Source organism: Nocardioides proteolyticus, from assembly GCF_051280635.3.
GTDB lineage: Bacteria > Actinomycetota > Actinomycetes > Propionibacteriales > Nocardioidaceae > Nocardioides.
Genome location: NZ_JBNBPO030000010.1, coordinates 1 through 54,919, shown reverse-complemented (window position 1 = coordinate 54,919; position 54,919 = coordinate 1). Strand labels below are relative to the sequence as shown.

Genomic DNA, 54,919 nt, shown 5'->3' with positions numbered 1-54,919 from the left:
CAGCTCCGACCCGGCCTCCGCGGCGTCGGTGGCAGCCGCCACCGCCGCGTGGAACCGCTCCAGCGTGCCCGCCGGCGCCAGCGGCAGCACGGTCTCCAGCACCCACGGCAGCAGGTTGCGGACGCCGTCGGCGGTGTCCTCGACCGGCGGCGCCGTCGCCAGCAGGTCCGCCACCTGGGCGGGGGAGAGGTCGCCGGTGAAGAGGCCGAGCCGGACGGAGTTCCACATGGTCGCGCGCAGCTGCGGGTCCTCGATCGCGGGCGCGAGGGCGGGCAGCGCCGCCATGGTGACCGCGTCGGGCGGGCTCACCGCCCAGGTCGTCTCCCGGGCGTCCAGCAGCACCGGACGGTCCCCGACCTCGAGCGGCGTCTCCGGTCCCTCCGCCACGAACGGCCGCAGCTGCCACCCCGCGCCGTCGTGGACGGCCACCTCCAGCTGGTGGCGGCGATCCGCGGGGTGCGCGGGCGGCGACGTCCGGCGCACCACGCCGGCGGCCCGGTCGACCGCCAGCACGTCGGGCCCCGGGGTGAGCAGCCAGTCCTTGACGAAGCCGCTCAGGTCCGCGCCGCCGGCGGCCCGCTCCCAGCTGGCGAACAGGTCGTGCATCGTGGCGTTGCCGAACCGGTGCAGGTCGAAGTGCTCCCGCACACCACCGAGGAACGCGTCGTCGCCCAGCCGCGCGGCGAGCTGCCGGAGCACGTTGGACCCGCGGGCATACGAGATGCCGTCGAAGTTCTGCAGCGCCGCCAGCGCGTCGGGCGCGTCGTTGCCGGCCACCGGGTGCGTGGTGGGGCGCGAGTCGGCGGTGATGCCCCAGACCCGGCGGGCGTAGGACTGGTGCAGCCACGCGTCGTCGTACTCGGTGACGTCGGCGACGACGCGGTAGCCCATGTACTCGGCGAACGACTCGTTGAGCCACAGGTCGTCCCACCAGCGCGGGGTGACCAGGTTGCCGAACCACTGGTGCGCCATCTCGTGCGCGATCAGCGCCGCCCGGAAGCTGCGGTCGGCCCGGGTGCTGCTGCCCTCGAACAGCAGCGGGTCACGGATCGTGACGCAGCCGGGGTTCTCCATCGCGCCGGCGTTGAACTCCGGCACGAACGCCTGGTGGTAGTCGCCGAAGGGGTACCGCACCCCGAACAGCCGGTGCAGCTCGTCGAAGCTCTGCCGGGTCAGCGTGAGCAGCTCGTCGGCCTCCCGGTCGAGCGTGGCGGCGAGGCTCTGCCGGGCGCTGAGGCCGAGCGGGATCCCGTCGTGCTCCGCGCTGATCCGGTGGTAGGGGCCGGCGACGAGCGTGACGAAGTAGGTCGCCAGCGGGGGAGTGGGGCCCAGCTCCCAGCGCCGCACCGCGCCGTCGGCGCCGGTCTCGCGCGCCGGGGCGTTGCCGACCACCATCCAGTCCGCCGGTGCCGTCACCCGCATCGTGTACGGCGCCTTGAGGTCGGGCTGGTCGAAGCAGCCGAACACCGACGGGGCGGCGTCCATGAACGACATGCCGTAGACGTAGGCCCGCCCGTCGGCGGGGTCGACCATCCGGTGCAGCCCCTCGCCGTCGTTGCGGAACCCCATCGTCGCCTCCACGACCAGCTCGTGGTCGCCGGCCGGCAGGTCCAGCGGGAAGCGGCCGCGGTCCAGGCCGTCGACCGGCAGCGCGGCGCCGTCGAGGGTGACGGCGTGCAGCTCGCGCGGCTTGAGGTCGAGGAAGGTCCGCACCCGCACGCTGCCGAAGCGGATCACCGTCCGCGAGGAGAAGACGTCGTCGGCGACGCTGAGGTCCAGCTCGACGTCGTACGACGCCACGGTGATCGTCGCGACGCGGTGCTCCGCCTCGTCACGGGTCAGGCTGAGGGGGGCGGTCGGGTCGCTCGTCACGAGCCCAGCCTAGGGACGCGGCGGGTGCGGGTCATGAGAGCCTGTGCGCCATGCGCCCGTGGACCCAGGTGCCGCCCCAGCGGGGACGGCGGTTCGTGATCACCGGCTCCAACGGGGGGCTGGGCCTGGAGACCGCGCGGATCCTCGGCTCCCGCGGGGCGGAGGTCGTGATGGCCTGCCGCAACGTGGAGAAGGCCGAGGCGGTCGCGGCGACGGTGCCCGGCCACGACAAGGGCCGGGTCGAGGTCCGCCGGCTCGACGTCAGCGACCTGTCGTCGGTGCGCGAGCTGGCCGCCGGGCTGGAGCGCGAGGGGCGCCCGGTCGACGTGCTCGTCAACAACGCCGGCGTGCTCGGCGCTCCGCACGAGCTCACGCCCGAGGGCGTGGAGCTGCACTTCGCGACCAACTACCTGGGCCACTTCGCGCTGACCAACCTGCTGCTGCCGCTGCTCACCGACCGGGTGGTGATGATCGGCTCCCGCGAGCACCGCACCGGCCGCAAGACCCTCGACCTCGACGACCTGGGCTGGCAGCGCCGCCCCTACCGGGTCTTCGGCGCGTACGGCGCCTCCAAGCTGGCCGACCTGGTGTTCATGGCCGAGCTCGACCGCCGGCTGCAGGCGGCAGGTTCGGCGCTGCGCGCCGTGGCCGCCCATCCCGGCGCGTCGGTCAGCCGGATCACGACGGGGTCCGGCCACCCGGTGGTCAGCGCGGTCGGCGTGTTCGGCCAGCGGCTGGTCAGCATGCCCGCGTGGCGCGGGGCACTGTGCACGGTCTACGCGGCCACGATGGACGTGCCGGGCGGCAGCTACATCGGCCCGCACGGCCGCACCGAGCTGTGGGGCTGGCCGGCGCCGGCGCGGATGGCGCCGGAGGTGCGGGACCCCGAGCTCGGCCGCGCCCTGTGGGCTCGGTCGGTCGAGCTGACGGGCGTCGACCTGCCCGTCAGCCCCGCCTGATCACCCGGTTCACTCGGTCTCGACGGACTCGATCTCGATCGGCGTCTTCGGCGTGCCGTCCTCGGGACCGTTGACCGGGTCGACGCCGGCCTTGGCGGCCTCCTGGATCGCCTCGATGCCGGCCTCGTCGACCGACCCGAACACGGTGTAGGCGGCCGGGAGGCCCGTGTCGCCGTACACGATGAAGAACTGGGAGCCGCCGCTGTCGGGGGCGCCGGTGTTGGCCATGGCGAGGGTGCCGGCCAGGTAGCGCTCCTGGCCGTCGAGCTCGTCGGGGATCGTGTAGCCCGGACCGCCGGTGCCGGTGCCGGTCGGGTCACCGCACTGCAGCACCTGGAAGCCGCGGGTCACCGTCATCCGGTGGCACGGCGTGCCGTCGAAGTAGCCCTGCTCGGCCAGGGAGAGGAACGAGTTGACCGTGCACGGAGCGCGCTCGGCGTCGAGGGTCAGACCCAGCTCGCCGATCGAGGTCGTCATGGTGGCCTGCACCTCGCCGTCGTACGCCGCGGCGGCGGGCGGCGGCTCGACGGTGGCCTCCTCCCCGTCGGGGGTGTACTCGCACGCCTTGCCCTCGCCGGACGGCGCCCCCTCGGAGGTCTCCGTGGCGGTGGGCGACTCGCCCGCCGACTCCGAGGTCGAGGTCTCGTCCCGGGCGGTGCCGTCGCCGTCGTCGTCGGAGCAGGCGGACGGGCTGGCGAGCAGGAGCAGGGCCGGGACGCCGGCGAGCAGGCGGGAACGCATGGCCGCGATCGTACGCAGGGGCGGCAAGCGGCTCCGCGCGTAGGTTGGGGGCATGGACCTCGGCATCCACTACGCGAGCTTCAGCCAGCCCGGCTGGGAGACGGCCCTGGCGGACCGCCTGACCGCCACCGCGCAGGTCGCGGACGAGGGCGGCGTCGCGCTGTTCACCGTGATGGACCACTACTTCCAGATGGAGTCGCTCGGCGGGCCGCCCGAGCCGATGCTCGAGGGCTACACCACGCTCGGCTACCTGGCCGCGGCCACCAGCCGGGTGGAGCTCAGCCTGCTGGTCACCGGCGTCACCTACCGCCACCCCGGCGTCCTGGCCAAGACGGTCGCCACGCTCGACGTCCTCTCCGGCGGCCGTGCGTGGCTCGGCCTCGGCGCGGCCTGGTACCAGCGCGAGCACGAAGGCCTCGGTGTGCCGTTCCCACCGCTCGCGGAGCGGTTCGAGCGGCTGGAGGAGACGATCCGGGTCGCCGAGCAGATGTGGAGCGACGACGGCGGCCCGTTCGCGGGCCGGCACTACCGGCTCGCCGAGACCGTCTGCGTGCCGAAGCCGGTCCGCGGTCGGGTGCCGCTGATGATCGGCGGGCAGGGCGAGCGCAAGACCCTGCGGCTGGTGGCGCAGTACGCCGACGCCTGCAACCTCTTCACCGGCGACGGACCGGCCGGCGTGGCCGCCAAGCTCGACGTGCTGCGCCGCCACTGCGACGACCTCGGCCGCGACTACGACGCGATCCGCAAGACCGTGCTCTTCCTCGGCGACCCGGTCGCCGACCCCGACGGCTTCACCGCCGAGATGGAGGAGTACGACGCCCTCGGCGTCGACCTCGCCACGATGATGCCCCCCGCCGGCGAGGACCCCGAGCGCTGGGCCACCGCGCTCGTCACCGACGTGCTGCCGCGGGTCCGGGGCGGCTGACCATGGCGCGATGGCGGATCGGCGCGCTCCTTCTCGGGCTGTCGCTGACGGCCTGCTCGGTCACGGGCTGCTCGGTCACCGCGCCGAGTGACGGGCCGAGTGACGGGCCGGCCGGCTCGACAGCCCGGTCGGCCGCCCCGACCGACCGGGCGACGGAGCGCTCCGCGGGAGCCGGGTCCTCCTCGACGGCGTCGACTCCCGCTCAGGCCACCGGACCGCAGCCGTCCGATGGCAGGCCCCGGCGCGCCCGGCTCACCGTCCGCCGGCTCGGCATCGTCGACCTGCCGGTCGTGCCCTATCGCGGGCGGACCGACGACGCTCCCGGCACCCGGATCCAGGACCGCGGGCTGGCGGCCAGCCCCCACGGCCCCGCGGGCGGCGCCGGGCCGGGCGGGATCGGCAACTACCAGGTCACCGCGCACCGCCTGTCCTCGACGAAGGCCTTCCTCGACCTGCCGCGGCTGCGTCGCGGCGACCGGGTCGTGGTCGAGGTCGGGAAGCGGCGCTACGTGTACCGGATCACCGACACCCGCCGTACGTCCTTCCGGTCGCCGGAGTCGCTGCGGCAGCAGCGGGCGCCCGTGCCCGGCCGGCCCGGCGTGCGGCCCACCCGCGCGATGATCACCCTCTCGACGTGCGCGACCCCGGAGGACCGGGCGGCCGGCAACCACTGGTCCGACGAGTTCGGCAACCCCGAGCACCGCATCGACAAGATCGGCGTGCTCGTCGCCAGCCGGTGAGTCTCAGCCCGACGCCACCCGCTTGTTGATGGTGCGCAGCAGCCAGCCCGGCGCGACGCCGGAGACCGCCATCAGCGCCTTGGCCTGCCGACCGGCCGCGCGGTGCACCGACCGGCGGAGCGGGTGCGGCCGGACGGCGTCGTACACCTCCGCGGCGACGTCCTCGGGGGTCAGCCGGATGCCGAGGGAGCGGCTGGACGCGATGTCCATGCCGTCGGTCATGGCCGTGCGCACGAACAGCGGCCACACCGCCCGCACCGCGATGTCGTCGCCGGCCCACTCGATCTCGAGCGCCTCGGTGAGCCCGCGGACGGCGAACTTGGTCGCCGAGTACGTCGCCAGCTCAGGCTGTCCGTAGATGGCGCTCGCCGAGGCGAGGTTGACGACGTGGGCGCCGGGGGTGGCCCGCAGGTACGGGTAGGCGGTGTGGCACCCGTTGAGCACGCCGGTGACGTTGACCTCGACGATCGCCTGCTGCGCCGCCAGCGGGATCCGGTCGAACCGCCCGCTGCGCAGGATCCCCGCGTTGTTGACCAGCACGTCGAGCCGGCCGCCGGACCGCTCGGTCAGCTCCTGCAGCCGAGCCCGCCAGGCCTCCGCGTCGCGGACGTCGAGCTCGCCGGTGACGACGCCGTCCACCTCCGCGGCCAAGGAGGCCAGCCCGGCCACGTCGACGTCGTAGGCACCGACGAGGTAGCCCTCGGCGGCGAACCGGTGGACGACCGCCCTCCCGATCCCTGCAGCGGCGCCGGTGACGAGGACGGTGGGGCGAGTCATGGCGGCAGTATGGCGCCCCGCCCGCCGCGGTCCGTGACCGCCACCGGCGCAGCGGCGTACGGTCCGGCCATGGACGGGGCACTGGTCGTGGTCACCGGCGGCAGCAGGGGCATCGGCGCCGCGACGGCGCTGCGCGCGGCCGCTGACGGGTGGAACGTGCTGCTCACCTACCGCAGCCGCGGGGAGCAGGCCGAGCAGGTGGCGCAGGAGTGCCGGGCGCGGGGCCGGTGGGCGGGCACCGCACGGCTGGACGTCTCGGTCGAGGACGAGGTCGCCGGTGTGTTCGCCTCGCTGCCGGCCGAGGCCGGGCCCTTGCGCGGCGCGGTGCTCAACGCCGGGATCGTCTCACCGCCCGGCGCCGTCGTCGGGATGGATGCCGCACGGGTGCGCAGGGTGCTGGAGACCAACGTCGTCGGCTCCTTCCTCTGCGCACGGGAGGCGGTGCGGCTGATGTCGACCGGGCGGGGTGGAGCGGGCGGCTCCATCGTGACCGTCTCGTCCCGGGCCGCGGTGCTCGGCTCGCCGGGGGAGTACGTCGACTACGCGGCCTCGAAGGCGGCGGTCGACGCCCTGACGATCGGGCTCGCCAAGGAGGTCGCCGGCGAGGGCATCCGGGTGAACGCGGTCCGGCCGGGACTGATCGAGACCGACATCCACGTGCCGGGACGGCTTGACCGGCTCGCGCCGGCGACCCCGATGGGCCGGGCCGGCACGGCCGAGGAGGTGGCGGAGGCCGTCTGCTGGCTGTTGTCCGACGCGGCGTCGTACACGACGGGGAGCTTCATCGAGGTCAGCGGCGGCCGTTAGGCCCATGGGCCCGGGCCGGTGTGACGAACGACCTGCCTTCCCGATTCGCCTGCGCCACCGGACGCGCCGACCCTAGCCTCGTCCTGGTTTGCCAGGGAGGCGGAGAGCAATGGTGGAGAAGAACTCGGTCAAGGTGCGCCTGAAGTTCAAGGCGCGCGGTGAGCTGCCCACGGGCGAGGGGCTGTGGGCCCGTCAGCTCGAGGGCAACTCCGGCGGCGGCACCTACGAGCTGGAGAACTCCTCCTACTACGTGCCCCTGGTCGTCGGCGACGTCGTGACCGCCCAGCTCGACCCCGACGGCTACCTGCAGGTCACCGGCTGGGTGCGGTCGGGCGACCACGTCCTGACCACCGTCGACCTCGACCTCGCGCGCTGCGACGCCGAGACGGTGATCGCACGGTGGGCCGAGTCGGGCGCCCTGTGGACCGAGGGGAGCGGCAGCACCATGCTGACCATCTGGTCGATGGAGCCGCGGGAGATCGCCGGCGTCCTCGAGACCGACATCGCCGCCGGCTACGCGCGCTGGACGGCGACCTCGATGCCCGACGAGCGGAGCAGGCGCGGGCTGCGCGACGTGGACTTCCGCCTCGCCCGCGAGCCGGAGTTCGACTACGTGCGCACCGACTACTGGGTGGGCGACGACCCGTACTGGCGCGAGCGCGGGCTCGACGACGCCGACTACCTCGCCACCGTGCAGATGCTCGCCTGGGAGGACCGTCGCGTCGCGCGGGCGCTGGAGCGCGCCCAGCAGGACCGCGTCGAGCTCTACATCGAGCACCTGACCGCGCCGGACCCGCAGTCGCTGCCGCAGCTCGACGGCCCGATCTTCGACTCCGAGTAGCCGCCCCGGCCTCTGTGCAACCGATGGTTGCATTGCGGCGCGTCAGGGGCTAGCCTCTCCTGCAACCGATGGTTGCAAACTGAGGAGAGACAGCCCCATGGAGTACGCCAGCATCGAACGCGAGATCCACGTCGACGCGCCGCCCGAGGTGGTCTTCGACGTGATCAGCCGGCCCGAGCACATCCGCGACTGGTGGCAGGCCGACACCGACCTCGAGCCGGTGCCCGGCGCGACCGGCGAGCTGGTGTGGGCCGACGGGGACGACCCGCGGGCCAACGTCGTACCGATCACCGTCGTGGTCGCGGACCCGCCCCGCCTGTTCACCTTCCGCTGGACGCATCCGGCCGCGGAGACGCCCGTCGACGGCAACTCGCTGCTCGTCGCCTTCGAGCTGGTGCCGACGGGGGAGGGCACCACCCTCCGGCTGACGGAGACCGGCTTCCGCGAGCGCGGCTGGGAGGCGGCCGTGCTCGAGCACACCTACCAGGACCACGTCGCCGGCTGGGAGCACTTCCTGCCCCGCATCCGGGAGCGGGCCGTGTCGGTGGTCTCGGCGTCGTGACCACGCCGGTCGACGACGCGCTCTGGTCGGCGATCGGCGACCCGACCCGGCGCCGGATGCTCGACCTGCTGCTGCAGCGGGGACCGGGCACCGCCACCTCGCTCAGCGAGGAGCTCCCGGTCACCCGGCAGGCGGTGGCCAAGCACCTCGGCGTGCTCGACCGCGTCGGCCTGGTCCAGGCCTCGGCGCAGGGCCGCGAGCGGCGCTACCAGGTCGACCAGGCCCAGCTGGAGCGGGCGGTGGCCCAGCTGACCGCCGTCGGCAGCACCTGGGATGCCCGGCTCCGGCGCATCAAGCAGATCGCCGAGGCGATCGAGCACAGCAAGAACCAGGCCGAGGACTGACCGGCCGCGCCACGACCGTGGCGCACCCCAGAACAGTGCAGACAGTGCAGACAGTGCAGACACAGAACACAGAGGAGACAGCAATGGTGGACATCCTGCATCGCGTCGGCGTCAAGGACGCGAGCCCGGAGAAGGTGTACGACGCCCTGACGACCCTCGAGGGCCTCGCCGGGTGGTGGACCGAGGACACGACCGGCTCCGCCGACGTCGGCGGGACCATCGCCTTCCGCTTCCCGCCCGGCGGCTTCGACATGGAGGTCGTCGACCAGCGGCCGGGGGAGCAGGTCACCTGGAAGGTGGTCGAGGGGCCCGAGGAGTGGGTCGGCACCACGGTCGACTGGCAGCTGCGCCAGGACGACGACATGACGATCGTGCTGTTCAAGCACGAGGGCTGGCGCGAGCCAGTGGAGTTCATGCACCACTGCAGCACCAAGTGGGCGACGTACCTGATGAGCCTGAAGGCGCTGGTCGAGACCGGCGTGGGAGCGCCGGCACCGCGCGACGTGCACGTCGCCTTCCCGGACTGAGGCCAGCCCGGGAGGCGAGTGCCATGGCTCAGCTGATCCTGCGGCGGTAGGCGCGCATGGCGAAGCCGTAGGCGAGGGCGAGAAGGCCCAGGCACCACGTGAGCGCGATCCAACCGTCGTCGCCGACCGGCTGCTCGGCGAACAGGCTGCGGATCGTGTTGACGATGGAGGTGACGGGCTGGTGCTCCGCGAAGGCGCGCACCGCAGTGGGCATGCCGTCGGTCGGCACGAACGCGGAGCTGATGAAGGGGAGGAAGATCAGCGGGGTGGCGAACCCCGAGACGCCGTCGGCCGTCTTGGCGTTCAGCCCCGGAATCACCGCGAGCCAAGTGAGCGCGAAGGTGACGAGCAGCAGGATGCCGGCCACGGCGAGCCACGCCAGGGGACCGGCGCCGGTGCGGAACCCCATCAGCAGCGCGACGCCGACGACGAGGAGCAGCGAGACCAGGTTCGCTACCACGGACGTCAGGACGTGGCCCCACAGCACCGAGGACCGCGCGATCGGCATGGACTGGAACCGCTCGAAGATGCCGCCGGAGACGTCGAGGAACAGCCGGTAGGCGGTGTAGGCGATGCCCGAGGCGACGGTGATGATCAGGATGCCCGGGAGCAGGTAGTTCACATAGCTCTCGTCCCCGGCGTCGATCGCGCTGCCGAAGACGTAGACGAACAGCAGCAGCATCGCGATCGGGGTGATCGCGGTCGTGACGATGGTGTCGGGGCTGCGCGCGATGTGGCGCAGCGACCGCTTGAGCATGACGGCGGTGTCGCCGACGACGGAGGTGGTCATGGCTGTGCTCCTCACTTGCGGTGGCCGTCGTGGCCGACGATGGCGAGGAAGATCTCCTCGAGGGTGGGCTGCTTCTCGACGTACTCGACCTTCGCCGGCGGGAGCAGTTCCTTCAGCGCGGCGAGGGTGCCGTCGGCGATGATCCGGCCGTCGTGGAGGACGGCGATCCGGTCGGCGAGCTGCTCGGCCTCGTCCAGGTACTGGGTGGTGAGCAGCACCGTCGTGCCCGAGGACGCCAGATCCTTGACCGTCCGCCACACCTCGAGCCGCGACTGCGGGTCGAGCCCGGTCGTGGGCTCGTCGAGGAAGATCACCGGCGGGTCGCCGATCAGGCTCATCGCGATGTCGAGACGCCGCCGCATGCCGCCGGAGTAGGTGCCCGCGCGGCGGGACCCGGCCTCCGTCAGGCCGAACCGGTCGAGCAGCGCGTCGGCGACCTCGTCGGCGCGGGGGACCCGTCGCAGCTGGGCGACGAGGAGGACGTTCTCCCGCCCGGTGAGGACCTCGTCGATGGCGGCGAACTGGCCGGTCAGGCTGATCGACGCTCGCACGTCGGCCGGGCGGGTCGCGACGTCGTGGCCGCACACCGACGCGGTGCCTGCGTCGGCCTTCAGCAGCGTGGCGAGGATCTTGATGGCCGTGGTCTTGCCGGCGCCGTTGGAGCCGAGCAGGGCGAAGACGGTGCCCCGGGCGACGTTGAAGTCGACGCCGCGAAGCACCGCATGGTCTCCGTAGGACTTGGTCAGTCCGGCCACCTGGATGGCTGGTGTCGTGGTCATGACCGACAGCCTGGAACGTTGACGCTGCGTCAAGGTCAAGCCGCTTTCCCGGGCGCACCGGACTGTGACGGCGTGCGGCGGGCGCGCGGCGGGTGGCGGCGGGTGGCGGCGGGCGACCGGCGGGCGACGTACCTGACGAACGCGTTGCATTTTCGGCGTACGAGCAACCCGTTCGTCAGGTACGTCGGCTCAGGCGGGCGGGGGACCGGACCAAGGTCGGGCCGCAGGTCACCATGGAACCCGAGTGGTCTGGTCCAGAGCCGCTGCCGCCGGTAGCGTGCCGAGCACCCCCTCGGCGCCCCAGGCGTCGCGCGCCGAGGAGGTCCGGCCAGAACCATCCCGGGAGGCTCCCATGGGCAGGCGGTTGCAGGCGACGGACCCGAGCACGGACACCACTGCGCGAGGACCGGCACCGAGGTCGCCCGGGCCGGGGCCGGGATCGTCGGTGCTCGCGTTGCAGGCGAGCGCCGGCAACCGAGCCGTGGCTGCGGCCCTCGGCGGGACGCTGATGGTCCAGCGAAAGCTGAACCCGCCGGATGCGGCGTACCGGCCCGGCCGCGTTCCGGACGCCGAACGCGCCTCGGTCCGCGCCCTGCTCGCCAACAACGCGTTCTCGACGGGTGACATCAAGCGGGCATGCAGCCACCCCGACCACCGGCGTGACCTGCAGGATCGGCACGCGCAGGTGCTGGCCGTAGAGCAACGCTTCGAGAGCTCCAACATGAGTGCGAACAAGCGCCGGCTGCTCCGGGTTGAGCTCGAGCATGTCTACGACGCGCTGTTGGATGCTGCCGCCCGCCATCGCGATGATGCGGAAGAGGCGCTGAGAGGAGCGGTCGAGAGCCGGGTCGACCTGATCCACGCCGACGGTGGGCCGAAGCGGTTGTTCAAGGCCCCGACCGGGGTGTGGATGACCAAGTTCCGACCCGCCATCGGTGCCAGCGTGCTGGGGGACCGACTGGGGAGCATCGTCACCGTCGAGCAGTTCCAAGATCTCGTCTTCGCCCGCTACAACGCCAAGTTCGCCGGGCCTGCGCCGGTGGTGTCGGCCTTGTCGGGCGCGGATCAGGCCGCGCTGCGCGCGGAGCAGGAAGCGGTGCAGAAGCAGCTCGGCCTCTGGCGGACGAAGAGGTACGACGGCCAGGGCTGCAACGCCAACGGCACCTGGGGCACGTGCGCGACGGGTTCGGTCACGTTCAACCCGAGCAACCTGAACCAGCGCGTGTGGGTCGAGCTCCAGCGTTGGTGGCGCAACAAGGAGAACACCTATGTCACCCGGAGCGACACCACCAGCTGGTCACTGAAGAAGTACCGGCCGCTCGCAGAGGACAAGGCGCTCAGCCAGACGTTCAACTACCACGTCAACGTGCACTGATGAGCAGGTTGAGCGGCTGAGGGGGGAAGCCTGCCTGAGCGGGCAGAATGACATAATGTCACTTATCGGCAACCAGTCGACGCCGCGGAGCGCCGGTCACCGGTACGCGTCGGATCGGCGCACCACGCCGACCACGGTCACTCGGTGCCGCTCATCGTCGATGCGGTAGATCACGCGGTAGGTGCCGCGCCGCGCGCTGTGCCGATCATTCAGCGGCGGACGAAGCTGCTTGCCCACCCGATGCGGATTGTCGAGCAGCGGTCCAACGATGAAGTCGTAGGCCGCGAACGCCACCGACTCGGGAAGGCTTTCGGCCAGTTGGCGGCGCGCGGTGGGCGCGATGACGAGCTGGAAGCGCTCAGTCGTCACGCAGTCCGCCCGCGCCGGCGCATGACATCTGCCAGGTCCTGCTCGGACTCGCCCTCGCCGCGAGCCAGCTCGGCGTCGGAGGCTGCCAACTGTCGTACAGCTTCGTCGTCCGACAGGATGGCGATCGTTTCCTCCATCGCTTCGAGGTCGTCGGGCGACAGCAGCACCGCCGACGGACGGCCGTGAACTGTCACGGTCACGCGATCGTGCTGCCGGTCGACCCGGCTGACCAACTCGGAGAAGTGTGCCTTCGCGTCGGCCAGGGACAACGTCTCGCTCATGGTCATAAGTATGACCATAATGCTGAAGCGCATCAATACGGTGGAGGCGGCCTGGTAGCCGACGGCGCACGCGCTGGCGACGGGGCATCACGACGACCGCCACCCGCACCCAGCACTCACCGGAACCGCTCGACGCCGTACCTCTCGAAGAACGGCCGCTCGAACCGGCACTCGGCGAGCGCGACGACCGGTTCCATCCCGCGGTCGCGGACGTAGCGGAGCGACTCGCGCAGCAGGAAGCGTCCGATGCCGGTGACGTGGGTGTCCGGCCGGACGAACAGCCTGCCGATCACCAGCTCCTGGTCCTCGGCCCCGGCTGACCGCCGGATCTGGACGTGGCCGACGACGTTCCTGGTCGGGGTGACGTGCACTGGTGCCATGTCGAAGACCCACGACCGCTCTGCGTCAGGCTCGTGCAGCCAGGCCCTCGCGTCCGGCCCGCTCACCGCGGCCGGGGGCCACTGCAGCGCTTCGAGGATGGCGCAGAGCGGGTCGAGGTCCTGCTCGATCCGGTCCCTGATCATCCGGCCACTCGCGGCCGGGGGTCGTGCCGGTGGTCGGGATCGTGCGCGAACACCTTCTCGTAGACGTCGTAGACGAACCACGCCTTGGCGTTGTTGTAGCTCATCGCGTCCGTGAAGCCGCGGGTCGCGACCTGCCGCTTCACCTCGGAGTAGCGATCCCGGTCGTCGGGGTGCGTGCGGAGCCAGTCGCGGAACATCCGGTGGCGTTGCGGCTCGCGCGCGCCCGGCGACCAGACGTGGAGGTTGACGCGCGGCTCCGTCGCCCGCAGCACCCGGTGCTGCTCCCAGATGTGCTCCGGCGCGCGGGCGGCGTCGTCGACCCTGGCGGCGTCGATCTCCTCCGGTGACGGGATCCGGTAGGGGTTCCACAGCGGATGGACGGCCACCCTCCGACCCTAGGACGGCCCACGGGCGCGCGCCACGACGGCGCGCGCCCGCGGTCAGCTCCTCGACGACGTGGTCAGCGGAGGACCACCGGCGGCGAGGTGACGGTCACCGGCTCGGACCCGGGCCGCGTCCCGGTGACCTCGACGGTGATCGCCACGCCCTTCCACCGTCCGGTCAGGTGGAAGCCCCGGCCGGTCTCCCCCGCGATCGGGCGGCCGTCGGCCAGCCACCGGTAGGAGAGGTCGACGCCGTCGGACCACTCCCCCTCGTCGACGACCAGCTTTGCGCCCGGCTTGACGCCGTGCTTGTGGGTCGACACGATCCGCGGCTCCCCCGGCTCGATCGCCGGCGCGGCCACCGTGTCGGAGCCGACCAGCGGGTTGGGGATGACGACCTGGCGCAGTTGCTCGTCGGTGGCGAAGTCGTGCGCGGTGACGACCACGCGGTCGCCGTACGCGTCGACCGTCAGGCCGCGGTTGACGTCGCGGGTGACGATCTCGGTGGCGCTGGCCGACGACTCGCCGCGGGCGTCCCACTCCACGTGCATGGCCAGCGTGTTGACCGCCCAGAAGCCGTCCGCGTGCCCGTCGCCGGTACGACGCTGCACGGCCCAGTCACCGAGCTCGGCCGGGTAGTGCGTGTGGCCGGAGAGGACGATGGCGTTCGGGTAGTTGCCGAGGATGCTGGTCAGCCGGTCGTTCATCATGTGCGAGTCGTGGTACCACGGCAGCCAGGAGGCGGAGACGGTGTCGCCGAGCGGGAAGTGCGTGAGCACCAGCACCTGCCTGTCCTGAGCCGTCCAGTGCGCGAGCCGCTCCTCGAGGAACTCGACCTGCTCGTCGCTCATCGCGACCTCCGACGGCGAGGCGAACTCCTGGCCGAGCACGATCACCGGCACCGCCCCGCCGGGACCCTCCAGCACGTACTCGTCCCACACCCGGTCGCGGTCGGCGAAGGCGAGGAACCGGTCGCGGTTGGCGGCGAACCCGCCGGCCGCGTAGCGCTCGTGGTTGCCGATGGCGGCCACCGTCTGCTCGGGACGGACGTCGCTGGTGGCGTCCATGACGTCGTAGATCTCGTCCCACTCGGCCTGCCTGCCCGTGTTGACGATGTCGCCGACCAGGAGCATGCCGTCGGCGTCGGGGGCGAGCTTCGCGTAGTCGCCGATCGCGTGCTGCCAGTCGTGCGGGTGACCTTGGATATCGCTCATCACCCACGCCTGGGTGGGCTGGCCCTCGACGTCCTCGAGCACCTCGTGCACCGTCACCGAGTCGATCGCCCAGTAGCGTGCGTCCGCTCCCCCGCTCAGCTCCCAGCTGAACACGGCCGACTCCGCACCGAGCGGCACCTCGACCGTGACGTCCTGCCGGTGGTTCATCTGCAGTGCGTCGTAGCCGTCGTCGACCGAGGCGGAGTCCAGCCGCAGCACCTCGGAGGTGCGGCCGCCGTCGAACGAGACGCGTACGACGCCGGACTGGCCCGGCGCTCCGCGGTAGTGGCTGTCGAAGGTCAGCCGGACCGCGCCCAGGCCGGTCACCGGCACCGGAGCGCTCGTCAGGGTGGTCGAGAAGGGCAGGTCGCCGTACTGCTCGGCGTCGGCGACCGCGATGGTCTCGTGCGCCCGGCCGAAGCGGCCGCGCATCCCGTCGACGTCGCTGGTCCATGTCTGGCGGGTCACGAACCTCCAGCCGCGGTAGGCGTCGGCGCCCCGGCCGGTCATCGAGTCGTCGAACGCGACCGTCCAGCCGTCGCGGTCGCGGCCGAAGCCCTCGCGCAGCACGGTCTCGTCGGTGCTGTTGTCGGTCGCGACCGGGTCGATCGTCACCGGTGCGTCCGGGTCCCCCGGCTGTCCGGCGGCAGGGTCGCCGAGGACCTCCACCTGGACCGGTCCGGCGAGCACGTCGTAGCCGTCCCGCGCCAGCAGGAAGACCTGCCAGTCGCCGGGGGCGAGCCCGGTGAACGACACCGAGCCGGTCGCGGCAGGGGTGTACTCCCACATCGTCGACGACACCGAGCCCGGGGTCTGCCCGGCGCGGTAGACGCCGACCCAGTTCAGCTGGTGCGGCTGGTCGGTCGCGTAGTCGACCTGCAGCGTCTGGCCGTAGCGGAGCTGCTCGGCGCTGACGGTGATGCTCGAGCCCGCGGCGACCGTCGCCGCCGGGAGGGGCGGCTGGGCGGCCGCGGGGTCGACGGGTACGGCGAGGGCGGCGGCGACGGCGACGCCGCCGAGGATCGTGCAGGCGCGCGTGAACGTGGCGCTTCGCTGGGCCATGGGCATCCTTCTCGAGAGGGAACGGGCACCGCGGAAGCTACGACCGCGCCGTGAACCCGCCACGACGCCGACCTGAACGGCAGCTCCCTCGCAGGGGGCGGATCTGCGGCGGACGCCGAGGCACTCGGGGTAGAAACCTGCCATGCCGTGGACCTGGGAGCGCCTCCACGCCGCCATCACCGCGCTCGGGCTGCCCGAGGGCGAGTACGTCGCCGGGCTGGCCGCCGCGATGCTGGCCAACGAGTCCGTCGCCAGCGCCGACGAGGTCGACCTGCTCGTCACCGACGACCTCTACGTCGACCTGGCCGGCCGCGGGTGGGACATCGCGGCCGACCAGAACCGTCTGGCGTGCCCGGGCGAGACCGGCCTGCTGGCACGCGCCGGTGACGTCAGTGACGGCTACACCGCCCCGATCCGGGAGCTCATCAGTGAGGCCTGGCGCCAGGACGGGATACCCCTGGTGTCGGTTCTCCAGGTCCACCAGGCCGCGGTGCGCGCCTTCCTGAAGCACGAGCCCGAGCCGGACGGCCCGGCGCCGTCCCCCTCCTGGACGTGGTCCCGCCTCCGCACCGCCGTGCCCCGGCTCGAGCTCCCCGCCGGGCAGTACGTCGTGGGTCTCGCCGGCGCCCTGCTGGCCAACGAGACCCTCGAGCAGGTCGCGGAGGTGGAGGTCCTCGTCACGCCGGAGCTGCTCGACGGGCTCGCCGGTCGAGACTGGTTCGGTGACGACGCGCGCGCGGTTCTGCACTGCCCGATCGAGGACGACCTCGTCGCGCGGTCAGGCGACGTCGGTGACGCCTACTCTGCCCCGATCCCCCGACTCGTGGCCGAGGCCTGGCACCAGGAGGGGATCCCGTTCGTCTCGATGGAGCAGGTCCGTGCCGACGCCGTGCGGGCGGCCCTGCGCTCGGACGCCGGCCTGTCCGGGTAGCGGTTCGGTGAGCGCGGGCTGCGCCGCGGCGAGCGCGTCGCGCCATCCTGGTCGGCACACGGCGCGGCCTAGGCCGTCGGCTCCCAGACGAAGCCGTCCGGGTCGGTGAAGGGGGCGCCGGCGCCGTGGAGTACGACGCGGTGTGAGCCGGTGCCGTCGGGGTCGACGCCCGCGTCCTTGGCGAGGGCCTTGCGGCCGTAGAGCCCGAGCTTGACCGCTCCCTCGGGGCTCTCGAACTCGACGTACTTGCGGCCGAAGCTCTTGGCGACCCCCATGCCGTGCTCAACGTAGAACCGCTTGGTGGCGGCCACGTCGGCGGCGCCCAGGAGGAGGACGACGTGCTCGACGTGGCCGGTCGCGGGCGAGGTGTCCTTGCGGGCCGACGTGGCGACCTTCCAGATGGTTCCGTCGGGTGCCCGGACCACGCCGCCGTGCCCCCACATCGACTTGGCGACCGGCTTCAGGACCTCGGCTCCGGCGCCGACGGCGGAGTCGACGAGCAGCCGCACGTCGGCCGGCTGGGCGACCAGAAGCGACAGCGTGAACGCCCGGAACCCGCTGGTCGGCGCCGTCGACTCGCGCAGGCCGATCTCGCCGTCCAGCCCGAACGCGTCCTTGTAGAAGAGAGCGGCGGCCGCGGTGTCGGCCACCTCCAGGGTGATCTGCTCGATGTGTGTCATGGCCACGACGCTAGGTGCGTGCGGCGGCGGTCGCTTCTCGATTCCTGACCGGTTCGGTGGGCGTGTGGTCGCTAGCGCTTGGGACGCTTGTCGGGGACGACCCGGCCGCGCTCGAGGGCCTTCCAGAGGCCCTTGGTCACCACCGGCTTCTTCCCCAGCCTGAGCTCCTTGCGGTAGTGCCGCACGGCCCGTGCCGTGCTGGGGCCGAAGGCGCCGTCGACCTGCACCTTGGGGCGGCCGGCGGCCGCGTTGAGGGTCCGCTGCAGGCGTCGTACGTGCTCGCCGCGGGCGCCCTTCTTCAGCACCGGGGTGTGCCCGCGCGCCAGCAGGGACGTCCACGTACGTCGGTCCACGGTGCCGGTCGCGGGCAGGCCGCTGCGCTTCTGGTAGCGCTGGACCGCCTTGACGGTGGCCCGGTCGTAGCGGCCGGTGGTCTTCATCGGGTGCCGCTCCCCCGGCGCGACGAGGCACTGCACCACCTGCACCAGCCGCCCCCGGGCGCCGGACCGCAGATTGCGCGGCCGGACCCGGTCGGCAGCCTGCTCGCAGGTGGCGGTCGAGGTGACCGGCCGGCGGGCGCCGAGGCTGACGAAGTTCCAGTCGATCGCCATCTTGACGCCGCCGAACTCGACCTTCGTGTCCAGGGCGTACTGGTGGACCCGGCTGGTGTGCATGAAGGTGTGGTCGGCGACGTGCTCGCGCGGCATCGCGCCGGCCTGGTCGATCCAGGCGTACCAGACCGCGTCGGGTCGGACGTAGCCCGCGCCGGTCCGGCTCAGCAGCGAGATCCCGGAGTTGACGTGGGAGTAGACCCCGGAGCGGTAGCCCTCGCGGTGGATCTCGTTGGTCCAGGCCTCGAGGAAGACCAGCGAGGAGCGGCGGCACCGCTCGCGCCGGGTGTCGAACGGCTCGATGTCGTAGAAGATCACCTCGCCCTTCGGGACCCGCAGCGATCGCGCGGTCGCGGCAGCCCGCCGCGCCTCGCGGGTGCCCCGGGTGCGGGCGGCGTCGTACCGGCCGCTGCGGCCGGGCCTGCCGTCGATGCGGTGGTCGTAGCCTGTGCAGGACGCCTGCGGCCCCACCCAGATCGGCAGCAGCTGCCAGCCGGAGCGGATCTGCCGGGTGACCCACCGCGACGTCAGGTGACGCTGCTCGCAGGCGCGGTGGATGCCGCCGAGGTAGATGCCGACGCCCGTGAACGGCGACGCGGTGCGCCACCGGTCCATCACGGCCTGGCTCGGGGCGCGGCAGGCGTCGAACGCGTAGCCGCTCCAGCCGTCGGCCAGCCGGGCCGGCGGCGGAGGCGGCGGCGGAGGCGCCTGGGTGCGGGCGCCCCGCTCCGCCGTGGTCACCGACTCCGGCGCGGTGGACTCGGCGTCGGCCTTCGACCCGCCCAGCGGACCGGCCACGGCGGCGGTGGCCAGCAGGCACAGGGCCAGGAAGGCGGTCAGGACCAGGGGCAGCGGCACAGGGCGGCCGTGGAGATGCATGGTGGACCCATCACGAGACGGCAGGGCCGAAGAATCGTAGGCAGGTCCGGCTCCGGCCCGTGGGCGAATGTCCCGTGCCGGGCCCCGGAACGAGACCAAAGTCCCAACTCGGTCAGCGGGCGACGTACTCCGCCAGATGCCGCCCGGTGAGCGTGGAGCCGTCGGCCACGAGGTCGGCCGGGGTGCCCTCGAACACGATCCGGCCGCCGTCGTGACCGGCGCCGGGGCCGAGGTCGATGATCCAGTCGGCGTGCGCCATCACGGCCTGGTGGTGCTCGATCACGATCACCGACTTGCCGCTCTCGACCAGCCGGTCGAGCAGGCCGAGCAGGTTCTCCACGTCGGCCAGGTGCAGGCCGGTGGTGGGCTCGTCGAGGACGAAGATGCCGCCCTTCTGGCCCAGGTGCATCGCGAGGCGCAGCCGCTGGCGCTCGCCCCCGGACAGCGTGTTGAGCGGCTGACCCAGCTTGAGGTACCCCAGACCGACGTCCTCGAGCGCGCTCAGGATCTTCGCCGCGGCCGGGGTCGCGGCGTCACCGTCGGCGAAGAAGCGGTGCGCCTCGGCGACCGGGAGGTCGAGGACCTCGGCGATGTTGAGCCCGTCGACCTGCAGCTCCAGGACGGCCGCCTGGAACCGCTTGCCGCCACAGTCCTCGCACGGCGTGGAGACGGTGTCCATGAAGCCGAGCTCGGTGACGATCACGCCGGCGCCCTTGCACGTCGGGCAGGCGCCCTCGGAGTTGGCGCTGAACAGCGCCGGCTTCACCCCGTTGACCTTGGCGAACGTCTTGCGGACGGGCTCGAGGATCCCCGTGTACGTCGCCGGGTTGCTCCGCCGCGAGCCCTTGATCGCTCCTTGGTCGATGAACACCACGCCGTCGTGCCCGGCGACCGAGCCGTGGATCAGCGAGCTCTTGCCCGACCCGGCGACGCCGGTGACGACCGTGAGCACGCCCAGCGGGATGTCGACGTCGACGTCCTGCAGGTTGTGGGCGTCGGCCCCGCGGATCTCCAGGACGCCGGTGCGCTCGCGAACCGACTCCTTGATCGCGGCGCGGTAGGTCAGGTGCTGGCCGGTCAGCGTGCCGCTGCGCCGCAGCCCCGCGACGGTGCCCTCGAAGACGACCTCGCCACCGCCGCTGCCGGCGCCGGGGCCCATGTCGACCACGTGGTCGGCGATCGCGATCGTCTCCGGCTTGTGCTCGACGACGAGCACCGTGTTGCCCTTGTCGCGGAGCTCGACGAGGAGCTTGTTCATCCGCTCGATGTCGTGGGGGTGCAGGCCGATCGTCGGCTCGTCGAAGACGTAGGTCACGTCGGTCAGCGCCGAGCCGAGGTGGCGGACCATCTTGGTGCGCTGCGCCTCGCCGCCCGAGAGCGTGCCGGCGGGCCGGTCGAGCGAGAGGTAGCCGAGGCCGATCTCGGTCAGCGCGTCCAGGAGGTGCAGCAGCTTGGCGACGAGCGGCGCCACCCCGGGGTCGTCGATGGTGCGCACCCACGCCGCCAGGTCGGTCACCTGCAGGGCGGCGACCTCACCGATGTCGCGTCCCTTGATCTTCGACGACCGGGCCGACTCGTTGAGGCGGGTGCCGTCGCACCGCGGGCAGGCCGAGAACACCGCCGCCCGCTCGACGAACGCCCGGATGTGGGGCTGCAGCGAGTCGGGGTCCTTGCTGAACATCGACTTCCGGATCTTCGGGATCAGGCCCTCGTAGGTGACGTTGATCTTCTCGACCTTGACCTTGCGCGGCTCGGCGTACAGGAAGTCCTCGCGCTGCGCCTTCGTGAACCGGCTGATCGGGATGTCGGCGGGCACCGCCACCTTGAACGCCGCGACCATCCACCCGTCCGCGGTGTAGCCGGGGACGAGGATCGCGCCCTCCTCCAGCGACCTGGTCTCGTCGACGATCGCCGACAGGTCGAGGTCGGAGACGGTGCCGCGGCCCTCGCACTCCGGGCACATGCCGCCGAGGTAGACCTGCTGCTTGACCACGTTCTTCTTGCCCGACTCGGTCACCGACGCCCCGCCGACCGTGGTGGTCGGGACGTTGAAGGAGAACGCCGTCGGTCCGCCGATGTAGGGCTTGCCGAGCCGGCTGAAGAGCGACCGGAGCATCGCGTGCCCGTCGGTCACCGTGCCGAGCGTCGAGCGGGGGTTGGCTCCCATCCGCTCCTGGTCGACCAGGATCGCGGTCGTCAGGCCGTCGAGCGCGTCCACCTCGGGTCGCGGCAGGCTCGGCATGAAGCCCTGCACGAAGGTCGAGTACGTCTCGTCGATCAGCCGTCGCGACTCGGCGGCGATCGTGCCGAACACCAGGGAGCTCTTGCCCGACCCGGAGACGCCGGTGAACACGGTCAGCCGGCGCTTCGGGATCTCGACGCTGACGTCCTTGAGGTTGTTCTCGCGCGCGCCCTGCACGCGGATCAGGTCGTGGGTGTCGGCGGGGTGCGCCTTGCTCATGGTGTCTCCATCTCTCGGTCAGACCAGCCAGCGGCCGTCGTGCATCAGATCGCGGTCGGGGATCTCGTCGACCTCGCGCCAGGCCTGGATGCGCACCGGGCGCAGGACGAGGAAGGCGTAGCCCGGGCTGTTCCGGGGATCCCAGTCGGCCTGGGCCGCGTAGGCGGCGCCGAGCGCCTCGTCGTCGCTGACGGCGACCGACCGCTCGAGCACCGCGTCGATCATCACCACGTCGCGGGTCGGGCCGACCGCCACTCGGGCCTGCCCGGAGGCGACGAGGTTGCGCGCCGTGGCCGACCGGCTGTCGACGGCGACCACCACGCGCTCGTCCACCCACGCCAGGGACAGCGGCACCAGGTGGGCGGTCGGCATCGCGGAGGCGGTGGCGACCCAGGCGTCGACGGCCGGGGTGGCCAGCATGGCGAGCGCGTCGGCCTTGCGGGTCGCCCGGTCGCGGGGCGCGGCCGTCGTCACCGGGCGGTCCGCGGCCGGACGAGGAGCGTCATGGCCCCGACGCTAGGGGCTGCGCTCGCTCCGGCGCTTCTCGATTCCTGATGCCCTCGCCCGGTGGCCGGGCGCACGGGACGGATCGGATGCGCCGCGGGAGCGCCCCGATGCACCGCCGAGGGGGGTTGGGCAGGCACGGCCCGATCCTAGGGCCCCGCGCCGACCGACACCGCGACGTGCGGGACCAGGGCGCGGAGGAAGTCGCCGGCGGCGAACATCGCGCCTGCCGACGCCACTCCCGTCGTCCGTCCCTCCCCCGCCAGGAGGCGGCTGACGGCCTCCACGGCGAGCGGGGCGGTGACCGCGTAGATGTCCCGCCCCGCGGCGGTGGCGCGACGCTCGTCGCGACCCCGCACGACGCGTACGTCGACCACGAAGTCCTGCGCGGAGCGGCCGGTGTGGTCGGCCGGCGCCGGGGGCGGCGTGTCGGGCCGGGCGAGATCGGCGGCGGCGGTGGCCGCCATGAACGTGCGCACGTCGGGGACGCGCAGGTGGCTCGGGATGGTGACGACGTCGGCCATCGTGAACTCCGCGACGACCCGTCGCCGCCCGAGCGGCTCGGGGAACTCCCAGTCCTCCTCGACCAGGTCGTCGTCGTGCTGGACGAGGACGCCCTCCCGGAACCGCAGCCGCCGTCCCCCGCGACGGTCGTGGGAGACCCTGCCCGCCGCCCGGGTGCCGGCCGTCGGGTGCCAGCTGGTGAGGCCGTAGCCGACGAGCACCTGGTCGGCCTCCTGCCACTCCCCGATCGCTGCCGTGGCGAGCAGGTCGCCGAGGCCGCCGAAGAAGGCCATCGCCGGCACCACGGCCAGGCCGGCCTCGGCCGCGGGCGTGCGGAACGTCGCGAACGTGTCCACGTTGGCCTCGATCTCGGCCGCCACGTCGACGTAGGGGATGCCGGCGCGCAGGGCGGCGGCGACCACGGGCGCGGCCGTCACGGCGAACGGGCCAGCGCAGTTGACCACGGCGGCCGCGCCGGCGAGCGCACGGTCGAGCGCGCCGGGGTCGTCGGCGGGCGCGGCCCGCGCGCGGAGGCCGCCGTACTCGCCGGCGAGGGCCTCGAGCCGGGCGGGGTCGCGGCCGGCCAGCACCGGCGTCAACCCGCGCTCGACCAGCTCACCGACCACGAACCGGCCGGTGTGCCCGCTCGCTCCGTAGACCACGACGTCTGCTGCCATCTCGACCTCGATCACCTCGGGCGCCCTGCCGGCGCCGGTGACCGCCATCGTGGCGCGTGCCGCCGACACCCACCCGCGGCCGCCGGTGGATCCGCCCTGGGCGGATCCGCTCGCGGCGGAAGTCCTTGGTGCGTCCCCCGTCCCCGCCGCACGGTGGTGCCATGACCACCACACCAGCCGAGCGCCTCCTCGGCCCCTTCGACGAACAGCTCACCTCCCGCCTGCTGCAGCAGCGGATCATCGTGCTCGGGCAGGAGGTGGACGACGCGGTCGCCAACCGGCTCTGCGCGGCGCTGCTCCTGCTCTCCGCGGAGGACCCGCAGCGCGACATCAGCCTCTACGTCAACTCCCCCGGCGGCTCGGTCACCGCGGGGCTCGCCATCTACGACACGATGCGGATGATCCCGAACGCCGTCAGCACGCTGGCGATGGGCCTGGCCGCGAGCATGGGCCAGTTCCTGCTCTCGGCGGGCACCCCGGGCAAGCGCTACGCGCTGCCCCACTCCCGGGTGCTGCTGCACCAGGGCTCCGCCGGCATCGGCGGCACGGCCATCGACATCGAGATCCAGGCCGAGAACCTGGAGCACACCAAGAACGTGATGATGGGCCTGATCGCCGAGCACACCGGCCAGCCGGTCGAGAAGGTCGAGCGGGACGCCCTCCGCGACCGCTGGTTCACCGCCGAGGAGGCGCGCGAGTACGGCTTCGTCGACCACGTCCTCACCGACGTCCGCGCCGTCGGCCCGACCCGGCCGACCGTCGCCTTCGGAGGCCTGCGATGAGCCAGTACACGATCCCGAGCGTCGTGGAGAAGACCCTGCACGGCGAGCGTGCCGTCGACATCTACTCCCGGCTGCTGAGCGACCGCATCGTCTACATCGGCACCGAGATCGACGACGGCGTCGCCAACGTCGTGATCGCCCAGCTGCTGCACCTGGAGGCGGAGAACCCGGACGCGACGATCAACCTCTACCTCAACTCCCCCGGTGGCTCCGTCACGGCGATGCTCGGCATCTACGACACGATGCAGTTCGTGCGGGCGCCCATCGCCACCACCTGCATCGGCCAGGCCGCCTCCTCGGCTGCCGTCCTCCTCGCGGCGGGCGCGCCGGGCCGGCGTTCCATCCTGCCCCGGGCGCGGGTCATCCTGCACCAGCCGTCCGGCGGCGGGCAGGGCACGCTGCCAGACCTGGCCGTGCAGGCCAAGGAGATCGCGCGGCTACGCGGCGAGATGGAGCAGGTGCTGGCCGAGCACACCGGCCAGGCGGTGGAGCGGCTGCGGGCCGACACCGATCGCGACCTGATCCTCGACGCCCGGGCCGCGGTCGCCTACGGGGTCGCCGACGAGGTCCTGGCCAGCCGCAAGGCGCTCGCCGCCTGAGTCAGGCGGCGAGGCAGACCGGGCCGCGCAGCTGCCGTGTCACCGCCGCGGTCAGCGCGACGAGGTCCAGGCCCAGGGCGCCGGTGACGGCGGCGAGCATCTCCGAGCTGGGCTCCTTCAGGCCCCGCTCGATCTCGGAGAGGTACTGCACCGAGATCCCGGCCGCGCCCGCCACGTCCCCCAGGGTGCGGTCGGCTCGCTGGCGCTCCTGCCGGAGGACGCGGCCGGCCGCCTCGCGCCACAGCGGCTGCCCACCAGGCGTCGCGCGGCGGTCGCGGTCGTCCTGCTGCCTGCGCGTGGCCGGCGGTGCGGGGAACCGGATGACATCGCCCATGGACCGACGGTAGGCCGCCCGGAGGGCCGGCGACAGCCGCGTTCGCTGCAGGCGTACGACGCCGGGCGGCGCCGCCCTCCCGCTTGGCGGGTGCGGTGCCTACGGTGGCCCCATGGCGTTGAGCGTCTTCGACCTCTACTCCGTCGGGATCGGCCCGTCCTCCTCCCACACGGTCGGACCGATGCGCGCGGCGAAGCGCTTCGCCGACGGGCTCGCCCGGGACGGCGAGCTGGGCCGGGTCGCCCGCGTGCGTGCGGAGCTGTTCGGCTCGCTGGGGGCCACCGGGCACGGTCACGGCTCGGCCAGGGCCGTCGTCCTGGGGCTGGAGGGAGAGGACCCGGCCACCGTCGACGTTGCCACCTACGACGAGCGAGCAGCCGCGGTCCGGGACCGTGAGCGGCTGCTGCTGGCCGGCCGCCAGGAGGTGGCGTTCGGCCCGGACGACCTGGTGCTCCACCGCCGCAAGTCGCTGCCCGGCCACCCCAACGGCATGACCTTCACCGCGTACGACGCCCGCGGCGGCGTCGTACGGGAGCGGGTGTACTACTCGGTCGGCGGCGGCTTCGTGGTCGACGACTCCGCCGTGGGCGCCGACCGGGTGGTGGTCGACGACACGGAGGTCCGCCACCCGTTCGGCTCCGCCGCGGAGCTGCTGGAGATCTGCGAGACCGAAGGGCTGCGCGTCAGCGACGTGATGCTGGCCAACGAGCGGTCGTGGCGAAGCGAGGCGGAGGTGCGCGCCGGCCTGCTGCACATCTGGTCGGTGATGGCGGACTGCGTGCGGGCAGGCTGCGCGGCCGAGGGTGTGCTGCCCGGCGGGCTCAAGGTGCCGCGGCGCGCGCCGGCGCTGCACGCCCGGCTGCAGGGCGCGCCGACCCAGGACCCGCTCCAGGCGATGGACTGGGTCAACCTCTACGCGCTCGCCGTCAACGAGGAGAACGCGAGCGGCGGCCGGGTGGTCACCGCGCCCACCAACGGCGCGGCCGGGATCGTCCCCGCCGTGCTGCACTACTACGCCCGGTTCGTCCCCGGCGCCGACGACGACGGCATCGTGCGCTTCCTGCTCACCGCCGGTGCCATCGCGATCCTGTTCAAGCAGAACGCGTCCATCTCGGGGGCGGAGGTCGGCTGCCAGGGCGAGGTCGGGTCGGCCTGCTCCATGGCCGCCGGTGCCCTGTGCGAGGTGCTCGGCGGGTCCCCGGCGCAGGTCGAGAACGCCGCGGAGATCGGCATCGAGCACAACCTCGGTCTCACCTGCGACCCGGTCGGCGGGCTGGTGCAGATCCCGTGCATCGAGCGCAACGCCATCGCCTCGGTGAAGGCGATCAACGCCGCCCGGCTCGCCCTGGCCGGCAGCGGGAAGCACACGGTCTCGCTCGACCGGGCCATCAAGACCATGCGCGAGACCGGCCGCGACATGCACACCAAGTACAAGGAGACGTCCCGCGGCGGCCTCGCCGTCAACGTGATCGAGTGCTGAGGCGCGCGGCTAGACGGTGGGGTCCGGCCGCTGGTCCGGCGTCGACGTCTGCACCGAGGCGGCGCCGGTGCCCTCGGGGTCCTCCACCCGCTCGTCGGACTCGCGCAGGATCTGCTCGGCCTGCTCCTGCGGGTCCTGGCTGCCGGGGCGTTGCTCCTCCGGCAGCAGCTCCGCACGCCCGGCGGTCCGTTCCTGCTGGTCGCGGTTGTGGTCGTCGTTCGCCTCGTGGTGAGCCATGCCCGTCCGGTACCCAGTTGTCGGCTGTTCGGTCACGTCGTGGAGCAGGCTGTCGACGCGCAGGCGCAGCGCGGTGAACGCGAGCTCCCCCTCCTGCGCCCCGCCGACGAGTCGGGCCGCGATGTCGCGGACCTTGACGTTGCGGTTGCGGGACCACCACCGGAGCATCGCGAACGCCGCCTCGGCGTCCAGGCCGTAGGCCAGCATGAGGGCGCCCTTGGCCTGCTCGATGGTGATCCGCGACTCGACGGTGGCCTCGACGGCGTGGTGGATCTCCTCTCCGGCGATCTGCTCGACCTCGCTGGTGAGGTCGATGTAGTAGCCCTCCACGACCGTCACGTCGCCCGGGTCGCACATGCCGCCCTCGGCCACGAGGAGCACCCGGCGCTGCGTGCCGTCGCCCAGGACGACCCGGCAGCTGATGGCGAACGGCTCTCCCGTGCGGGCGGCGTGGTCGATCAGCTCGGCCACGCGGTCGCGGTCCTCGGGGTGCTTGGCCTCGAGCGCGAGGTCGAGCGTCGGCTCGACGGCCCCGGGAGTGTGGCCGTGGATCCGGTAGACCTCGTCGTCCCAGTCGCACTTGCGGGTGGCGGTGTCGTAGGAGAACCGCCCTGTCGGGCGCACCGGGCTGCTGGACGCCATGGACCGCATGGTGCCAGCAAACCGGCGTCCGCGCGCTGGTTCGCCGGGGTCCGGACAGCCGTTCGCCGGCCGGGAGGGTGACGCGGCGACAGGCGGGGGTGACGGAGACCACAGCGACAGTGGTGCGGGCCGCGGCGTACAACGAGGCCATGGAACCCCATCCCGCACGCCGCCTCTGGAGCCTCGTGGAGCCGGTCCACGCCGTCACCTACTTCGCGCCCGAGCCCCTCGCTGCGCTCAAGGAGGCGGGCTTCCGCGGGTTCTGGATGGGCTACTTCGCCGGACGCGCCGCCCCGCTGGGCGCGGTCGGGCCCGAGGTGATCCACGCCCTCTTCTACAACTTCTCTCCCGAGCGGGTGGCGCGGGCCCTGCCCGCGGCTTGGTCCTTCGCCGCCCCCGAGGCGGCGCTCGACGCCCGGCTGCGAGGGTCGGTGGCCGCGGTGGAGCGGGCGGTGGGCACGTCTGTCGACCCGGACGCGGTCGGGCGCGCGGCGGAGCTGCTCTGGGCCGCCGCCGCCAGCGCACCGCTGGAGGGCCGGGCGCTGTTCGCGGCCAACCGGGCGCTCCCGCCACCGGCGGCACCGGTGGCGCGGCTGTGGCACGCCGCGACGCTGCTGCGCGAGCACCGCGGTGACGGTCACGTGGCGGCGCTGCTCGCCGCCGGGATCGGTGGCCGTGAGTCCCACGTGCTCCACGCCACGGCGGCCGGCGTCCCGCGGCCGGTGTACGACGTCGCCCGTGACTTCACCGACGAGGAGTGGTCCGCGTGCCGGGCGCGACTCGTCGAGCGCGGCCTGCTCGCCGACGACGGCGCCCTGACGGACGCGGGCACGGAGGTGAAGGCGGCGGTCGAGGCGCGCACCGACGAGCTCGCCGCACCGGCGCTCGCCGCCCTCTCCCCCGCGGAGCTGGCGGAGCTGGAGGCGCTCCTCCGACCGATCACCGCAGCCGTCGTCCGGGCCGGCGACATCCCGCTGGACTCGCCGATGGGCCTGGACCTGCGGTCGGTCGCCGGTGAGAGGGATGGGTGACTTGTGACGCAGGTCATGCCACGCTGTGCGCCATGTCGACCGTCGTCCTCGCGCTTCTCGCTGCCGCCGCCGTGCTGATCGTGCTCGCCGGCTTCGTCTCCGCCCTCTTCGGCGTCGTCTACGTCGCGGGCCGCTCCGGCCGGCGCTAGTCGATCGGCTGGTCCAGCAACGCGAGCACCTGCCGCCTCGCGGCGTCGTCGCCGGTGACCGACACCTCGGCACCGGGGCCGCGGTGCCACAGCCAGGCGTCCAGCTCGGCCGCCGGGCCGCTGACGACCACGTCGACCCGGCCCGGGCGGGTGGGCAGCACGTGCAGCGCGGGCTCGTCGTCGTACACGGCGCCGTCGCCGGGCGAGGTGCCGGTGAAGCGGCCCAGGGCCGCCCAGGCGGTATCGCCCGTGTCGGTCAGCCGGACCTCCAGGTGCTGGTCGAGCGGCATGAACCGTCCCCAGGACGGCGCGGCGTGCATCACCTCCAGCACCTCGTGGACGCCGTCGGCGGCGAGCGCCGGGTCGAGCCCGCCCGCCGATCCGGCGGTCAGGTCCGCGTCGACCCGGTGGATCAGCGCCTCGTGCGCCTGGCGGCGGTAGGTGAAGCCGACGGTCTGCTGCTCGGCCCCGTCGGCCCACGACCACGCGGGCTCGTCGGCGTCGGCCGCGGCGAGCGCGGTCACGAACCGCTCGTGCCAGGTCGCGAAGAATTCCAGGAGCCCGTCGTACGACGCCGGCCGCTCCGGACGGACGTACTCCTCGGGCGGTGCGGGCCGGGTGCTGATCACGTGGTGCCAGAAGTGCTGCACGGTGCCGAGGTGCCACAGGAGGTCCGCGGCGTCCCAGTCCGGGCAGGTGGGCACGCGGGCGTCCGGCGCGCACTCCGCGAGCACCTGGGCGAAGCGCGCGGAGTCCGCACGGATGTGCTCGAGGTAGGGCGCGGGCGAGAGCCGGGTCATGGACGCAGCAGCACCTTGACGGCCCGGCGCTCGTCCATCGCCCGGTAGCCCTCCGGAGACTCCTCGAGCGGCAGCGTCAGGTCGAACACGCGGCCGGGGTCGATCCGGCCCTCGACGACCAGGTCGAGCAGCTCGGGCAGGTAGCGGCGGACCGGGGCCATGCCGCCGCGGACCCCGATGTTCTTCTCGAACAGCTTGCCGATCGGCAGCTGGACCCCGTGCGGGACGCCGACGAAGCCGACGCCGCCACCGGGCCGGGTCGCGCCGATCGCGGTCCGCATCGCCTCGTCGGTGCCGACGCACTCCAGCGCCGCGTCCACCCCCACGCCCGCGGTGATCTCCCGGACCTCGGCGACCCCGTCGCGTCCGCGGGCGGCCACGACGTGGGTCGCCCCGAAGGCGCGTGCCAGCTCCTGACGGGGCTCGTGCCGGGACATGGCGATGATCGTCTCCGCGCCCATCACGGACGCCGCGAGTACGGCGCACAGGCCGACGGCGCCGTCGCCGACCACCATCACGGTGCTGCCCTTGTCCACCCCGGCGGACACCGCCGCGTGCCACCCGGTCGGCATCACGTCGGAGAGCGCCAGCAGCGACGCGAGCTGGTCGTCGGCGGGCATGCCGTCGGTCGCCACGAGGCTGCCGTCGGCCTGGCCGACGCGGGCGTACTCCGCCTGGCCGCTCGTGGTCATGCCGAGGTTGACGCACGCCGAGTGGGCGCCGTACCGGCAGTGGGCGCAGGTGTTGTCGCAGTGGCAGAACGGCACGATCACGAAGTCGCCCGGGCGGAAGGAGCCGACCTCGCTGCCGACCTCCTCGACCACGCCGATGCACTCGTGGCCGATGGTCGACCCTCGCCGGATCGGGTTCTCGCCGCGATAGGGCCACAGGTCGGAGCCGCAGATGCACCCGGCCGTCACCTTCACGATGGCGTCGGTGGGACGGGCGAGGACGGGGTCGGGAACCTCCTCGACCCGGATGTCGCCGGCGGAATGGATCGTGGTCGCGCGCATGTGGCAGAGTCTTCCACGTCGTGCGCCGGGTCCGCGGCGCGCCGCGCCCTCCACGCTTTGCGTTATCTCATATATGAGTTACCGTCGACGCATGACGATCGACGAGCCTGCCGGCGACTACAAGGGCCGCATCGGCAACCTCATCCGCGACGCCCGGAAGCATCGCGGGCTCACCCAGGCCCAGCTCGCCGACCGGCTCAGCACCAGCCAGAGCGCGATCAACCGGATCGAGAAGGGCCACCAGAACCTCTCCCTCGAGATGCTCGCCCGGATCGGGCGCGCGCTCGACTCCGAGATCGTCGCCGTCGGCGCCGGCCCCACGCACCTGCGGGTCAAGGGACCGACCACGCTGGCGGGCAGCATCGACGTCAAGACCTCGAAGAACGCCGGCGTCGCGCTGCTGTGTGCCTCGCTGCTCAACCGGGGCCGCACGACGCTGCGCAAGGTCGCTCGGATCGAGGAGGTCAACCGCCTGCTCGAGGTGCTCACCAGCCTCGGGGTGGAGACCCGCTGGATCAACGACGACAACGACCTGGAGATCGTCCCGCCCAAGGAGCTCGACTTCACCAACGTCGACGAGGAGGCAGCGCGCCGGACCAGGTCGGTGATCATGTTCCTCGGTCCGCTCCTGCACCGGTCCGACACCTTCGAGCTGCCCTACGCCGGCGGGTGCAACCTCGGCACCCGCACGGTCGAGCCGCACATGTCGGCGCTGCGGCCGTTCGGCCTCGAGGTGAAGGCCACCGACGGCTGGTACCACGCGCAGGTCAACCGGGCGATCGTGCCGGGCCGGCCGATCGTGCTCACCGAGCGCGGCGACACCGTCACCGAGAACGCGCTGATGGCCGCCGCCCTCCACCCGGGCACCACGGTGATCCGCAACGCATCGTCCAACTACATGGTCCAGGACCTCTGCTTCTTCCTCCAGGCGCTCGGCGTCGACGTGGAGGGCATCGGCACCACCACGCTCACGGTCACCGGCCGGGAGTCGATCGACGTCGACGTCGACTACGCGCCGAGCGAGGACCCGATCGAGGCCATGTCGCTGCTCGCCGCGGCGATCGTCACCCGGTCCGAGATCACCGTCCGCCGGGCGCCGATCGAGTTCCTCGAGATCGAGCTCGCCGTGCTGGAGGAGATGGGCTTCCGCTACGACCTCTCCGCCGAGTACGTCGCCGCCAACGGCCGCACCCGGCTGGTCGACATCACCACGCACCCCTCGGACCTCGCCGCCCCCCGCGACAAGATCCACCCGATGCCGTTCCCCGGCCTCAACATCGACAACCTGCCGTTCTTCGCAGTGATCGGTGCCGTCGCCGAAGGCCAGACCTACCTGCACGACTGGGTCTACGACAACCGCGCGATCTACCTGACCGAGCTCAACAAGCTGGGTGGCCGGGTCACCCTGCTCGACCCCCATCGGGTGATGATCGAGGGGCCGACGTCGTGGACCGGGGCCGAACTGATCTGCCCGCCGGCCCTGCGCCCGGCCGTCGTCGTGCTGCTGGCCATGCTCGCCAGCAAGGGCACGTCCGTGCTGCGCGGGACCTACGTGATCCACCGGGGCTACGAGGACCTCGCCGAGCGGCTGAGCTCCCTCGGCGCCGACATCGAGACCTTCCGCGACATCTAGGTCCCGGGCGCAGCGACCGGACGACATGTACCTGCAGCCCGGCACGGTGCTCGCCTTCGCCCACCGCGGCGGCGCCTACCACCCCGAGATCGAGGGTCTGGAGAACACCCTGGCCGCGTTCCAGCACGCGGCCGCGCTCGGCTACGACTACCTCGAGACCGACGTCCACCTGACCCGCGACGGGGTGCTGCTGGCGTTCCACGACGACGTGCTCGACCGGGTGACCGACCGGGTCGGCGCCGTACGGGACCTGACGCTGGCCCAGATCCGGGAGGCGAGGATCGGCCGGCGCGAGCAGGTGCCGACCCTGGTCGAGCTGCTCGACGCCTTCCCCGAGGCGAGGTTCAACATCGACCTCAAGGCCGACGCCGCCGTCGCCCCGCTGGCCGAGCTGGTGCGGGAGCGCGGGCTGTGGGACCGGGTGCTCGTCGGCTCCTTCTCCCGGCGCCGCATCCGGCGGTTCCGCGACCTGACGGATGGCCGGGTGCCGACCGCGGCCGACCCCTGGGAGATCGTCGCCTTCCGCCTCGCCCCGACCGACCGCCTGGCGCGGCTGCTGGCCGGAGGGCGGTTCGCCGCCTTCCAGGTGCCGCACCGCCGCGGTCCGCTGGTGGTGGTGACGCCGGGCTTCGTGCGGCGGGCCCACGAGGCCGGTCACCAGGTCCACGTCTGGACGGTGGACGACCCGGCCGAGATGGAGCAGCTGCTCGACCGGGGCGTCGACGGGCTCTTCACGGACCGGACCGACCTGCTCAAGGATGTGCTCCAGGCGCGTGGCCAGTGGCGGCCCGCGTCGGGAGGGACAACCACATGAATCCGACGCAGTCGGCGGGCATCGCCGACCTCGCTCCGCTGCACCGCTCGCGAGAGCAGCGATCCTGGTTCTTCTACGACTGGGCCAACTCGGCGTTCGCGACCACCATCGCCGGAGTCCTGTTCGCTCCCTACCTCATCACCATCGCCGAGCAGGCCGCCTGCGGGTTCGTCGGCGACGACGACCGCACCTGCCGGGAGTCGCTGGAGCTGCTCGGGCTGAGCATCGCGCCCGGCTCGCTGCCGTCGTACGTCATCACGCTGTCGACCGTCCTCGGCGCGCTGCTCTACCCGCTGATCGGCGCGGTCGCCGACCGCACCGCCCGGAAGCCGACGATGCTGGCGGGTTTCGCGTGGACCGGAGCGGCCGCCGCCGGCCTGCTGTTCTTCCTCGTCGGCGACAACTGGCTGTTCGGCAGCATGGTGTTCATCGTCGCCAATCTCGCGTTCGGCGCCTCCACGGTCATCAACGACTCGATCCTCCCCCTCATCTCCGACGAGTCCGAGCGCGACCGGGTCTCGTCGATCGGCTGGGCGTACGGCTACGCGGGGGGCGGCCTGCTGCTGGCCGTCAACTTCGGCGTGGTGACCTTCCACGACGCGCTCGGCATGAGCACCGCGACCGCGGTGCGGCTGTGCATGCTGTCCGGAGCCGTCTGGTGGGCCGCCTGGACGATCATCCCGTGGCGCGGCATCAGGCCGCGGCCACCGGCCGCCGTGCACGACGTCGAGGGCGGGCTGCTGGCGCGGTCCTTCGGCCAGCTGTGGGCCACCCTGAAGGACCTGCGGAACTACCCCGTCGCGCTGACGTTCCTCGTCGCGTACCTGTTCTTCAACGACGGCATCCAGACGGTGATCGCGTCGGCCGCGATCTTCGGCGAGAAGGAGCTGGGGTTCGCGACCGGAACGGTGCTGGGCGCGTACCTGCTCGTCCAGCTGGTGGCGGTCCTGGGCGCCGTCGGGTTCGGACGGCTCGCCGGCCGGCTGGGCGCCAAGAAGGTGATCCTCGGCGGCCTTGCCATCTGGATGGGCATCGTCACCGTGGCGCTCTGGGTGCCGGACGGCAGCCTGGTGCCCTTCCTGCTGCTCGCCACCGCGATCGGGATCGTCCTCGGCGGCACGCAGGCGCTGGCGCGGTCGTACTTCTCGCTGTTCATCCCGCGTGGGAAGGAGGCGGAGTACTTCAGCCTTTACCACGCGATGGACCGGGGCACCTCGTGGTTCGGCACCCTGACCTTCGGGCTGGTCCACCAGTTCACCGGCTCCTACCGGCCCGCCATCTTCGCCCTGATCGTGTTCTTCGCCGTCGGCGCGCTGCTCCTGCTGCGGGTCGACACCGCGCGGGGCATCCGCGAGGCGGGCAACGAGCGGCCGCCGGTCATCTGAGGCCCGGCTCACTCCCCGGTTGGAACCTTTGACTCGCGGGTAGCGTTGAAAGAGGTAGACCCTAGGAGGTAACCATGGCCGAGCGCACGTTGCGCGGCGCCCGTCTGGGTGGCCAGTCGTTCGAGGACGAGCGCGGCATCGAGTTCGCCGCCCGTCAGCAGGTCGGCTACCGCTGCCCGCAGGGACACGACTTCGAGATCACCATGTCGATCGAGGCCGAGGTGCCGGCGGTGTGGGAGTGCCCGCGCTGCGGGCTGGAGGCGGAGAGCACGTCCGGGATCGAGCGCGAGGTGAAGGCCGAGAAGCCGCAGCGCACCCACTGGGACATGCTGCTCGAGCGCCGCTCCGAGAAGGAGCTCGAGGACATCCTCACCGAGCGGCTCGAGCTGCTGCGCGGCGGCGAGATCGGGCCGGCCCACCTGCACCGCGCCAACGCCCGCAAGCGGAAGCCCGCCCGGAGCTAGCCGGGCGGCTACCCGGCCGAGCCGGTCCCCCGGTCCGGCCCCTCGTCGACCACCTCGCCCCTGACCACGGGTCCGTCCGTCGGTCCGGGGCGAGGTGTCGTTTTCACCGACCCGACCACGCGGTTGACGGTGTAGGCCATCAGCAGCCGGCGGAACGCCGGCCGGGTGACCGGCAGGATCAGCAGGATCCCCAGGGCGTCGGTCACGAAGCCGGGGGTCAGCATGAGGGCGCCGCCCAGCACCACCAGCGCGCCGTCGACCAGCTCCCGGTGCGGCATCCGGCCGGTCTCGAGCCGCTCACGCAGGGCGCGCCAGGCGCGCAGGCCCTCCCGCTTCATCAGCCACGCGCCCACGACGCTGTCGGCGACGAGGAGCAGGATCGTCCACCACGGCCCGATCACCTGGCCGACCTGGATCAGCACGACGATCTCGAGGATCGGCATGACCACGAAGGCGACGAACAGCAGCACCGCCCACCGGCGGCCGCGACGGCGCGGGCTCACCGGCGGTCTCCCGGCCGCCGCCTGCTGGAGAGCTGCTCCATCCGCTCCCGCAGCCCCCACTGGGTGATCCGCTTCAGCGACTCCACCGCGACCTGGCCGCTCATCTTGGACTCCCCGCGCACCCGCTCGACGAACTCGATCGGGACCTCACGGACGGTGAGGCCGGCCCGGAGGGTGCGGGCGACCAGGTCCGTCTGGAAGACGTAGCCGGTGGAGCGCACCTCGTCGAGCCGGATCTTCTCCAGGGTGGTGCGGCGGAACAGCCGGTAGCCGGCCGTCGCGTCGCGCACGTCGATGCCCAGCAGCAGCCGGACGTAGAGGTTCCCGCCGCGCGAGAGCACCTCGCGCTGCCAGGGCCAGTTCACGACCGATCCGCCCGGGACCCAGCGGGAGCCGATCACCAGGTCGGCGCCGTCGAGCGCCCGCAGCAGCCGGTGGAGCTGCTCGGGCTGGTGCGAGCCGTCGGCGTCCATCTCGCCCACGGCGTCGTACCCCTCGTCGAGCGCCCAGGCGAAGCCGGCCAGGTACGCCGCGCCCAGGCCGCCCTTCGCGATCCGGTGCAGCACGTGGATGCCGGGGTCGTCGGCGGCGAGGGCGTCGGCGATCGCGCCGGTCCCGTCCGGCGAGCCGTCGTCGACCACCAGCACGTCCACCGCGGGCTGGGCCGAGCGCAGCCGGCCGACGATCCAGGCGAGGTTGTCCGCCTCGTTGAAGGTGGGCACCACCATCACGGTGCGGCCTGGCAACGGGGTCTGGTCAGGCAACGGGGGCCTCGCTCGACATCGGGGACTTCGCGGGCACCGCCGGGTCCGGCTCCGCCCGCGCCGGCCCGGCAGGCTCTCGCCCTCGACGGTACGCGATGGCGCCCACGAGGAGAGCGCCGAGCGTCAGGAGGGTGAACGCCCGGGCGGGCCAGGCGCCCAGCCGCATCGCCGGGGTGAGCCCGTCGCTGAGGCCGACCTGCTCCAGCAGCACGGCCGTCGTGCGGGGCTCGGCCGACGCCACCACCGTCCCGTCGGGCGCGATCACGCCGGTGCGGCCGTTGGTGGAGGCGACCACGAGCCAGCGACCGGCCTCGATGGCACGCAGCCGGGTCATCGCGAACTGCTGCTCGATCTGGTGGGTGAAGATGAAGCTGGCATTGCTGGTCTGCACGGTGAGCAGCTCGGCGCCCGAGCGCACCTGGTCGCGCACCACGTCGTCGTAGGCGATGTCGAAGCAGATCGCGTCCGCGACCTCGATCCCGGCGACCCGCAGCGGCTCCGTGCGCGTGCCGCTCTTCATGTCCCGGGTGATCAGGGCCAGCTGGCCGAACTTCGGGTCCCAGTAGCGCCGGAACGGGATGTACTCCCCATAGGGCACCGGGTGCTGCTTGGTGTAGCGGTCGCCGGGACCGGTCTCGGGGTCCCACACGATGCCCTGGTTGAGCACGTGCTCGGGTCCGTCGTCGACGATGCCGCCGACCATCACCGGCACGCCGACCGCCGCCACCGCCCGGCGGATGCCCTCGTTGACGGAGGCGTCCGCGAACGGGTCGACCGCGGTGGAGTTCTCCGGCCACACCACGAAGTCCGGTCGGGGCCGCTGCCCCGTCGCGACGTCGGCGGCGAGGTCCACGGTCGCCTGCACGTGGTTGTCGGTCACGGCCCGGTGGTCCCAGAGGATGTCGTTGCCCGGACCGGGCACGTCGCCCTGCACGGCCGCCACCGTCGCCGTACCATCCTCCGGCGGCTGGTACGGCGCCACGGCCGGCACCATGAGCGCGGCGAGCACGCCCACCAGCACCACCCCGGTCAGCCGCCGGTTCTCCGTCTCCCGCTCGACGAGCCGGGCGAGCAGGAACCCGGTGAGCGCGAGGAGGAAGGACAGCCCGGTCATCCCGGCGTAGGCGACCGCCGGGGCGACTGGCGTGTCGATCGCGGCGAAGGACAGCCGGCCCCAGGGCATCCCGCTGAACGGCCAGCCGCTGCGCACGGTCTCCATCGCGGTCCACGCCACGGCCAGCCACAGCGGCCAGGCCGGGAGCCTGCGGAGCAGCGGCACCGCGAGGCCCAGCAGGCCGTAGAACGCCGCCTCGATGCTCGAGAGGGCCAGCCACGCGTCCGGCCCGATCGAGGCGCGCATCCACTCGATGTGGGTGAAGTAGAAGCTGACGCCGAAGACCAGGCCCACCGCGCCCGAGCGGGGCACGCTCAGGCCGCGGGTCGCCAGCGCGAAGCAGGCGACGCCGAAGGGCAGCAGGATCGGCAGCGCGACCGGCTCGAAGGACGCGGTCAGCAGGAGTCCACCCAGGACCGCGACGAGAGAGCGGATCAGCACGCACCGAGCGTAGTCGGCCGTGCCGCACGGGGTGGCCGCGACGCCGTATGCGGCCATCAGGCGCGGAAGGGTCCCTGGCCACCTTCGGACCATCCCGGTGTCCGACCGGCTGCCTGAGCCGGGACGTTGTCTAGGGGGACCGGGACCCTTCCGGTCCGCTCTCGAGGAGCGAACCGACCTCCGCGAACCGTTGTCGGGCGGAGCTGGTGCTACTCCCCCGTCCTACGGCCACTCGGACGTCGGTCCGCCTGCCACGACCTGCATGAGCGAACGTCTCCGTACTCTGGTGAGGCGCGCCTACCCTGTCAACCAGGCGCTGACCTGCGAAGATGCGGCGTTGTCGCAGGTCAGAGCGGGGCGCCTCGCGGCGCAAAATGCGGGAAAAATCCCGGCCCTCCGCGGCGTGTCGCGCGCGGCACGCCGACGTCGGGCACTCAGCCGGTGACCGGCCGGTTCTCGTAGTAGGTGGAGAGCACGATCGTGGTCCGCGTCGACACGTTGGCGGCGGCCCGGATGCGTGCCAGGAGCCCCTCGAGCTCGGCCGGCGTGGTGGTGCGCACCTTGATGACGTAGGACTCCTCCCCCGCCACCGACCAGCACGACTCGATCTCCGGCATCGCGACGAGGCGGTCCGGGCAGTCGTCGGGCTGCGAGGGGTCGATCGGCCGGATCGAGATGAAGGCGGTGAGCGCCAGCCCGATCTCCGCGTAGTTGACGGTCGCGCCGTAGCCGAGGATCAGGCCGCGCTGCTCCAGGCGCTTGACCCGCTGGTGGACCGCCGAGGTGGAGAGGCCGGTCGCCCGTCCGAGATCGGTGTAGGACATCCGTCCGTCGGTGGCGAGGAGCTCCAGGATCTGCCGGTCCGTCGCCTCGACCGCAGGGCTGTTGCTCTGGCTCACCCCGTCACACTAGGGCAGGGTGCCTGCTGCGCGGGCCGCTGTCCGGCCCCTAGGCTGTCGCCGATGACCGGACGCCTGCTCCTCCTGGACACCGCCAGCCTCTACTTCCGGGCGTACTTCGGGGTGCCCGAGATCCTCGCCCCCGACGGCACCAACGTGAACGCCGTGCGAGGGCTGCTCGACTTCATCTCCCGGCTCGTCGAGCAGTACGCGCCGACCCACCTGGTGTGCTGCTGGGACGACGACTGGCGCCCGCAGTGGCGGGTGGACCTGGTGCCGAGCTACAAGTCCCACCGGGTCGTGGCCGAGGTCGCGGACGCGCCGGACGTCGAGGAGGTGCCCGACCCGCTCGAGGTGCAGGTGCCGATCATCCGCGACGTCCTCGCGACGTTCGGCATCGCCGTGGTGGGGGCTCCCGGCTACGAGGCCGACGACGTGATCGGCAGCTACGCGACCGGCGCCGGGATGCCGGTCGACGTGGTCACCGGTGACCGCGACCTCTTCCAGCTCGTCGACGACGAGGCGCAGGTGCGGGTGCTCTACGTCGCCCGTGGCGTCGGCCGGCACGAGCAGGTCGACGAGGCGTGGGTCGTCGACAGGTACGGCGTCCGCCCCGACCAGTACGCCGACTTCGCCACCCTGCGCGGCGACCCCTCCGACGGCCTGCCGGGCGTCAAGGGCGTCGGCGACAAGACGGCCGCCGCCCTGCTGCAGAAGTACGGCGACATGGCGGGCGTCCGCGCCGCGGCGCTCGACCCCGACAGCGACATGGGCCCCGCGCCACGACGACGGATCAAGGACGCCGCGGCGTACCTCGACGTGGCTCCCCGGGTCGTGGCCGTCGCCCGCGACCTCGACCTGCCCCGCGACGGGCTCGACGTCCCGACCACGCCGTTGGCGGCGGCCGACCTCGAGGAGCTGGCCGAGCGCTGGTCGCTGACCAGCCCGGTCAGCCGGCTGACCGGGGTGCTCGAGGGCCTCAGTCGCTAGCGACGATCCCCCGCCGCAGCAGCCGCACCAGGTCGCGGGCGGTGTCCCGCACGGGCGTGCCCGCGGCCGCGTCGGCGATCTGGCCGGCGAAGTCGATGAGCTGCTTCATCTGCCGCACGAAGTCGCCGGCCGTCTGGTCGTTGCGGGTGAGGATCTCGTCGAGGTCCTCACCGCTCGCCCAGCGGTAGGCGGTCCACGCGAAGCCGGGGTCGGGCTTGCGCAGGAAGTCGAGGCGGTGCTGCCGCTCCAGCCGCTCGAGCTCGCCCCACAGCCGGGTCATCTCGTCGATGGTCGTCGAGATCGCGCCGCCGGGGACGTTGGGCGGTCCCTCCTCGGGCCGGCGCGCCTCGTAGACCAGCGCGGACAGCACCGCCCCCAGCTGCTCGGGCCCCAGGTCGTCCCAGAGGCCGTTGCGGAGCGACTCGGCGGCGACCAGGTCGAGGTCGGAGTAGATCCGCATCAGGCCACGTCCACGATCGGTGACCGTGTCGCCGTCGAGGTAGCGCAGCGCCTCCAGGACCTCGCAGACCCGGTCGAAGGTGCGGGCGACCGTGTTGGTGCGTCGCTCGATGCGCTGCTCGAGCGTGCGGGCGTCCTTCTCCAGCTTCGCGTGCCGCTCGGCCCAGCGGGCGTGGTCCTCGCGCTCGGAGCACCCGTGACAGGGGTGCTCGCGGATCTGGGCGCGCAGGTCGGCCACCTTCTTGGCGGTCTCCTGGTCGACCGGCCCCCGCTCGGCCCGCGGCTTGGTGACCGAGAGCGGCAGCTCGCGGACGGCCTCCCGCACCGCCTGGGCGACGTCCTTGCGCTGGTGGGGGTTGCGCGCGTCGACGCGCCGCGGCAGCCGGATCCGGGCGACCGGCTCCACCGGGACGGGGAAGTCCATCATCGCGAGCCGGCGTCCCTGGCGCTCGGCGGTGATCACCAGCGGTCGGTGCCCGTGCTCGGAGAGACCGGGGTCGAGCACGACGGCGGGGCCGGCGAACTTGCCCGCGGGGACGACGATGACGTCGCCGGGCTTGAGCTGCTCGAGCGAGGCCTCGGCCTCGGTTCGGCGGTCGTGGCGGCGTACCTTGCTGGACTCCTTCTCGACCTCGGCGACCCGGCGGCGCAGCGCGGCGTACTCCATGAAGTCGCCCAGGTGGCACTGGGCGGCCTCGGCGTAGCCCGCGAGCGCGTCCTCGGCCTTGCGGAGCTGCCGGGCCAGGCCCACCACCGCGCGGTCGGCCTGGAACTGGGCGAAGGACTGCTCCAGCAGCTCGCGGGCCCGGTGCCGGCCGTAGGAGTGCACCAGGTTGACCGCCATGTTGTACGACGGCCGGAAGCTCGAGCGCAGCGGGTAGGTGCGCGTGGAGGCGAGGCCGGCGAGCTCCTTGGGGTTCATGCCCGGCTGCCAGAGCACGACGGCGTGCCCCTCGACGTCGAGCCCGCGGCGGCCCGCGCGCCCGGTCAGCTGGGTGTACTCCCCCGGCGTGATGTCGGCGTGGGTCTCGCCGTTCCACTTGCTGAGCTTCTCCAGCACGACCGTCCGCGCCGGCATGTTGATGCCGAGGGCGAGCGTCTCGGTCGCGAACACGACCTTCACCAGACCGCGCAGGTACAGCTCCTCCACGCACTCCTTGAACGCCGGCAGCATCCCGGCGTGGTGCGCGGCGACGCCGCGCGAGGCGGCGTCGAGGAAGTCGTGGTAGCCGAGCACGTGCAGGTCGTCGGCCGGCAGCCCGCCGAGGGTCCGCTCGACGTGGGCGATCACGTCGTCGCGCTCCTCGGGCGTGGTGAGCCGGACGTTGGCGTCGAGGCACTGCTGCACTGCCGCGTCGCAGCCCGCCCGGCTGAAGATGAACACGATCGCGGGCAGCAGGTTGTGGCGCTCGAGGCGGTCGATCACGTCGAGCCGGCCCGGGATCCAGATCCGCCGGCCGCTGCCGACGTTGCGGCTGCCCGGTCCGCCCTGGCGTCCGCGGGACCCCTTCGGGGTCCGCCGGTCCTTGAGCCGGGAGGACGCCCAGTCGTCGCGCGCCAGGCGCATCAGCTCCTCGTTGACCGGAGCGCCCTCGCGGACGAAGCCGGCGGCCGCGTCCACGTCGGAGGACGCGAACAGGTCGAGCAGGCGCCGGCCCACCATCACGTGCTGGAACAGCGGCACCGGACGGCGCTCGGCGACGATGGTGCGGGTGGTGCCGCGCACCGTCTCCAGCCACTCGCCGAACTCCTCGGCGTTGGAGACGGTCGCCGACAGGGAGACCACCGAGACCGACTCGGGGAGGTGGATGATCACCTCCTCCCAGACCGCGCCGCGGGCCCGGTCGGCGAGGTAGTGCACCTCGTCCATCACCACGAAGCCCAGGCCGACGAGGGTGCGGGACCGGGCGTAGAGCATGTTGCGCAGCACCTCGGTGGTCATCACGACCACCGGGGCCTCGCCGTTGATCACGGTGTCGCCGGTCAGCAGGCCGACCCGGTCGGCGCCGTACCGGGCGGCGAGGTCCTGGTACTTCTGGTTGGACAGCGCCTTGATCGGCGTCGTGTAGAACGCCTTGCGCCCGGTCTCCAGGGCGAGATGCACGGCGAACTCGCCCACGACCGTCTTGCCGGCGCCGGTCGGCGCGGCGACGAGCACGCCGTGACCGTCCTCGACCGCCTTGCAGCCCTCGACCTGGAAGTCGTCGAGGTCGAAGGCGAAGCCGGCGGCGAAGTCGCGGAACACCGGGTGTCCCTTGTCGCGACGGAAGCACGCGTAGCGCTCGGCGGGGCTCAGCTCCTCGCTCATGCCCGCACCTGGACCGCGCCGGGCACGCACTCGACCGTCAACGGCAGCGGCCCGAACCGCTCGCCGTCGGCATAGCCGACGATGCCGGCGGAGGCGACGGTCACCCGGCGCACTCGGTGGCGCTCGTACTGCGGGTGGGTCACGTGGCTGCCGTCGTACAGCTTCGGGAAGGTCCTCATCAGCTCCATCTTGCCGACCGGCTTGATGAGAACCACGTCGAGGAGCCCGTCGTCGAGCTCCGCGCCGTGCGTGATCCGCAGCCCGCCGCCGAAGGACGGGCCGTTGCCGACGGCGACGAGCATCGCCTCCACCCGGCGTACGACGCCGTCCAGCTCGAGCACGTAGCTCAGCGGCTGGAAGACGCGCAGCTCGGCGATCGTCGCGAGGTTGTAGCGCATCGCCCCGCGCGGCCACCGCATCCGGTTGCCGCGCTCGTTGACGACCGCGTCGAACCCGGCCGCCAGGACCCCGCCGTAGTAGCGGTCCCCGATCCGGGCGAGGTCGATGGTCCGCGGCGTGCCGTGCACCAGCCGGGACGCCGCCGCGGCGGCGTCGCCGAGCGGGATCCCGAGCGACCGGGCGATGTCGTTGCCGGTGCCGGCCGGCAGGATCCCCAGCGGCACGCCGGTGCCGGCCACCGCCTGCAGCCCGAGGTTGACCATGCCGTCGCCGCCGCAGACCACGAGCAGGTCGGTGCCGGCGGCGACGGCGCTGCGGGCCAGCTCGGCGGCCTGGTCGACGTCCCGGCCGCTCAGAGCCGTGGTGCGCCAGCCGGCCCCGTGCAGCCGGGGCAGCACCTCGTCCCTCACCCGGGCGCCCCGCCCCTTGCCGGCGGTCGGGTTGGTCAGGACTGCAGCATGCACATGCGCAGGCTACGGCCTCAGCTCGGCTCGACCGGCAGCCAGAGCTCGCAGGTCGCCGTGCTCGAGTCGGGATCGGAGGCCAGCGTGGCGACGATCTCCGGGCCCGGGCGCAGACGCCACGGGTGGGAGGGGAACCAGTCCGTCGCGGTGGCGGCCCATGCCCGTTGCAGCGCAGCCGGGTGCGGGCCCTCGGTGCGGAAGACGGCCCAGGTGCCGGCCGGCACCGCGATGGTGTCGAGCCCGTCGGGCGCGGTCGTGGTCGCCACGCCGTGCAGGTAGGTCAGCTCGCTGCCCTCCGCGCGGTCGGGATCGAGGTCGTCGCTGACGGCGAGGACCCCGCGCGGCTCGGTGTCGTTCAGCGTCTTCAGGCGTGCGGTCTCCGCCACCGGGATGGCGGCCACGTGCTCCGCGATCTCGGGGTTCACGCCCTCGTGGACGAGTCTCACCCGGCGGGCGTGTCCGACGAGCCGGACGGCGGGCAGGTCGACGATGCGGGTGTCCATGGGGGTTCCTCCTTGCACGGTCAGGTGGAACCTGACCTGGGGTTGGGTGCGTAGCGGACCCCCGGCCCGGCGTACGTCGCCGGGACTGCTGCCGTGCACCGCACGGAACGCCCGGCCGAACGCCTCGGTCGAGCCGTAGCCGTGCCGCACCGCGATGGAGAGCAGGTCGTCGCTCCCGCCGACGAGGTCGGCGGCGGCCATGGCCATCCGGCGCCGCCGGACGTACTCCGACAGCGGCATCCCTGCGAGCGACGAGAACATCCGTCGCAGGTGGTGCTCGGTGGTGCCGAGCCGCGCCGCCAACGCGGCGACGTCGATCGGCGCCGACGGGTCGGCCACGAGCGCCGACTCCACGGCCTCCACTGCGCGGTTCAGCACGGTGATCACGAGGGGTCCTCCTTCCGCCACAACCCTGCGCGAGCACACCCGTCCGGCGCCCGATCGTTCCGGACCGATGCGATCGGCCGGGGATGCGTGGTGACCCCGCGCGCCCATCGCTCAGCGCAGCGGGCTGGCCTCGTCGGGCGACAGGCCGGCGTTCAGCGACCGCCTGTCCCTTCGGCGGTCGTTGAGCCGCGCGATGACCTCGGAGACGAAGAAGAGCAGCACCATCGGGACGGCCATGAAGGTCATCGTGAACGGGTCGCCGGACGGGGTGGCGACCGCTGCGAAGAGGAAGGAGCCGATGATGATCCAGGGCCGGTAGGCGCCGAGCGTCTTGCCCCGCACCACCCCGGCCAGGTTGAGCAGCACCACGAACACCGGGATCTCGAAGGCGATGCCGAAGACCAGCAGGGTGCGGGTGAAGAACGAGAGGTACTCGTTGAACTCGACCAGGTTGGTGAGGTCGGCCGGCGTGAAGCCGATCAGGATCTCCAGGCCCTTCGGCAGGGTCACGTAGCCCAGGAAGACGCCGGCCAGGAAGAGCGGCCCGGCGATGGCGGCGAAGATGCCGGTCCACTTCTTCTCGTTGGCGTGCAGCCCCGGGAGGATGAAGGCCCAGATCTGGTAGAGCCAGAACGGACTGGTGCCGATCAGCGCGGCCAGCCCGCACAGCTTGAGGTAGAGGATGAAGCCGCCCGCGGCACCGGCGGTCGTCGCCTCGGTCGAGCCCTCCGGCAACGCCTCCTGGGCCTGCAGGTAGGGGTCGAGCACCAGCTGGAAGAGCGGGTCGAAGAAGAACAGCGCGAGGACGAACCCGGTGACCAGCACCAGCGCGGCCTTGAGGAGGCGGGCGCGCAGCTCACGCAGGTGGTCGGACAGCGCCATCCGCCCGTCCGCGCCGACGGGGTGGACCGGCTTGCCGAGAAAGAGCTGGGCGACTCCGGACAGGGACACGGGGCCAGGGTCAGGCGTTGCGCTCGCGGCGCTCGTCGACGATCTCGCCCTCGGCGACCCCGTCGGCGGCGTTGAGCTCACCCGCAGGCCTGGCCGGCGCGGACTTCCCGGACTGCTCGGACGAGTCGGCCTCGTCGTCGTCGCGGAGGCCCTTGGTCTCGGCCTTGAAGATGCGCAGCGCCTGGCCGGTGCCGCGGGCGAGCTCGGGCAGCTTGGCGGCACCGAACACGAGCACGACGATGGCGAGGACGATCAGCCACTCCCATCCCGAGGGCATTCCGACGAGGGAGAACATGCGGGGACCAACTCTCGCTTGTGAGGTACTGCGGACGTCCCCCATCGTACGCCGTGATCATGCGTAGAGCGTCAGCGTCTCCTGTGCAGCGCGCGTCAAAGATTGGGTGAACTCTTGGGGCGCCAGCACCCGCGCGTGCGGGGCCAGCCGCAGGAGCAGCCGGAGCAGCCATCGGCGGTCGACCACCACGAGGTCGACCTCGGCGGAGCCGTCGGGCAGCGGGCGGACCTCCCGGACCGGGTAGTACTCGGTGGCCCAGCGTGCCAGTGGGCCCAGCAGCAACGTGACCAGGGTGCTGCCCTGGCGGTCGGGCTCGGTGAAGAGGCCGTCGCTCAGGTCGCGCGGCGGACGCGGCTCGCTGGCCACCGGGCTCTCGAGCACCTGCGCGTGCCGGATCCGGTCGAGCCGGAACAGCCGGTCGGCGCCGGCGAGGTGGCACCAGGCGTCGAGGTAGGTGAAGACGCCGTGGGTGACCACGCCGCGGGGGTCGACGACCCGGTCGGAGAGCTCGTCGCGCGACGGCACGAAGTACTGCAGCCGGACCTGCCGGCGTCGCTCGGTGGCCTCGTCGAGCACCCGCCGGAGACTGCTGACGCGCAGCATCTCGACGTCGCGCGGCGACGGCGCCACGTCGACGTGGCCGACGTGGGCGGTCGCCGCTGCGGCCTCCAGCTTGGCCAGCACCCGGTCGACCAGCGTCGCGGTCTCCCCCGTCGACACCTCGCGCAGGGTCCGGAGCGCGACGATGATCGCCGACGCCTCGGTCGGCGAGAGGCGCAGCGGCCGGGCCAGGTAGTCCGCGTTCTCCACCCGGATCACCCCGTCCCCGCGCGGGCTGCCCTCCTCGCTCTCGATGGCGTCGAGGTCGACGTCGATCAGGTCGTCGGGCAGTCCCCCGGGCAGGCCGCACATGAAGAGCACCTTGAGGTCGCGCAGGACCTGCTCCGGCGTGGTGCCGAGGAGCTCGGCCGCCTCCTCCAGGCGTACGCCGTCGCGGTGGTGCACGAACGGCACCAGCGTGAGCAGCCGTGCCACCTGGTCGCGGGCCCCGGGCGTCGCGGTCATCCGAGCACCTGCTCGAGACGGTCGACGATCTGCTTGCGCAGCGGCTCCGGCTCGAGGAGCACGACGTCGGCGCCGTGCGCGAGGACCTCGTCCTCCAGGCCGACCGAGGGCCTGGTCAGCTCGACGCGGTCCCACCGGGTCCGCGTGTCGGGGCCGGGCACGTCGTGCTCGACCTTCGTGGCCCCGCGCCGCAGGGCGTGGCCGGTGCCCTCGCGGACGAGGAGGACGGCGTCCTCGGCGAAGCTGGGAGGTGCCAGGCGCCTGGTGATCTCACGGACGTCGATGTCGGCGGGGATGTCGTAGGCACCCGGCGGCCCGGCCCTGCGGACCTCGCCGTGGACCCGGGACAGCCGGAACACCCGCTCGTCCTCGCGGTCGGTGTCGTAGCCGACGACGTACCACCTCCCGGAGTAGCGGACCACACCCCAGGGCTGCAGGTGGCGGGTGCGCGGCGAGTCCTCGCGCATGGTCTGGTAGTCGAACGCGATCGGAGCCCGCTCGCACACGGCCAGCCAGCAGGTCTCGAAGGCGGGCTCGTCCGCGGTGAGCAGGGGTTGCGCGATCTCGAGCGCGTCGAGGTCCACGTCGAGGCCCGCGGCGGTCAGCTTGCGGACGGCGTCGGAGGTCGCCTGCGCCATGGTGGCGTGCTGCCAGACCCGCGAGGCGATCCCGACGACGGCGGCCTCCTCGGCCGTCAGCTCCACGTCGGGCAGGGCGAACTGGTCCGGGGGGATGCGGTAGCCGACCTCGTCCTCGAAGAGGGGATCCACGGACGCGACCTCCACCGGCACGCCGAGGCTGCGCAGCTCCTCCTTGTCGCGCTCGAACATCTTCTCGAAGGCGTCCGGCCGCGAGTCGGGGTAGAGCAGCTCGCGGATCCGCTCCTTGGCGATCGGCCGTCGCTGGACGAGCAGCATGATCAGCAGGTTGAGCAGGCGCTCGCTCTTCGGCGCGGGCATGGGTTCGATTCTGCCCGAGACCGCGCGAGTCCGTCCCGGTGGTTTCCCAGGTCAGGCGGTGGCGAGCACGTCCACGACGAAGTACAGCGTCGCGTTCTTCGGGATGTCCGGCGGGCTGCCCTCCTTGCCGTAGCCCAGCTTGGGCGGGATCTGGATCAGGACCCGGCTGCCGGCCGGCACCCCCTCGAGCGCCCGGGACCAGCCCTTGACCACCGTGCCGAACTCCTCGCTGATCACGGCGGGAAGGGGCTGGTCCTTGCTGTAGCTCTCGTCGAACGGCTTCTTCGCCCCGTAGACGGCCCCGAGGTAGTCGGCGGCGACGACGTCGCCGGACTCGACGGGGTCGCCGGTGCCCTCGACGAGGGTCGCGACGCGGAGCTTGCCGTTGGGCTCGGGGACACCGGTGAAGTCGAGCCGGACCGGCTCGCCCTTCTTCGTCACGACCTCCGGCGCCCAGCCCGGCGCACGCTGGGCCTGGCCCTCGGGCCCGTCGGCGACCTTGGCCGCCACGTCGGCCACCACGAGCAGCCCGTCCTCGTTGCCGATGTCCTTGGAGGCGTAGTACTGCGAGACCTGCGGGTTGCCGAGGTACTCCTCGAGCACCTCGTCGCTGCCCACCGTGACCGCGATCCGGGTGCCGACGGTCATGCCGGCCTCGATCTCCTCGCGGACGACCATGTTGAGGATGTCGTCGACCTGCTGCGGCTCCTCCTTGGCGCCGATCTCGGTCATGAAGCCGCCCGCCTCGTCGCCGTAGGTGTTGACCGCCTCCTCGTGCGTCCAGCCGTTGCTGACGACGTAGTTGACGAGCACGCGGTCGCCCTTGGCGAGCTCCGCGCCGTCGCCCTCCTCGAGCACCTTGGCCTCGGCCTTGGCGGGCTCCAGGCGGCCCTTCCAGTCGATCTCGGGGGCCTCCCCCGGCTCACCGGAGATGCTGACGGCGTCGAAGCCCTCGAGCAGGTCGTCACCGTCACCGCCGCAGGCGCTGAGGGCGAGGCTCGCAGGCAGCAGGGCGGTCAGGAGCAGGGTCGTCGGGCGTCGCAGGCGGTCGAGCACGGCCAAACCCTACCGACCGCTCCGCAACAGCCTGCTACATGCCGTCGATGAGGCGCTGCACGCGCTCGTCGTACGCCCGGAAGGGGTCCTTGCACAGGACGGTGCGCTGGGCCTGGTCGTTGAGCTTGAGGTGCACCCAGTCGACGGTGAAGTCACGACGCCGCTCCTGCGCCTTGCGGATGAACTCCCCCCGCAGCCGGGCCCGGGTGTTCTGCGGAGGCACCGACTTGGCCTCGAAGATGCGCAGGTCCTGGGTGACGCGGGCGACCGCGCCGCGCTTCTCCAGCAGGTAGTAGAGCCCCCGGCCCCGGTGGATGTCGTGGTAGGCGAGGTCCAGCTGGGCGATCCGGGGATGGCTCAGCGGCAGGCCGTGCTTGGCGCGGTAGCGGTCGATGAGCTTCCACTTGATCACCCAGTCGATCTCCCGGTCGACCAGGCCGAGGTCGTCGGACTCGACCGCCTTGAGGCCGCGCTCCCACAGGTCGAGCGCCTGCTCGATCACCGGCGTGCTGATGCCGCGCCGGTCGACGAAGTCGCGGGCCTTGGTGAGGTACTCCGACTGGATCTCCAGCGCGCTGGCCTCCCGCCCGTTGGCCAGGCGCACCTTGCGGCGACCGGTCACGTCGTGGGAGATCTCGCGGATGGCCCGGATCGGGTTCTCCATCGTGAGGTCGCGCATCACCACGCCCTCCTCGATCATCCGCAGGACCAGGTCGCAGGAGGCGACCTTGAGCATGGTCGTCGTCTCGCTCATGTTGGAGTCGCCGACGATGACGTGGAGCCGGCGGTACTTCTCGGCGTCGGCGTGCGGCTCGTCGCGGGTGTTGATGATCGGGCGGCTGCGGGTGGTGGCGCTGGAGACGCCCTCCCAGATGTGCTCGGCACGCTGGCTCACCGAGTACGACGTACCGCGGGGGGTCTGGGTCACCTTGCCGGCCCCGACGACGATCTGGCGGGTGACCAGGAACGGGATCAGCACGTCGGCCAGCCGGCTGAACTCGCCGGCGCGGCTGACGAGGTAGTTCTCGTGGCAGCCGTAGGAGTTGCCGGCGGAGTCGGTGTTGTTCTTGAACAGGTAGATCTCGCCGGCGATCCCCTCGTCGTGGAGCCGTTGCTCGGCGTCGAGCAGCAGGCCCTCGAGCACCCGCTCCCCCGCCTTGTCGTGGGTGACCAGGTCGATCACGTCGTCGCACTCGGGGGTGGCGTACTCGGGGTGGCTGCCGACGTCGAGGTAGAGCCGGGCGCCGTTGCGCAGGAAGACGTTGCTGGACCGCCCCCAGCTGACCACCTTGCGGAACAGGTAGCGGGCGACCTCGTCGGGGCTGAGCCGCCGCTGACCGCGGAACGTGCACGTGACGCCGTACTCGTTCTCGATCCCGAAGATCCGACGGTCCATGTCAGCACACTACTGTCCGGGACCAGATCGGGTACTGAACTGCCATGTTCGCGTCGGAACCGAGATCCCAGCGTCCCGCCGACAGCATGCCGGTGTGGTTCACCAGCCCCCGCCCCGACCAGCGGCCGCCGCTGATCGGGCGGGCGACCTACGACGTCGTGGTGGTCGGCGGGGGCCTCGCGGGCCTGCTCGCCGCGCTCCTGGTGGCCCGCGGCGGCCGGTCCGTCGCGCTGCTGGAGGCGCGCCGGATCGGCGACGGCACGAGCGGCCACACCACCGGCAAGGTGAGCCTCCTCCAGGGCACGAAGCTCAGCCGCGTGCTCCGGGCGAACCCGCCGTCGGTCGCCCGGCAGTACGTCGAGGCGAGCCGCGAGGGGCAGGCGTGGCTGTGGCGCTACTGCACCGACCACGGCGTGCTGGCCGAGAAGCGGCACGCGACCACCTACGCCACCACGCGCGTCGGCGAGCTCCGCGCGCGGGCGGAGCTGACCGCGTCGAAGGTGGCGGGCCTGGGAGCCTACTGGACCGACGACACGGAGCTGCCGTACGACGTGCTCGGGGCGGTCCGCCTCGACGACCAGTTCCAGGTCGACGCGATGCAGCTGCTCTCGTCCCTGCTCGCCAGCGTGGAGGCCGAGGGCGGCACCGTGCACGAGGCGACCCGGGTCGTCTCGGTGGATCGGGAGTCCAGCCGGGTGCGCCTGCACACCGACACCGGCGCGGAGGTCGACGCGGCGCGCGTCGTACTCGCCACCAACCAGCCGATCCTCGACCGCGGCGCGTTCTTCGCCCGGCTCAAGCCGCAGCGGTCCTATGCCGCGACCATCACCTCGGACTGGCAGCCCGACGGCATGCACCTCTCCTCCGACCTGCAGGTGCGCTCCCTCAGGTCGGTGCGCAGCGGCGACGGCGAGGACCTGTTGATGGTCGGCGGCTCCGGCCACACGACCGGCCGCAGCTCGCCGACGAAGCGCCTCGACCAGCTCCTCGACTGGGCCCGCGAGACCTTCCCCGGCTCCGAGCTGCGGCACGTGTGGTCGGCCCAGGACCAGTCCCCGATCCACGGCCTGCCGTACGTCGGTCCGCTGCTGCCCGGCGACCACCGGATCCAGGTCGTCACCGGGTTCGAGAAGTGGGGCTTCAGCACCGCCCCCGCCGCCGCGCTGCTGCTCGCCGCCGACACCCTCGACGGCCAGCCGCCCGCCTGGGGCCGTGCCCTGCGCAGCTGGACACCGCGGGAGGTCCTCGCGGCGGGCAAGGCGGCGCTGTTCAACACCGAGGTCGGCTGCCATCTCGCCTACGGCTACGCCAGCAAGCCGTTTCGCGACGACGACGCCCCCATCTGCACCCACCTCGGCGGCGTCCTCTCGTGGAACGACAACGAGCGCTCGTGGGACTGCCCGCTGCACGGGTCACGGTTCGACGCCGACGGCAAGGTGCTGGAAGGGCCGGCGACCAGGCCGCTGTGAGCGGCGGCCGCAGTCAGGCTGCGGTCAGACTGCAGGTGCCCTGTCCGGCGGTGCCAGAAGGGGGGCGTTCGGTCACCGGACCCGCACGTGGATGGTCCTGCTGCGCCCGTTGATGTGGCGGGAGTCGCCCGGCTTGACGATCCGGTAGGCGTGCCGGCCGCGGCGGTACTCGCGGAAGGGGACCGCCAGTCGGCTAGAGCCGGTGCCCAGCCGCTTGCGCTTGATGGTCCGCCACCGGTCGCCGTCGTAGCGCTGCAGGCGCACGTAGCCGCGAGACCCGGCCCGCGCTCGCGAGGTCGAGAAGTGGATGACCGAGCCGCGACGGACGCCCCGTGCTCGGGCGCCGACCGGCTCGGCCTCCGGGGCCCTCAGGTCGGTTCTCGGTGCGACGAGGGCGCCCACGGCGTACTGGGAGTTGCCGACCATGTGTGCCGTTGCCGGAAGCACGATCCGGTAGTAGCGGTTCGCCAACGGCCGCGCCGTCAACGAGAAGTGGCCGTCGGTCGTGGTGACCGCCTTGTCGACCGGGGTGCACTCCCCCTCGACGTAGTCGACGGACGACTGGCTGCACATGAGGACCGTGCGGCCCTCCAACCCGGGACCCTTCATCACGTCGGCAGGGCGGGTGTAGTCCCACGCTTCGCTGAGCCGGCCGGTGAAGGTGACCTCCTCCCCGATGGTGAGCCGTCGCGTCAGCATCGGGAAGGCGAGGCGCGTCCCCATCACCGTCAGCAGTGACGGCGGTCCCAGGCGGCCGGTGGCGCCTCGCGGCACCACGCGGTAGGTACGGGTGTCCATGAACTCGACGTGGGGGTCGTGGTAGCGGCTGGCGGTGCCGCGGTAGAGCTTCGTCTCGGCCGCGGCGAGCACGGCAGGGAACAGCGCGTGGTTGGACGAATGCACCATGTCGATGGTCACGTCACCGTCGGGGGTGGGGTTCACCCAGGTGAGGGTGGTCGTGTTGTTCCCGGCGCTGTCCGGCCCGACGTTCTTGGCCTTCAGGTCCGTCACCGGGCTCGGAGTGGCGGGAGCTTCGGGGATCGGTGACAACGGATGGGTGGCATTGGCCGCGATGCTGCCCTCGAACCCGGGCGGTCCCCCGACCACCTGGCAGTTCACCTCGAACGTCGCGGCGAACCGCACGAGCCTGCCCGCGCCGTCGTACTCGATCTCGCTGACGTGCACCCATCCCGTCGCCGGGTTGGCCGCCACGTAGCGACCCGAGAGGCGCTCGACGTCGTCAGGAGTCAGCCCGCACATGGTGCCCTCGCGCCAGATCCGGAGCCGGCCGCTGTCAGGAGTCGATCGGCTGGCCACGGCGTCGACGGAGTAGGTCTGTCCGGCCTGGAACGTCTGACCGGCCGGAAGAGCGAGGTTGCCGCCGAAGCCCGGCCCCTCGGCCGGCCGGCTGCTGAAGCTGAGAACCTGCGCGTCGTCGAGGTCGGCGAACGGTCCCGTCCACGATCCCACGGCGACATCTGCGCCCAGATGCTCGTGGGTCACGCTCTGCGCCGGGTCCGCCGCATCGTCGCGGATCGCCCACCCGCTGTGCGGCCCATCCGCACCGTCTGCACTCGCCGGCTGGGCGGCGAGGGCTCCACCGGTCATCAGCAGGGCTACGGCTCCCGCTACGGCCAGACGGGATCTCCGAGGTGCCGACATGTCTTCTCCCCCGTGATGGCATCCCCCGTCGGGCTGCCTGCGGGGATCAACCTAGGTTCGGGGAGAGATCGTTCGTGCGGGAACAGGAATTGTTCATCCGGACGGAGCGCCAGCGCAGCGGGCCGACGAGCGCTCGGACGGATCAGGACGAGACAGCAACCGGTCAGTGCCGCCGGCCGCGTCCCGGCCCGCGTGGGCGCCGTCCGCTCTCCGGTCCGAGAATCTCCACGGACGGCGTGGCTGGCGGGGTCTCTGTGGCTGTCTCGTCGGCGACCTCGGCGTCCAGCAGCTCGATGACGCGGTCACGCGGGAAAGGTGCCGTCGTCGTCGGCAGCCACACCAGCAGGATCAAGAGGCTCAGCGCCGAGCCGATACCGACGCCCGCGGTGAGGCCTCCACCGTCTGCGTCGATGAACGCGCCCACGATCCCCAGCGCCAAAGGGGTGAGGATCAGTACGGCGAGCACCTTGCCTGCGGTCTGCACCAGCCACGTGAACAGGTCAGTCATGTGGATCATCTGCGCCAGCGCCGGTGACCCCGTCTCTTGGCTCGACATACGCCACATCCTCTCAACCAGCCGACCACAACGTACGACAGCGGCATGGTCGGGACTCCGCCCGCAGCGGCATGACAAGTGTCATCGCCACGTGTTGATCCGCTCCGGAGTGGCGCTACTTGCTGACCCTCATTCTGACCACAGGTCCGGTGGCTTCGCTGCCGCGTTGCCAGAGATGACCGGAGCCCCGGGTGTAGTCGACATTCATGCCCCTGATCACGACACGGCCATGACGCCGTGGCGTCACCGTCATCGTGATGGTCGTGGTGGCGTCCCTCGTCAGGCGCGCGTGCTGGCCCCCGACCTCGGTGACGGTCTCGCACGAACGCTCGGCGAGCCCATGGGCCGACATGAACGCTGAGTCGTCGCTCCGGTGGCAGACACCGAACGTGATGAGGGCGTCGGCGGTGTTCACGACCACGCGGGGGCTGACGTCGTTCACCGTGATGGTCTCGGCATCCGCTTCGAAAGGGCGCTGGACCATGTCGACCGTGACCGGATGCATCCTCTCGGTGGTCTGCTTGAAAGCGAACCCGTTGCCCACACCGCCGAAGGTTGTGGGTCTGGTCCACCACAGGGAGTACGCCAGCGCCAGGCCGACGACGGTGGCCACCGAGATGCCCGCGACGATCCAACGCATCGAAAGCCGCCGACGCGGATGAGTCTGTGGTGCGGCTGCGCTCCGCTGCTCATCGGCGCTCACCCTCTCGGTCACGCGGACAGTCTGCGCCGTGGCAGCGACACGCACCAGGGACGTGGCAGCCGCCGATCATCCGCAGGTCCCGGCGGTACGAACGGACGAGAAGCGCGCGTGCTGGCCTGGTGCCTATCACCACTCGACACAGGACATGCCTGTGACCCCACCGAGGGGTGGGGTGTGGGGCGGGGTTGCTAGCCGGGGCAGGGTGGGCCGGTCTGGATGGGCCAGGGCCGGGTGTCGTGGTCCGGCGGCGGGCCGTGCACGTCGGTGTCGACGTGAACGGGTGGGTCGAGGGTGCGGGTGCCGGTGTGGTCGACGAGGAAGTGCCGCCCGTTGGGGGTGATCCACAGGTAGGTGCCGGGTTGGACGATGACGTAGCGCCAGGTGGAGAACGTCTTCGCCCGATGGTGGGCCCGACAGGCGGGGACGAGGTTGCACGGACACGTCACCCCACCCCGGTTGTGCGGGAGGGCGTGGTCGAGGTCGCAGCGACTGGCGCGGCGGCCGCACCACGGGAACGCACAGTGGTGGTCGCGCAGCTCGACCTGCTTGCGGTGGCGGTCAGGGATCTCGTAGGAGTCCACCGGGATGTGTCCGGCGAGGTCGATCACCGGCCGCACGACCACCGTCGTCCCGGCCGCGGACAGCCACTCCTTGATCTGTGCGACGGTGATGGGGCGTTGCTGGTCCTCCCACCGCCCCACCGACGCCTCCTGGCCGGACGCGTCGGCGGATGATGTCAGCGCCATGTCGGAGATGTGGACGTTGAGGACGGCTCGCCGGCCGCGGGATGCGGTGGTGACCTCGCCGGTGGACTCGTCGACGGTCTCGAGGTCGAGGGTGAGGTCGTTGCGGGCGAGGTCGCCGACCGCGACCGCCCGCCGCACATCGAGTGACCCGTCGTGGCCGAGCTTGCCCAACAACACCGCGCGGCGGTTGACGGCGGTGTCCAGGTCGGCACCATCAGCGGCGTCCAGGACCCCGTCGACCTGCACGACGCCGTCGGTGACGTCGTCGAGGTGGACGTCGAACCGCCGGGAGTCCGACGACGCCTCACGCCGGGCCTCAGCCGCCTCGGGGTCGTAGAGGGTCATGGC

General features: G+C 72.4%; 56 protein-coding genes (1 of these 56 cut by a window edge). 20 read left to right on the top strand and 36 right to left on the bottom strand.

Annotated features, from left to right (window positions below; genetic code table 11):
* On the bottom strand, positions 1–1,872 hold the 5' portion of the coding sequence (gene pepN / locus ACPOLA_RS08000) for an aminopeptidase N (RefSeq protein ID WP_435769885.1). The gene continues 585 nt to the left of window position 1, outside the view; 1,872 of the gene's 2,457 nt are visible here — the first part of the coding sequence; the start codon lies at positions 1,870–1,872; the stop codon falls past the left edge of the window.
* A gap of 50 nt (positions 1,873–1,922) precedes the next feature.
* Here pepN and ACPOLA_RS07995 point away from each other — a divergent pair, with 50 nt between their 5' ends.
* Positions 1,923–2,831, top strand: a complete 909-nt coding sequence (locus ACPOLA_RS07995) for an oxidoreductase (protein WP_435769884.1) — start codon at positions 1,923–1,925, stop codon at positions 2,829–2,831.
* Between the two features lie 9 nt (positions 2,832–2,840).
* Here ACPOLA_RS07995 and ACPOLA_RS07990 read toward each other — a convergent pair whose 3' ends face one another.
* On the bottom strand, positions 2,841–3,572 hold the full coding sequence (locus ACPOLA_RS07990) for a peptidylprolyl isomerase (protein WP_435769883.1): 732 nt from the start codon (positions 3,570–3,572) through the stop codon (positions 2,841–2,843).
* A gap of 52 nt (positions 3,573–3,624) precedes the next feature.
* Between ACPOLA_RS07990 and ACPOLA_RS07985 the strand changes: the two genes are divergently transcribed.
* Both ACPOLA_RS07985 and ACPOLA_RS07980 read left to right on the top strand, forming a co-directional pair.
* The gene (locus tag ACPOLA_RS07985) at positions 3,625–4,497 is read left to right on the top strand and encodes an LLM class F420-dependent oxidoreductase (protein WP_435769882.1); all 873 of its coding nucleotides are present in this window, start codon (positions 3,625–3,627) and stop codon (positions 4,495–4,497) included.
* Positions 4,498–4,499: 2 nt separating this feature from the next.
* Positions 4,500–5,237, top strand: a complete 738-nt coding sequence (locus ACPOLA_RS07980; RefSeq protein WP_435769881.1) for a class E sortase — start codon at positions 4,500–4,502, stop codon at positions 5,235–5,237.
* A 3-nt stretch (positions 5,238–5,240) separates the two neighbouring features.
* Here ACPOLA_RS07980 and ACPOLA_RS07975 read toward each other — a convergent pair whose 3' ends face one another.
* Positions 5,241–6,014 carry an SDR family oxidoreductase gene (locus tag ACPOLA_RS07975; RefSeq protein WP_435769880.1) on the bottom strand — a complete coding sequence of 258 codons (774 nt, stop codon included), beginning with the start codon at positions 6,012–6,014 and terminating at the stop codon, positions 5,241–5,243.
* Between the two features lie 69 nt (positions 6,015–6,083).
* Between ACPOLA_RS07975 and ACPOLA_RS07970 the strand changes: the two genes are divergently transcribed.
* From ACPOLA_RS07970 to ACPOLA_RS07950, 5 genes are all read left to right on the top strand, one after another.
* Positions 6,084–6,821 (top strand): SDR family oxidoreductase, encoded by a 738-nt coding sequence (locus tag ACPOLA_RS07970; RefSeq protein WP_435769879.1) that lies wholly within the window; start codon positions 6,084–6,086, stop codon positions 6,819–6,821.
* 109 nt (positions 6,822–6,930) lie between these two features.
* Complete coding sequence (locus ACPOLA_RS07965) at positions 6,931–7,662, top strand: hypothetical protein (RefSeq protein ID WP_435769878.1); 732 nt, start codon at positions 6,931–6,933, stop codon at positions 7,660–7,662.
* Positions 7,663–7,759: 97 nt separating this feature from the next.
* Complete coding sequence (locus ACPOLA_RS07960) at positions 7,760–8,224, top strand: SRPBCC domain-containing protein (RefSeq protein WP_435769877.1); 465 nt, start codon at positions 7,760–7,762, stop codon at positions 8,222–8,224.
* Positions 8,221–8,568: an ArsR/SmtB family transcription factor gene (locus ACPOLA_RS07955; RefSeq protein ID WP_435769876.1), complete on the top strand. Its 348-nt coding sequence runs from the start codon at positions 8,221–8,223 to the stop codon at positions 8,566–8,568. Before ACPOLA_RS07960 ends, ACPOLA_RS07955 begins: the two co-directional genes overlap by 4 nt.
* A gap of 83 nt (positions 8,569–8,651) precedes the next feature.
* Complete coding sequence (locus tag ACPOLA_RS07950; protein ID WP_435769875.1) at positions 8,652–9,095, top strand: SRPBCC family protein; 444 nt, start codon at positions 8,652–8,654, stop codon at positions 9,093–9,095.
* Between the two features lie 28 nt (positions 9,096–9,123).
* Here the strand turns inward: ACPOLA_RS07950 and ACPOLA_RS07945 are convergent, their stop codons facing one another.
* Both ACPOLA_RS07945 and ACPOLA_RS07940 read right to left on the bottom strand, forming a co-directional pair.
* The gene (locus ACPOLA_RS07945) at positions 9,124–9,885 is read right to left on the bottom strand and encodes an ABC transporter permease (protein WP_435769874.1); all 762 of its coding nucleotides are present in this window, start codon (positions 9,883–9,885) and stop codon (positions 9,124–9,126) included.
* Positions 9,886–9,896: 11 nt separating this feature from the next.
* The gene (locus ACPOLA_RS07940; protein WP_435769873.1) at positions 9,897–10,664 is read right to left on the bottom strand and encodes an ABC transporter ATP-binding protein; all 768 of its coding nucleotides are present in this window, start codon (positions 10,662–10,664) and stop codon (positions 9,897–9,899) included.
* A 445-nt stretch (positions 10,665–11,109) separates the two neighbouring features.
* On the opposite strand from ACPOLA_RS07940, the gene ACPOLA_RS07935 reads away from it, so the two are divergent.
* Positions 11,110–12,039 carry a hypothetical protein gene (locus ACPOLA_RS07935; RefSeq protein ID WP_435769872.1) on the top strand — a complete coding sequence of 310 codons (930 nt, stop codon included), beginning with the start codon at positions 11,110–11,112 and terminating at the stop codon, positions 12,037–12,039.
* Between the two features lie 96 nt (positions 12,040–12,135).
* On the opposite strand, the gene ACPOLA_RS07930 is transcribed toward ACPOLA_RS07935, so the two are convergent.
* The 5 genes from ACPOLA_RS07930 to ACPOLA_RS07910 all read right to left on the bottom strand — a co-directional run bounded on the left by ACPOLA_RS07930 (position 12,136) and on the right by ACPOLA_RS07910 (position 15,872).
* Positions 12,136–12,408 (bottom strand): type II toxin-antitoxin system RelE family toxin, encoded by a 273-nt coding sequence (locus ACPOLA_RS07930; protein ID WP_435769871.1) that lies wholly within the window; start codon positions 12,406–12,408, stop codon positions 12,136–12,138.
* The gene (locus ACPOLA_RS07925) at positions 12,405–12,689 is read right to left on the bottom strand and encodes a type II toxin-antitoxin system Phd/YefM family antitoxin (protein WP_435769870.1); all 285 of its coding nucleotides are present in this window, start codon (positions 12,687–12,689) and stop codon (positions 12,405–12,407) included. The genes ACPOLA_RS07930 and ACPOLA_RS07925 overlap by 4 nt, the downstream gene beginning before the upstream one ends.
* A 116-nt stretch (positions 12,690–12,805) precedes the next feature.
* Positions 12,806–13,213: a GNAT family N-acetyltransferase gene (locus tag ACPOLA_RS07920; protein ID WP_435769869.1), complete on the bottom strand. Its 408-nt coding sequence runs from the start codon at positions 13,211–13,213 to the stop codon at positions 12,806–12,808.
* Entirely contained in the window at positions 13,210–13,599 is a 390-nt protein-coding gene (locus ACPOLA_RS07915) for a GrpB family protein (protein WP_435769868.1), read from the bottom strand. The genes ACPOLA_RS07920 and ACPOLA_RS07915 overlap by 4 nt, the downstream gene beginning before the upstream one ends.
* 74 nt (positions 13,600–13,673) lie before the next feature.
* Positions 13,674–15,872, bottom strand: coding sequence for a DUF4073 domain-containing protein (locus ACPOLA_RS07910; protein ID WP_435769867.1), 2,199 nt, complete (start codon positions 15,870–15,872; stop codon positions 13,674–13,676).
* 142 nt (positions 15,873–16,014) lie between these two features.
* Here ACPOLA_RS07910 and ACPOLA_RS07905 point away from each other — a divergent pair, with 142 nt between their 5' ends.
* Positions 16,015–16,803: a hypothetical protein gene (locus tag ACPOLA_RS07905; RefSeq protein ID WP_435769866.1), complete on the top strand. Its 789-nt coding sequence runs from the start codon at positions 16,015–16,017 to the stop codon at positions 16,801–16,803.
* Between the two features lie 68 nt (positions 16,804–16,871).
* Here ACPOLA_RS07905 and ACPOLA_RS07900 read toward each other — a convergent pair whose 3' ends face one another.
* The 5 genes from ACPOLA_RS07900 to ACPOLA_RS07880 form a co-directional block, all read right to left on the bottom strand.
* A complete protein-coding gene (locus ACPOLA_RS07900; RefSeq protein WP_435769865.1) occupies positions 16,872–17,483 on the bottom strand; it encodes a VOC family protein in 612 nt (203 codons plus the stop codon).
* A 71-nt stretch (positions 17,484–17,554) separates the two neighbouring features.
* A complete protein-coding gene (locus tag ACPOLA_RS07895; protein WP_435769864.1) occupies positions 17,555–18,973 on the bottom strand; it encodes a glycoside hydrolase domain-containing protein in 1,419 nt (472 codons plus the stop codon).
* Positions 18,974–19,085: 112 nt separating this feature from the next.
* Entirely contained in the window at positions 19,086–21,434 is a 2,349-nt protein-coding gene (locus tag ACPOLA_RS07890; protein ID WP_435769863.1) for an ATP-binding cassette domain-containing protein, read from the bottom strand.
* An 18-nt stretch (positions 21,435–21,452) separates the two neighbouring features.
* Entirely contained in the window at positions 21,453–21,908 is a 456-nt protein-coding gene (locus ACPOLA_RS07885) for a pyridoxamine 5'-phosphate oxidase family protein (RefSeq protein ID WP_435769862.1), read from the bottom strand.
* Between the two features lie 179 nt (positions 21,909–22,087).
* Positions 22,088–23,167, bottom strand: a complete 1,080-nt coding sequence (locus ACPOLA_RS07880; protein WP_435769861.1) for a saccharopine dehydrogenase NADP-binding domain-containing protein — start codon at positions 23,165–23,167, stop codon at positions 22,088–22,090.
* Positions 23,168–23,280: 113 nt separating this feature from the next.
* Between ACPOLA_RS07880 and ACPOLA_RS07875 the strand changes: the two genes are divergently transcribed.
* Both ACPOLA_RS07875 and ACPOLA_RS07870 read left to right on the top strand, forming a co-directional pair.
* Positions 23,281–23,901, top strand: a complete 621-nt coding sequence (locus ACPOLA_RS07875) for a ClpP family protease (protein WP_435769860.1) — start codon at positions 23,281–23,283, stop codon at positions 23,899–23,901.
* A complete protein-coding gene (locus tag ACPOLA_RS07870) occupies positions 23,898–24,500 on the top strand; it encodes a ClpP family protease (protein WP_435769859.1) in 603 nt (200 codons plus the stop codon). Before ACPOLA_RS07875 ends, ACPOLA_RS07870 begins: the two co-directional genes overlap by 4 nt.
* Before the next feature lies 1 nt (position 24,501).
* Here the strand turns inward: ACPOLA_RS07870 and ACPOLA_RS07865 are convergent, their stop codons facing one another.
* Positions 24,502–24,834 carry a helix-turn-helix domain-containing protein gene (locus ACPOLA_RS07865; RefSeq protein ID WP_435769858.1) on the bottom strand — a complete coding sequence of 111 codons (333 nt, stop codon included), beginning with the start codon at positions 24,832–24,834 and terminating at the stop codon, positions 24,502–24,504.
* Between the two features lie 112 nt (positions 24,835–24,946).
* Between ACPOLA_RS07865 and ACPOLA_RS07860 the strand changes: the two genes are divergently transcribed.
* Positions 24,947–26,314 carry an L-serine ammonia-lyase gene (locus ACPOLA_RS07860; protein ID WP_435769857.1) on the top strand — a complete coding sequence of 456 codons (1,368 nt, stop codon included), beginning with the start codon at positions 24,947–24,949 and terminating at the stop codon, positions 26,312–26,314.
* Positions 26,315–26,323: 9 nt separating this feature from the next.
* On the opposite strand, the gene ACPOLA_RS07855 is transcribed toward ACPOLA_RS07860, so the two are convergent.
* Entirely contained in the window at positions 26,324–27,193 is an 870-nt protein-coding gene (locus ACPOLA_RS07855; protein ID WP_435769856.1) for a PAS and ANTAR domain-containing protein, read from the bottom strand.
* Between the two features lie 149 nt (positions 27,194–27,342).
* Here ACPOLA_RS07855 and ACPOLA_RS07850 point away from each other — a divergent pair, with 149 nt between their 5' ends.
* A complete protein-coding gene (locus ACPOLA_RS07850) occupies positions 27,343–28,224 on the top strand; it encodes an SCO6745 family protein (protein WP_435769855.1) in 882 nt (293 codons plus the stop codon).
* Positions 28,225–28,369: 145 nt separating this feature from the next.
* On the opposite strand, the gene ACPOLA_RS07845 is transcribed toward ACPOLA_RS07850, so the two are convergent.
* A complete protein-coding gene (locus ACPOLA_RS07845; protein ID WP_435769854.1) occupies positions 28,370–29,173 on the bottom strand; it encodes a maleylpyruvate isomerase family mycothiol-dependent enzyme in 804 nt (267 codons plus the stop codon).
* The gene (locus tag ACPOLA_RS07840; RefSeq protein ID WP_435769853.1) at positions 29,170–30,186 is read right to left on the bottom strand and encodes a zinc-dependent alcohol dehydrogenase family protein; all 1,017 of its coding nucleotides are present in this window, start codon (positions 30,184–30,186) and stop codon (positions 29,170–29,172) included. The genes ACPOLA_RS07845 and ACPOLA_RS07840 overlap by 4 nt, the downstream gene beginning before the upstream one ends.
* Before the next feature lie 91 nt (positions 30,187–30,277).
* Here ACPOLA_RS07840 and ACPOLA_RS07835 point away from each other — a divergent pair, with 91 nt between their 5' ends.
* The 4 genes from ACPOLA_RS07835 to ACPOLA_RS07820 all read left to right on the top strand — a co-directional run bounded on the left by ACPOLA_RS07835 (position 30,278) and on the right by ACPOLA_RS07820 (position 34,482).
* Positions 30,278–31,819, top strand: a complete 1,542-nt coding sequence (locus ACPOLA_RS07835) for a UDP-N-acetylglucosamine 1-carboxyvinyltransferase (RefSeq protein WP_435769852.1) — start codon at positions 30,278–30,280, stop codon at positions 31,817–31,819.
* A 25-nt stretch (positions 31,820–31,844) separates the two neighbouring features.
* The gene (locus ACPOLA_RS07830; protein WP_435769851.1) at positions 31,845–32,633 is read left to right on the top strand and encodes a glycerophosphodiester phosphodiesterase family protein; all 789 of its coding nucleotides are present in this window, start codon (positions 31,845–31,847) and stop codon (positions 32,631–32,633) included.
* Positions 32,630–34,018, top strand: a complete 1,389-nt coding sequence (locus ACPOLA_RS07825) for an MFS transporter (RefSeq protein WP_435769850.1) — start codon at positions 32,630–32,632, stop codon at positions 34,016–34,018. The genes ACPOLA_RS07830 and ACPOLA_RS07825 overlap by 4 nt, the downstream gene beginning before the upstream one ends.
* 74 nt (positions 34,019–34,092) lie before the next feature.
* Complete coding sequence (locus ACPOLA_RS07820; RefSeq protein ID WP_435769849.1) at positions 34,093–34,482, top strand: RNA polymerase-binding protein RbpA; 390 nt, start codon at positions 34,093–34,095, stop codon at positions 34,480–34,482.
* 8 nt (positions 34,483–34,490) lie between these two features.
* Here ACPOLA_RS07820 and ACPOLA_RS07815 read toward each other — a convergent pair whose 3' ends face one another.
* From ACPOLA_RS07815 to ACPOLA_RS07800, 4 genes are all read right to left on the bottom strand, one after another.
* A complete protein-coding gene (locus ACPOLA_RS07815; RefSeq protein ID WP_435769848.1) occupies positions 34,491–34,985 on the bottom strand; it encodes an FxsA family protein in 495 nt (164 codons plus the stop codon).
* Positions 34,982–35,713: a polyprenol monophosphomannose synthase gene (locus ACPOLA_RS07810; protein ID WP_435769952.1), complete on the bottom strand. Its 732-nt coding sequence runs from the start codon at positions 35,711–35,713 to the stop codon at positions 34,982–34,984. Before ACPOLA_RS07810 ends, ACPOLA_RS07815 begins: the two co-directional genes overlap by 4 nt.
* 28 nt (positions 35,714–35,741) lie before the next feature.
* Positions 35,742–37,304, bottom strand: a complete 1,563-nt coding sequence (gene lnt, locus ACPOLA_RS07805) for an apolipoprotein N-acyltransferase (RefSeq protein ID WP_435769847.1) — start codon at positions 37,302–37,304, stop codon at positions 35,742–35,744.
* 434 nt (positions 37,305–37,738) lie between these two features.
* The gene (locus tag ACPOLA_RS07800; protein ID WP_435769846.1) at positions 37,739–38,203 is read right to left on the bottom strand and encodes an Lrp/AsnC family transcriptional regulator; all 465 of its coding nucleotides are present in this window, start codon (positions 38,201–38,203) and stop codon (positions 37,739–37,741) included.
* A gap of 63 nt (positions 38,204–38,266) precedes the next feature.
* On the opposite strand from ACPOLA_RS07800, the gene ACPOLA_RS07795 reads away from it, so the two are divergent.
* Positions 38,267–39,193 carry a 5'-3' exonuclease gene (locus ACPOLA_RS07795; protein ID WP_435769845.1) on the top strand — a complete coding sequence of 309 codons (927 nt, stop codon included), beginning with the start codon at positions 38,267–38,269 and terminating at the stop codon, positions 39,191–39,193.
* Here ACPOLA_RS07795 and ACPOLA_RS07790 read toward each other — a convergent pair.
* From ACPOLA_RS07790 to pafA, 9 genes are all read right to left on the bottom strand, one after another.
* Complete coding sequence (locus tag ACPOLA_RS07790; protein ID WP_435769844.1) at positions 39,183–41,960, bottom strand: DEAD/DEAH box helicase; 2,778 nt, start codon at positions 41,958–41,960, stop codon at positions 39,183–39,185. The genes ACPOLA_RS07795 and ACPOLA_RS07790 overlap by 11 nt on opposite strands.
* On the bottom strand, positions 41,957–42,823 hold the full coding sequence (locus ACPOLA_RS07785) for a diacylglycerol/lipid kinase family protein (protein WP_435769843.1): 867 nt from the start codon (positions 42,821–42,823) through the stop codon (positions 41,957–41,959). The genes ACPOLA_RS07790 and ACPOLA_RS07785 overlap by 4 nt, the downstream gene beginning before the upstream one ends.
* Before the next feature lie 17 nt (positions 42,824–42,840).
* Entirely contained in the window at positions 42,841–43,713 is an 873-nt protein-coding gene (locus ACPOLA_RS07780) for an AraC family transcriptional regulator (RefSeq protein ID WP_435769842.1), read from the bottom strand.
* A gap of 111 nt (positions 43,714–43,824) precedes the next feature.
* Positions 43,825–44,664: a twin-arginine translocase subunit TatC gene (gene tatC, locus ACPOLA_RS07775; protein WP_435769841.1), complete on the bottom strand. Its 840-nt coding sequence runs from the start codon at positions 44,662–44,664 to the stop codon at positions 43,825–43,827.
* Between the two features lie 10 nt (positions 44,665–44,674).
* Positions 44,675–44,941 carry a twin-arginine translocase TatA/TatE family subunit gene (gene tatA / locus ACPOLA_RS07770; RefSeq protein WP_435769840.1) on the bottom strand — a complete coding sequence of 89 codons (267 nt, stop codon included), beginning with the start codon at positions 44,939–44,941 and terminating at the stop codon, positions 44,675–44,677.
* Between the two features lie 75 nt (positions 44,942–45,016).
* Entirely contained in the window at positions 45,017–46,024 is a 1,008-nt protein-coding gene (locus ACPOLA_RS07765) for a helix-turn-helix transcriptional regulator (RefSeq protein ID WP_435769839.1), read from the bottom strand.
* Positions 46,021–46,983 carry a helix-turn-helix transcriptional regulator gene (locus ACPOLA_RS07760; RefSeq protein ID WP_435769838.1) on the bottom strand — a complete coding sequence of 321 codons (963 nt, stop codon included), beginning with the start codon at positions 46,981–46,983 and terminating at the stop codon, positions 46,021–46,023. The genes ACPOLA_RS07765 and ACPOLA_RS07760 overlap by 4 nt, the downstream gene beginning before the upstream one ends.
* Positions 46,984–47,034: 51 nt before the next feature.
* Positions 47,035–48,039, bottom strand: a complete 1,005-nt coding sequence (locus ACPOLA_RS07755; protein WP_435769837.1) for an FKBP-type peptidyl-prolyl cis-trans isomerase — start codon at positions 48,037–48,039, stop codon at positions 47,035–47,037.
* 34 nt (positions 48,040–48,073) lie between these two features.
* The gene (gene pafA / locus ACPOLA_RS07750) at positions 48,074–49,435 is read right to left on the bottom strand and encodes a Pup--protein ligase (RefSeq protein ID WP_435769836.1); all 1,362 of its coding nucleotides are present in this window, start codon (positions 49,433–49,435) and stop codon (positions 48,074–48,076) included.
* Between the two features lie 86 nt (positions 49,436–49,521).
* Here pafA and ACPOLA_RS07745 point away from each other — a divergent pair, with 86 nt between their 5' ends.
* Positions 49,522–50,904, top strand: coding sequence for an FAD-dependent oxidoreductase (locus ACPOLA_RS07745; RefSeq protein ID WP_435769835.1), 1,383 nt, complete (start codon positions 49,522–49,524; stop codon positions 50,902–50,904).
* Between the two features lie 72 nt (positions 50,905–50,976).
* Here the strand turns inward: ACPOLA_RS07745 and ACPOLA_RS07740 are convergent, their stop codons facing one another.
* The 4 genes from ACPOLA_RS07740 to ACPOLA_RS07725 form a co-directional block, all read right to left on the bottom strand.
* Positions 50,977–52,374, bottom strand: a complete 1,398-nt coding sequence (locus tag ACPOLA_RS07740; RefSeq protein ID WP_435769834.1) for a hypothetical protein — start codon at positions 52,372–52,374, stop codon at positions 50,977–50,979.
* Between the two features lie 355 nt (positions 52,375–52,729).
* Entirely contained in the window at positions 52,730–53,122 is a 393-nt protein-coding gene (locus ACPOLA_RS07735) for a hypothetical protein (RefSeq protein ID WP_435769833.1), read from the bottom strand.
* Positions 53,123–53,237: 115 nt separating this feature from the next.
* Positions 53,238–53,837, bottom strand: a complete 600-nt coding sequence (locus ACPOLA_RS07730) for a hypothetical protein (RefSeq protein ID WP_435769832.1) — start codon at positions 53,835–53,837, stop codon at positions 53,238–53,240.
* Positions 53,838–54,013: 176 nt separating this feature from the next.
* Positions 54,014–54,919: HNH endonuclease signature motif containing protein (locus ACPOLA_RS07725; RefSeq protein ID WP_435769831.1), on the bottom strand; the 906-nt coding region annotated here is incomplete at its 5' end.

Excerpts from the sequence above, each read along its gene's own strand:
- ACPOLA_RS07995 (WP_435769884.1), top strand. The coding sequence starts at position 1,923 with ATGCGCCCGTGGACCCAGGTGCCGCCCCAGCGGGGACGGCGGTTCGTG.
- ACPOLA_RS07990 (WP_435769883.1), bottom strand. The coding sequence starts at position 3,572 with ATGCGTTCCCGCCTGCTCGCCGGCGTCCCGGCCCTGCTCCTGCTCGCC.
- ACPOLA_RS07985 (WP_435769882.1), top strand. The coding sequence starts at position 3,625 with ATGGACCTCGGCATCCACTACGCGAGCTTCAGCCAGCCCGGCTGGGAG.
- ACPOLA_RS07980 (WP_435769881.1), top strand. The coding sequence starts at position 4,500 with ATGGCGCGATGGCGGATCGGCGCGCTCCTTCTCGGGCTGTCGCTGACG.
- ACPOLA_RS07975 (WP_435769880.1), bottom strand. The coding sequence starts at position 6,014 with ATGACTCGCCCCACCGTCCTCGTCACCGGCGCCGCTGCAGGGATCGGG.
- ACPOLA_RS07970 (WP_435769879.1), top strand. The coding sequence starts at position 6,084 with ATGGACGGGGCACTGGTCGTGGTCACCGGCGGCAGCAGGGGCATCGGC.
- ACPOLA_RS07965 (WP_435769878.1), top strand. The coding sequence starts at position 6,931 with ATGGTGGAGAAGAACTCGGTCAAGGTGCGCCTGAAGTTCAAGGCGCGC.
- ACPOLA_RS07960 (WP_435769877.1), top strand. The coding sequence starts at position 7,760 with ATGGAGTACGCCAGCATCGAACGCGAGATCCACGTCGACGCGCCGCCC.
- ACPOLA_RS07950 (WP_435769875.1), top strand. The coding sequence starts at position 8,652 with ATGGTGGACATCCTGCATCGCGTCGGCGTCAAGGACGCGAGCCCGGAG.
- ACPOLA_RS07945 (WP_435769874.1), bottom strand. The coding sequence starts at position 9,885 with ATGACCACCTCCGTCGTCGGCGACACCGCCGTCATGCTCAAGCGGTCG.
- ACPOLA_RS07940 (WP_435769873.1), bottom strand. The coding sequence starts at position 10,664 with ATGACCACGACACCAGCCATCCAGGTGGCCGGACTGACCAAGTCCTAC.
- ACPOLA_RS07925 (WP_435769870.1), bottom strand. The coding sequence starts at position 12,689 with ATGAGCGAGACGTTGTCCCTGGCCGACGCGAAGGCACACTTCTCCGAG.
- ACPOLA_RS07920 (WP_435769869.1), bottom strand. The coding sequence starts at position 13,213 with ATGATCAGGGACCGGATCGAGCAGGACCTCGACCCGCTCTGCGCCATC.
- ACPOLA_RS07910 (WP_435769867.1), bottom strand. The coding sequence starts at position 15,872 with ATGGCCCAGCGAAGCGCCACGTTCACGCGCGCCTGCACGATCCTCGGC.
- ACPOLA_RS07905 (WP_435769866.1), top strand. The coding sequence starts at position 16,015 with ATGCCGTGGACCTGGGAGCGCCTCCACGCCGCCATCACCGCGCTCGGG.
- ACPOLA_RS07900 (WP_435769865.1), bottom strand. The coding sequence starts at position 17,483 with ATGACACACATCGAGCAGATCACCCTGGAGGTGGCCGACACCGCGGCC.
- ACPOLA_RS07895 (WP_435769864.1), bottom strand. The coding sequence starts at position 18,973 with ATGCATCTCCACGGCCGCCCTGTGCCGCTGCCCCTGGTCCTGACCGCC.
- ACPOLA_RS07890 (WP_435769863.1), bottom strand. The coding sequence starts at position 21,434 with ATGAGCAAGGCGCACCCCGCCGACACCCACGACCTGATCCGCGTGCAG.
- ACPOLA_RS07880 (WP_435769861.1), bottom strand. The coding sequence starts at position 23,167 with ATGGCGGTCACCGGCGCCGGCAGGGCGCCCGAGGTGATCGAGGTCGAG.
- ACPOLA_RS07875 (WP_435769860.1), top strand. The coding sequence starts at position 23,281 with ATGACCACCACACCAGCCGAGCGCCTCCTCGGCCCCTTCGACGAACAG.
- ACPOLA_RS07870 (WP_435769859.1), top strand. The coding sequence starts at position 23,898 with ATGAGCCAGTACACGATCCCGAGCGTCGTGGAGAAGACCCTGCACGGC.
- ACPOLA_RS07865 (WP_435769858.1), bottom strand. The coding sequence starts at position 24,834 with ATGGGCGATGTCATCCGGTTCCCCGCACCGCCGGCCACGCGCAGGCAG.
- ACPOLA_RS07860 (WP_435769857.1), top strand. The coding sequence starts at position 24,947 with ATGGCGTTGAGCGTCTTCGACCTCTACTCCGTCGGGATCGGCCCGTCC.
- ACPOLA_RS07855 (WP_435769856.1), bottom strand. The coding sequence starts at position 27,193 with ATGGCGTCCAGCAGCCCGGTGCGCCCGACAGGGCGGTTCTCCTACGAC.
- ACPOLA_RS07850 (WP_435769855.1), top strand. The coding sequence starts at position 27,343 with ATGGAACCCCATCCCGCACGCCGCCTCTGGAGCCTCGTGGAGCCGGTC.
- ACPOLA_RS07845 (WP_435769854.1), bottom strand. The coding sequence starts at position 29,173 with ATGACCCGGCTCTCGCCCGCGCCCTACCTCGAGCACATCCGTGCGGAC.
- ACPOLA_RS07840 (WP_435769853.1), bottom strand. The coding sequence starts at position 30,186 with ATGCGCGCGACCACGATCCATTCCGCCGGCGACATCCGGGTCGAGGAG.
- ACPOLA_RS07835 (WP_435769852.1), top strand. The coding sequence starts at position 30,278 with ATGACGATCGACGAGCCTGCCGGCGACTACAAGGGCCGCATCGGCAAC.
- ACPOLA_RS07830 (WP_435769851.1), top strand. The coding sequence starts at position 31,845 with ATGTACCTGCAGCCCGGCACGGTGCTCGCCTTCGCCCACCGCGGCGGC.
- ACPOLA_RS07825 (WP_435769850.1), top strand. The coding sequence starts at position 32,630 with ATGAATCCGACGCAGTCGGCGGGCATCGCCGACCTCGCTCCGCTGCAC.
- ACPOLA_RS07820 (WP_435769849.1), top strand. The coding sequence starts at position 34,093 with ATGGCCGAGCGCACGTTGCGCGGCGCCCGTCTGGGTGGCCAGTCGTTC.
- ACPOLA_RS07810 (WP_435769952.1), bottom strand. The coding sequence starts at position 35,713 with ATGGTGGTGCCCACCTTCAACGAGGCGGACAACCTCGCCTGGATCGTC.
- ACPOLA_RS07795 (WP_435769845.1), top strand. The coding sequence starts at position 38,267 with ATGACCGGACGCCTGCTCCTCCTGGACACCGCCAGCCTCTACTTCCGG.
- ACPOLA_RS07790 (WP_435769844.1), bottom strand. The coding sequence starts at position 41,960 with ATGAGCGAGGAGCTGAGCCCCGCCGAGCGCTACGCGTGCTTCCGTCGC.
- tatA (WP_435769840.1), bottom strand. The coding sequence starts at position 44,941 with ATGCCCTCGGGATGGGAGTGGCTGATCGTCCTCGCCATCGTCGTGCTC.
- ACPOLA_RS07765 (WP_435769839.1), bottom strand. The coding sequence starts at position 46,024 with ATGACCGCGACGCCCGGGGCCCGCGACCAGGTGGCACGGCTGCTCACG.
- ACPOLA_RS07760 (WP_435769838.1), bottom strand. The coding sequence starts at position 46,983 with ATGCCCGCGCCGAAGAGCGAGCGCCTGCTCAACCTGCTGATCATGCTG.
- pafA (WP_435769836.1), bottom strand. The coding sequence starts at position 49,435 with ATGGACCGTCGGATCTTCGGGATCGAGAACGAGTACGGCGTCACGTGC.
- ACPOLA_RS07745 (WP_435769835.1), top strand. The coding sequence starts at position 49,522 with ATGCCGGTGTGGTTCACCAGCCCCCGCCCCGACCAGCGGCCGCCGCTG.
- ACPOLA_RS07735 (WP_435769833.1), bottom strand. The coding sequence starts at position 53,122 with ATGTCGAGCCAAGAGACGGGGTCACCGGCGCTGGCGCAGATGATCCAC.